Source organism: Exiguobacterium aurantiacum (assembly GCF_001766415.1).
Lineage (GTDB): Bacteria > Bacillota > Bacilli > Exiguobacteriales > Exiguobacteriaceae > Exiguobacterium > Exiguobacterium aurantiacum_A.
Window position 1 is genome coordinate 1 of sequence record NZ_MKXO01000008.1, and the last position, 54,221, is coordinate 54,221.

Genomic DNA, 54,221 nt, shown 5'->3' on the forward strand with positions numbered 1-54,221 from the left:
ATTGAGCCGAAGAACAGCCAACTGAAGAACCCGCAAGGTCTGGCGCGAAACAAAACGTCAGACCTGAAAGGCATGACGTTACAGAGCGTGATGGCGATCATCGCGGTAAACCTGAAGCGGATCATCACCCTCTCAAAAGAAAAAACAGGATAAGGGCAAGGAAAAAGAGCGATTGTCCCGACTTGAGTCGGTCCAATCGCCCTTTTTTCTGTTCACGCTCGGATAGAGCGGAGGTTTTTCAGTGCCCTCCTCTGTCGCAGAGTGGGCTTTTCTTCATGGTAAGACGAGCGTTTCGATCATTTTTGGTGAACCTTCTGATAAGTCGACGAGCGGCTTGATCAATACTTCGACACGGCGATTTTTAGAACGGCCGGCGTCCGTTTCGTTCGTCGCAATCGGCTTATATTCCCCGTAGCTTGCGAGCGTGAACTGATTCGGATTGAGCGACTCATTCGTCAACAGACCTCGCATGAACGCAGTCGCTCGGGCTGAACTGAGTTCCCAGTTCGACGGGAAACGAGCCGTATTGATCGGCACGTTATCGGTATGACCGGACACAACGATTTCTCGATTCCCGGCTTGTTCGAGAATGCCGCTGATCGACTGGGCGACCGTGCGGGCGTCAGCGTCGAGTGTCGCTTCCCCCATGCTGAACAAAGCCCGGTCTTGGATCGTCAGGACGAGCCCACTTGAGTTGATGGTCGCCTCGATTTCGTCTTCTAATCCATTTTTCTTAATGTACTGATTCACTTCTTCTTTTAACTCGTCGAGTTTGGCTAGCTCATACGTCCGCGGATTGGCGGTCGTATCTGTCTTGTCCGTTCGGCTAATGTCACTGTTTGACGCCGTTGAGGCTTGGAAGACACTCGTGCCGCCTGAGAACACTTGATTGAACGATTGAGACATCTTATTGAGCTTCGTCTGATCGACGTTACTTGAGGCGAACAACACGATAAACAAAGCGAGAAGTAACGTCAGCAGGTCAGCGTAAGGGATGAGCCAGCCTTCCGGGATGTGTTCTTCATGGTCATGCTTCTTTTTGCGCTTCATAGTTCGCTCGCTCCTTTGGAGACAAATACACGGCCAACTTATCTTCTAACGTCTTTGGTGACTCTCCGCCTTGAATCGACAAAATTCCTTCGATCATCATTTCCTTGACGACGACCTCGCTTTTCGAATATTGCTTCAACTTGTTGGCAAACGGGAACCAAAGAACATATCCACTGAAAATCCCGAACAGCGTCGCGACAAAGGCGGCGGAGATGGCGTAGCCGAGTTTATCAATATCGGATAAGTCTTTTAGCGCGGCGACGAGCCCGATGACGGCTCCAAGTACACCGAGCGTCGGAGCGTACGTGCCTGCTTGCGTGAACACATCAGCGTTCGCTTTATGGCGTATTTCCATATTCTCGATATCACGCGACATCACTTCGGCGATATATTCAGACGGTTGACCGTCGATGACCATCATCATGCCTTGTTTCAAAAACGGTTCTTCGACTTGCTCGAGTGCCGTCTCGAGTGACAGCAGGCCTTCTTTACGTGCCTGCGTCGACAGGTCGACGAATTGTGTCAACAAACCAGATTTGCTTGGCAGTTCTTGTTTTTTGAATAAGATCTTAAATAGTTGGGGTACCGTCTGTAGCTGTTCTTTCGAAACGGCGATACTGACCGCGGCCGCCGTCCCGACAAAAATAATAACGAGCGCCGCAGGGTTGATCAGCGGAGCGACCCCCGCTCCTTTCAAAATCATCCCTCCGATTAACGTAAAGAAACCGAGTAAAAGTCCGACTAAAGTGACGACATCCATGTCTATGTTTTCCACCTTTCTAAAAAAAATCAAGATATAAAAAAAGCGAGAGACTTAACTCGTCTCCCGCAAATGCGTTCCGATGGTTAAGCGCCGTTTTCGTCAATCAGCAGTTGGATGCTGATATTTCGTTCTTCACGCTCTATATCGGTTAGCACATCGTATTTTTTTAATAATGCGTACAATTGATTCATAACTTCTTGATCAAGTGACCAATTCAACAGTTCTTCGAGCTGGAAATAGAGATGGGCGGGCATACATTGTGATTGACGCTCCAACCTTCGCGAGACATCCTTTAGCGAATGATCTACCGTACTAGGGTCCACGGTTTCATTCAACCTCCTCAATATTCATAAAGTCTATCTCTCATATTACCAAAAAAATATAGGAAGGGTTAGCGATACATTTTTCTAGTTGGCAATTTACACGCCGAGGAGTAAGATGATGCTTAGAAAACTTGATTCGAAGGAGATAGCGAGATGCGACATCGATTGACAGTACGGGAGTTGCGCCTTAAACGAATTGAGGCGTTATACCGGCTCGTCTTTGAAAAGCCGGCCCGATTTATCGCGACTGGATTTTTACTCGCCATCTTGATCGGAGCGACGTTGCTGTATATGCCATTCGCCCAAACCGAACCGGTCTCTTGGATCGATTGCCTGTTCATCGCGACGTCAGCAGGCACGGTGACCGGACTGTCGACGATCGACATCGGCTCATCGTTCAATACGCTCGGCGAGCTCGTCATCGTCGCCTTGATTCAAATCGGCGGACTCGGGTTCATGACGGTCGCGCTCATGCTGCTCAGTGTGCTCGGTAAAAAAATCGGCTTAAAACAGCGGATCTTACTCCAAGAGTCGCTCAACTTGTCAGGGCCGGGTGGAACGGTCCGCCTCGTCCGCAACATCGTCTTCACGACCATCATCGTCCAATTCATCGGGATGTTATTTTTGACGGTCGAACTTTACAGCACGGGTGATTACCGGTTCGGCGAAGCACTGTATTATGGCTTTTTCCATGCCGTCTCGGCGTTCAATAATGCGGGCTTCGCTCTATGGCCCGACAGCTTGATGCAGTTCGAGCAAAATACGGCCATCGTCGTCACGATTTCGATGCTCTTGATGATCGGTGGTCTCGGATTCACGACGATTGCCGACGCGACCGAGGTGAAACGATGGAAGCGACTCGCTTTGCATTCGAAAATCATGATTGCTTCGCTTGGCGTCATCAACGGGATCGCCTGGTTCGGACTCATGCTATTCGAGTGGGTATCAGTGGAAGGTGCACTTTACGGCCGCCCGATTGGCGAGGCGTTAAACGTCACGTTCTTTCAAGCGGTGACGACACGGACGGCTGGATTCAATACGGTGGACATCTCGATGATGGCGCCGGTGTCGATCGGATTAATCCTCATCTTGATGTATATCGGGGCCGGAGCGGCATCAACGGGATCTGGTATTAAAGTTACGACCGTCGCTGTCATTTTAGCGGACATGTGGGCGTTCATCGTCGGTAAAAAAGAGACAGTCATTCTCGAGCGGACGGTCGACGCGTTTCAAATCAAGAAAGCATACGTCGTCGCCATCTCGAGCTTCTTCTTTATTATGTTGATCACGGCACTTACGATTTTGACGAATGCTCATATTCCGGCGACCGCCCTCTTGTTCGAGACCGTGTCTGCCTTCGGGACGGTCGGGCTCTCGCTCGGCATCACGGCTGAACTGAATGACGCCGGGAAAGGGTTCATCATGTTCATGATGCTCCTCGGCCGTGTCGGCTCGCTGACCATTCTGTTCACGGTCGCACGACAGATGGACCGGAAGATCCGTTATCCGAAAGAGAAGCTGTTAATTGGATGAAGACACACAAAAAGCCCTGGTCAGGGCTTTTTGTGTGTGTTGTAATAAGCGACGATGTCAGGCAAGTAGTCTTGTAAATCCGGGCAAACGATGCCGGTCCCGTTTAACGCTCGGAGCGTCTGCGTCGTGTCGAAATGGACTTGATGCTTAAAATAGGCGAGCAGTTCTTTTGGAACCCCATATCGTTCCGATAGCTGCAAAGCGGAAAATCCGGTTTCTGCGGCGAAATGGGGAATCGTTCCGCGAGGCGAGCGACCAAACATCGCTTCATGGATCATACGGTACACTTCCCGAGCCCCATGCGGGAACGGGTCGGTCAAATGGAACGTGCGCTTTAGACCGACTGGGGCGTGGGCGAGATAAGCAGTCGCTTCGACCACGTAGTCATACGGTACGAGGTTCACTTCGATGTTTTGCCGTCCGATATACGGGAGCGGCGCCGCTTGACGCAACTGGTCCATCAACTTCAACACGAAGTAGACGCCATCGAATTTTTTCGTCTCTCCGGTCTTGCTATGACCGATGACGATACCGGGACGGATGATCGTCGCGGGTATCGAGCCGAGTTCACGGGAGACGATGGCTTCCGCTTCATACTTCGTAGCCTCGTAATGGTTTTTAAACTGGACCCGATGCCATAGCTCGTTCTCATAGACGGTCCCTTGGCGGCGTCCGGAGACGTAGGCGGTACTAAAGTAGACGTATCGCTTTAAATGTTTTGCCCGTTTGGCGAACGCCGTCATATGCTTCGTCCCGAGCAAGTTGACTCGGTAGCCGACGTCATACGGGATGCTCAAGTCATAAGCGGCCGCTAAGTGGAAGATATAATTCACTTCCCGTTCGATGACCGACCGCATGATCGGGTCGAGAATGACTTCCGGGAGTGTGATATCGGCTTCAACAAGCATTAACTGCTCGTCTTGAAGCGAAGTCGTGGCTAACAGTTCTTGTTTCAAAGCGAGCGCTTCTGGTCGTTGTGCCGGTAAATGGAGCGCATAGATCGTTCCAATCTGATCTGGCAATGTCGCGAGATGGGTAATCAGCTTTCCTGCTAAAAATCCTGGGAAACCGGTAAAGGCATATTGATTCATGACGTCTCCTCCGCTACATCTAACGTGAACGTGAACGTCGAGCCAACGCCTACGCTCGACTCGACTTCGATGCTGCCGCCGTGCGACTCGATGATCTCCTTACAGATTGACAACCCGAGGCCGGTGCCTCCGATTTGACGCGTATCTGAGTTGTCGACACGGTAGAATTTTTTGAACAGTTCTTCAAACGCGTGCTCGGGAATCCCGATTCCAAAATCTTGGACGGACACGTGGGCTTGCTTGTGCTCTTTCCGGACGCGAACTTCAATCTCATGACTGTGAGGTGAGTACTTGATGGCGTTTGAAAGCAAGTTGATGATGACTTGCTCGATCCGGTCTTTGTCGGCGATGAGAACGAGCAACTCGTCGGCATCATCGAAATGAATCGAGTGGTCAGTCGTCTCGCGGAAGCGTTCGACGACTTCACGGACGAGCTCGTTCAGGACGAAGCGGTCTTGTTTATACTCTTGATTGCCATCTTCCATGCGCTGAATATCAAGGAAGTCGTTCAACAAGTCCGTCAACCGCTTCGCTTCTTTCGCCATCGTCTTTAAATAACGTTCGCGCTTGTCCTTCGACAAGTCACGTGTCAGCATCAATTCGATGTATCCTGATAAAGAAGATAATGGCGTTCTCAACTCGTGTGAGACGGTGCTGACCAACTCGTTTTTGATTTGGTCCATCCGCTCTTCTTCGGTCCGGTTGCGGAAGACGAACAAAAAGCCACTATCCATCCCAATCTGCCGTTTTGTGTCCATGCCGGTTCCGTACATCTCATAATACTGTTCGTCGCGATCGTTCGGTTGCGGAATCGAAAAACGGAGCGACACTTCACGAGCCGACCCGTCGAGCAAGAGGTCGATTTTCTTTAACATTTCAGTGCGATCACGGCCCCGGAATGTCGTCAGGAGCGGGATGCGTTCCTGTATCTTGTTCGGAGCGATGCCGGGCAGGTCGAGTAAGCGCCGGGCATGCACGTTCATGAACAGGACACTACCGTTCGATTCGGTCAAGACGAACGCCTCGTTCGATGCTTGCAGAATCGATTGGATGATGTCGCGCTGACGAGCAATCGCATTTTTCTCTCGTTCAAGCATGCGCTCGACTTTTTTACGGTCACTAATATCGCGCATGACGGCGACGCGGAGCGTCTGGCCTTGGAACGTCACTTCTTTCGGATAGACTTCCATCTCTAAAAAGGTACCGTCCTCGCGCCGTCCGATGACTTCGTACGGGGTTTGAATGTGATTACGGACCCGTCTGAGGACATCGGCCCGATAGCCTTCCGCGATAAATTCAATCGTTTGGCGTCCGACCATGTCCTCGGCCGGGATACGGAAAATCGTTTCGGCCGCCTTGTTCGCGTCAAGAATCGTTCCCCCTTCGTGAAACAGGACAGCTTCAATCACGGACTCAGCAAACATGCGGTAACGCTGCTCTTTATGGAGCAGTTCGCCTTTGAGCGCGATTTCAGGGCTGACATCAAAGACGAAGAAAAAGAAGCCGATGATTTGATTGTGTTCATAGACCGGCTGCATGAACAGTTTGCCGACAAAATGGGTGCGATCTTTACGCTGAAACTTCCATTCTCGGTCTCCACGATCGAGTGCGACGCGCAGCATCTGTTCGAACGACAACAAGCGCTCCGTCTCGTCTTGATAATGCGTTCGCTTCTCACTCAGTTCTCGCGACTCGAACAAGGCGAACGGTGTCATCTCATAGAGCACTTCGTGAGGTTGATAGCCGAACAGCTCGGTCGCTCCTTTATTGAAGCGATTGATGAGCAGATTGGCATCTGTCATGATCATCGCCATGTCGAGCTCGGTATGCATCATCGCCTCAAAGGCGTTATGTTGGACCGTGACCCGCGTGTCGAGCGGGAGCGGCTCGATGGAGAGAATATATATATGTTCATATGGGATCGCATGGACGCGAATCGTCGGCATCTCGTATATCCAAGGAAGTCCTTGCTCCATCCGGCGCGACAATTCCATGGTGAGAGGTGACTGGTTGACCATGTGGAAAATATTCGTTTTCGTCTGTAAGTCTTCAGGAAACTGCTCCATGAACGGACGATTCGCCTGAACGATCGTACCGTCCTTCGTAATCAGCGCGACGCCGTAAGGTAAAGCGTGCAGCAGTTCGTTTTGGAGATACATCCTTTTCTCCATTAACGTTTGATCCCTCCTTCTTTATATCAAACGGGTACATTTGGAATACATTCGACAGAAGACCCTTTGTTTTCCTGCATTGATTCGGTAAAGTAAATAAAAGAAAAGGTAGGGAGGACGATTGACGTGAAAGGAATGGCGCTTAGCCTATTGATCGCCATCGGATTATGGTGGTTTGAAGCACCGATGTGGAGCGTCGTCACGGTGCTCGCTCTCGGGATTGCTTGGCTCATCTGGCGGATGCGCCTGTCGACGATTGATCGGATTGATCGAATGGACGGCCGTGAGTTTGAGCTGTTTTTAGAAGAAGTATTCACAGCGCTCGGGTACACCGTGACGGTCACGCCGGCGTCACGTGATTTCGGGGCGGATTTGCTCCTTGAAACGTCGGACGGCTGGTCGATCGCGGTCCAAGCAAAACGCTATGAAAAAGTTGTCGGACTCGAAGCGGTCCAGCAAGTAGCCGCGTCCGTTCCATACTACGGAGCGAACGAAGGATGGGTCGTCACGAACTCGTCCTATACGGATAGTGCATACGAACTCGCCGAACCAAATCAAGTTCGTCTGATTGCAAGAACAGAGCTCGAACAGCTGCTCAAACAGGCTGGATTTAAGCGCTAAAGTGGCGCCTGTTCACAGCTTTGACAGACTGGCGGATTGTGTCGAAGAAAAAGGGGTTGTCTTTTTCCTCAAACGGTGCAATAATCATCTTCGTCATATGAAATATGTAGTAGTTGAACAGAGAAACACGACTACTAGAAACTAAATTGGGGTTTCACAGAATGACCAACCGAACAAACACAAAAATCGAGGTTGGAACGTAGTAGGAGGAAAAAGCGGTGCGCAAATTAATTTATGTAAAAGGTTGTGTCTTTACGCAAGGCGAGGCGACCATTTATGACGAAACAAATGATGCAATCGGATCTGTTCACCGCGACACGGAGGGCAGTGTTCAAGTGCACAACTTGTCCGGTCGACAAATCGCTCACGGGAAGTACATCCCAAACTGTCAAAAGTGGGTCGTCATGAACCACGACGGGCAAGCGATTGGTCAATTGAAAGACAAGTTCTCGTTATTCGGGAAAAAGTGTGAATACAACGTCTATGAACGTGGTCTCTACACGATTCAATACGATGTCGAACGCTACAAGTTCAGTGTTCGCGATAAAGCTGGAAAACTTGTGGCGGAACTTCGCAAACAAGATGACGATTCTTTCTGTTTGACGAAAGAGGCGGATCAGCTCTCGATGTTCGAGTTGTTGTCAGTTTTGAAGACGTTGACGGTCAAATCACGGATGCCGGTCGCCATGTCAGTCTAACCAATATGACGAACACCAGTCACTGCGACTGGTGTTTTTTTTGCGTTCCACAAAAAAAGCTTCATTTGATTGGCTCAAATGAAGCGGCTTAAATAGTGTTTGGCCTCGAGCTCGAGTGTCGTCACGCGGTGCGCGTACAAACAAAGCTTCAGGACGTGCATGATGTTTGGATGGGTATGTCCCATCTTCTCGATCGAACGCTTCGCACGAGTGTCTAACATCTCGATCGGGCTCGTCGACTTGGCATACTCCGCGTACAAGCGGTAGAAGTCGATCGGGGAGATGAGGTCGTCCTCGTCGCGGTCGGGATTGTTGAAGATGAGTGCGAGCAGCGAGCTCGTCTCTTCGAGCGAAAACAAATGCTTCAAGTCGTCTAGCAAATAAATGATCGCAGCCTGTTGCAGCGAATATTTTTTGCCGACCCGAGGGACACCGATGATTTTGCGAACTTCGCGTTTCGTCCAGTTTTGAATCGTCGTCGCGGACAAATGTTCTCCGGTCAGTGTGTTGGCCAAGGCCACGATTTGATTGATCGACAATCCGTTCTTTTCAATATGAAACAAATGGATTTTACGAAGCTCTTTCGGGAAATGCTCACGCACTTCTTCAGGAAAAAGTGAGATGGCCCGATCGACGTCACCAACCCGCATATAGTGAAGGCAATCAGCCAACGTTTGAATCGAAATTGCGTCGCGCATACAGGCATCCTTTCTATAGCCGACTTCGTTCGCGGGCTATACAGTCATTTGACCTCATTCTACCAAATGTTTGAAAAGGAAGCTAGGTTCTGGCCTGATTAAGGTATAATGAATACGTATAAAAATCGCACATAAAGGTGGTCCAAGGATGAATGAATGGGTCAGTTCTATTCTGTCCATCGTCATTGTCCTGGTGTTTCTCGTCGGTCTCGAACAGATTGGCAAGCGCCTCGGCTGGACGGATGAGACAATTCGAAAGAGCGTACATATTGCGGTCGGGCATTGGTCATTGCTCGCCGTCTGGTTGATGGACACATGGTACATCGCCGCCATACCGCTCGTATTCTTTACGTTCGCAAACGCGTGGCTTCTATATAAGAGCCCGTCTCCGGTCCATCAGACCGAGCGGAAGTCGCTCGGGACCGTCTATTACCCGATCGCACTCCTCGTCATCTTGTTCTTCTTTTTCGAGACGGAACCGCTCGCTTTTTTAGCAGGTTCGCTCGTATTGGCATGGGGAGATGGCTTAGCAGCCCTCATTGGACGCAAATACGGGACGGTGATCTATGACCTGTATGGGCAAAAGCGATCGTTCCAAGGCAGCATGGCCATGTTCTTAAGTTCGTATGCGGTACTCTTTTTATTGTTTTTGTGGAAAGATATTCCGATGTGGCAAGTGGTAACTTATGGGTTTATCATTTCCATCATAGCGACGCTAACAGAAGCGATTTCGTATCGAGATTGGGATAATTTCACAATCCCGATTGTCGTCGCCGTCGCGACATCATTATTGTTGTAAACTATTCGCTAGATTGTAAAGAAAACGTTGCTTGTCACTCTCGGTAAACATTTGTATACTGTGTTTCGTACTGAAACCATTCAGCAACGTGTCCGAGGCGAACTTTTTCGCTTGCGGCACTAATAAAATAGACCGTAAAGGATTGAGGCAACGCATGAGCTTTTTAGACCAACTACTCACAATCATCCCGGCCGAGCGCTTCAAGCAAGACGAGCCGCTGTCAGCACACACATATACAAAACTGGGCGGGAAAGCGGATTATTTCGTGGCCCCACACACGTATGAAGAAGTTCAAGCCGTCCTTGAGCTCGCCCATCGCGAAAACGTACCATTCATGATTCTCGGTTTCGGTTCCAACTTGATCGTTCGAGACGGCGGCCTGCGTGGCATCGTCTTGAACTTGAACGAGTTGAACACGATTCGCCGCGACGGCAACCGGATCATCGCCCAAGCAGGAGCGGCCATCATCGACGTGTCGCGCCAGGCGCTCACTGAAGAGCTGTCTGGACTGGAGTTCGCATGCGGTATTCCGGGAACGGTCGGAGGCGCCGTCTACATGAACGCGGGCGCCTACGGCGGCGAGACGAAAGATGTGATCGCGAGTGCGGTCGTTTTGACGCCAGACGGCGAACTGCTCACGCTCTCGAAAGATGAGCTTGACCTCGATTATCGAACGAGCCGGGTCTCAAAAGAAGGATTGATCGTCCTAGAGGCGACGTTCGAACTCGATCCGCTCGGTTATGAAGCGATCAAAGGCGTGATGGACGATTTGACGCATAAGCGTGAATCGAAACAGCCACTTGAATATCCGTCATGCGGCAGTGTGTTCAAGCGCCCGCCTGGTTACTTTGCCGGCAAACTGATTCAAGATTGCGGACTGCAAGGCAAGCGCATCGGCGGGGCGGAAGTATCACTCAAGCACGCGGGTTTCATCGTCAATATCAATCAGGCAACAGCGACTGAGTACATCTCGCTCATTCGTCACGTCCAAGCGACGGTCAAACAGAAGTTTGAGATTGAACTTGAACCTGAGGTGAAAATCATCGGTGAAGACATCGCCGTTGAAAACGCATAAACATACGAAAGACGCCCGAACGGGATTTTCCGTTCGGGCGTCTTTCTGTCCGCATATTTCGGATGTGTTCGATTACGCGTGGAGCTGCTTCGTGACGGCTTCAGAGGCCGGTACGAACGTGTAGCCGAGGTCACGGGCGACGGCTTCGTATGTGACCGTACCGTCGATGACGTTCAACCCTTTGAGGAGCGCTGCATTTTCGCGAAGCGCCGGGAAGACTCCTTTTTGAGCGCACTCGACGATATAAGGCATCGTCGCGTTCGTCAAACCGAGCGTCGACGTGCGCGGGACCGCCCCTGGCATGTTGGCGACGGCATAGTGCTGCACACCGTAGCGTTCGTACGTCGGTGCGTCATGCGTCGTAATATGATCGATCGTCTCACAGATCCCACCTTGGTCGATGGCGACATCAACGATGACGGACCCCGGTGACATTTGTTGCACCATCTCTTTCGTGACGAGCTTAGGTGCTTTCGCGCCCGGGATGAGGACGGCACCGATGACGAGGTCGCTTTCGGCGACTTGCTTCGCGATATTATAGCGGTTCGAGATGAGCGTGTTGATCGTGTTCCCGAACTGGTCGTCGATTTGGCGGAGACGAGCCGGGCTGATGTCCATGATTGTCACGTTGGCTCCGAGACCAATCGCGATGCGGGCCGCGTTCATCCCGACGACACCGCCCCCGATGACGGTGACGTTCGCACGAGGCACTCCAGGAAGACCTGACAAGAGGATCCCTTTGCCGCCATGCGGTTTTTCTAAAATTTGCGCCCCGATTTGAGCAGCCATCCGTCCTGCGACTTCGCTCATCGGTGTGAGCAGCGGAAGCGTGCGGTCGACTTCGACCGTCTCGTAGGCGATGGCGGTCATGCCTGAATCGACGAGCGCTTTCGTGAGTTCAGGTTCGGCCGCTAAATGTAAATACGTGAAGAGCGTAAGGTCTGAACGGAAATATTGATACTCTGACGGCTGTGGCTCTTTTACTTTCAAGGCGAGTTCAACGTCTCCCCAAACGTCCTGTGCTGAATCGACGATGCTTGCCCCAGCGTCGATGTACTCCATATTCGTGAAGCCGCTCCCGATGCCGGCTCCCGTCTCGACGAGCACCTCGTGTCCGAGTTCCGTCAAGACTGATGCACCCATCGGCGTCAACGCGACGCGGTTTTCGTTATTTTTAATCTCTTTCAGTACCCCGATTTTCATGTGTAATTCCCCTTTCTATCTGCTGACACAATTTGTTCACACCTCTAGTATAGACCCAAGTGAAATCGCTGTCTTTAGCATGGATTCTAAAAGCGACAACCCCCACTTTGTGATTTTTCACAAAGTGGGGGTCAGTCGTCTTGACGATATTGTCCGGCCTTGATCGCTAAATAAATAGCGGCCCGTTCCGGGAGCGAGACTTGGGTGATGCTCGTCAGTTCTTCGATCCGTCGAATCCGATACAAGACCGTGTTCGGATGGATATGGAGGTGGGCGGCGACTCGTTTGACGTTCCCGTCAAAATAGAAATACCATTCAAGCGTCGTCACGAGTTCGGTGCGGTGGACTTGGTCATACGCCTGCAACCGTTCGATCGTCGGGTGCGTCTCGAGGCGCAGGCCGATTCGTCTGGACAAATCGGGGACGAGTTGATAGATGCCAATTTGTTCGAACGCCCGGGCACTAGCGAGCTCGAACGGGAACTTCCGGCGTAGCGATGTGACCCGTCTTGCTTCCTCGGTCGCGGCATAGAGCGTATCGCTTTCGAAGAAACGCCCGCTAATCCCGAGGCGAGGTTCGGCGTCAGTGAACTTGTCTTGAAGCTGGGTCTCGAAGCGACCGGCCCACTGGAGGAGGGCGGCCTCTTCTTCAGATAGTTCGGACTTCATATAATGCCAGACGAGCAGTTGCTGGCCGTCGATGGCGTGAAGGACGACCTCGATCGCTTCTTGTGTCGCAAGCGCATAAAATAACCGCTCAGCGAATTGCGGAGTGATCGGCTGCAAGCAGTCGATGATCGTCAGGCGACTCGCGACGGCGATCGGGGCAAGTTCGTTCAAGCGTTCCCGATGTGCGGAAGCGAGGTATGGCGAAGCGAGCACTTCTAAAAAGAAACGCTCGAGTTCGGCATCGATGCGACGTTCGTGCATGGCGATCGTCATGAGCAGTTTCTTGGCGATACTTGCCCCTTCCTTCAAGACGGTGAGCTCCTGCTCGGAGAATGGGGTCGTCCGAGCCAGGCTCCAAATGTAGCCGAGCACGTCTTCTTGCTGCTTGATGACGACGGCGGCGCGCTCGCCTAGACCGATGGCCATCCGGGCTGGGATGACGACAGGCTCGTCTCGGTCGATCAGCTCTTGCAGGATACCGCTTTCCCATAAATCCTCGATGACGGCTTCCGGGACGCGACGGCCGATGATGGTCGCGATTCTAGCCGGGTCGGTCGAGTCGGGATGCGTGCTATAGGCGAGTAGCTGATGGTGGCGATTTTCGATCGTGATCGGTGCGCGGATCGCTTGCCCGATCGCTTCGGCGAGCGTGTCGAGTGATTCATATGATTTCTGTAAAAAAGGCATGTCGATTCCTCCTCTTTATCACTATACCGTCTCTGTTGTGAAAGTTCACAAAAAGATGGACAGTTTTTGAGAGGGGACCGACATGCCTGGACATGTGTATCGTTTACATTGGGAAAAATAGTCCGACGACGAGGCCGAGCAATGCGCCGACGATGACTTGGTACGGTGTATGGCCGACGAGTTCGTTCAAGATCGGCGTGTCGTGCTTGATTCCTTTAAAATAGTCGTTCAATAGACGGGCTTGGAAACCAACGGCTTGACGGACGCCGGTCGCGTCGTACATGACGATCGTCGCGAACGTGAGCGCGAGGGCGAACATGCTTGAGTCGAGGCCTTCAGCCCGGCCGATCGCGGTCGCGAGCGCGACGACGGTCGAGGTGTGGGAGCTTGGCATTCCGCCTGAGGCGAACATAATTTCAAGTTCAAAGTCACGTGTTCGAATGAGTTCGGTCACAAGTTTGGCCGCCTGGGCGATAAACCAGGCCAGTATTGCGGCGAGTAACGGTTCGTTAAAGAGCAATTCAGTCACTTCCTGTCTGACAATAGTATCTACACTATACCCGATTCCATGCCGCGCTAGACGTAAAGTTTCTGTCAAAAATAGCGTCGCGGGCATTTGCCCGCGACGCTATTCGGTCGATTTTTGTTACCCGACGACGCCTTCAGTCTCTTGAAGTTTTTCCGCGATGTTCTCGATGATAAAGCGGTTGCGTGGATGCTCCTGACACTCTTTCGAGCATGAACGCATCTGTTTCGGCTCACACTCTTCACAACAGAAGTGTTGGGCGTTACATACCGGGTTGGCACAATTAACGTAACGGACCGTCTTCGTTCCGCAGTGCATACATGCTGAAACGACTGACGGATTGACCGTGTTGACCGGGACGTTGATGCGCTCGTCAAAGACGTAAAGCTCGCCGTCCCAGTTTTCACCTTGCGTCGCTTCGTCCTTGCCGTACATGGCGACGCCGCCTTTTAAGTGGAAGATGTTGTCGTGACCTTGGTCACGCATATATGCGGTAAATTTCTCGCAACGGACGCCTCCGGTACAGTACGTGAGAAGTGTTTTCCCTTCGTAGAGGTCTTTGTTCTCCTCGAGCCAGTCTGGCATGTAACGAGAAGCCTCTACGTCGATTTTGATCGCATTTTTGAAGTGACCAAGATCGTACTCGTAGTTGTTACGAACGTCGAGGATGACGACATCATCGCGATTCATCATCTCTTTCCATTCTTCCGGTTCGAGATACGCACCGTGTTGTTTAGGCACGTCGAACTCGCCATCAAAGCGCCACGTCACGAGCTCTTGTTTGTGACGGACAAAGATTTTCTTGAAAGCATGCTCTTCGACTTCATCGATTTTGAACTCGATGTCGCTGAAGTATGGATCGGCCTTCAAGTCGTTCATGTACTGTTCGGTTTGTTCCCAAGTGCCCGAGCACGTCCCGTTGATTCCTTCGGAAGAAATCAAGATACGTCCTTTGATCCCGAGGTCCTTACAATACTTGAGGTGTTGTTGTGTCAGTGTTTCTGGGTCCTCGATGTTGACGTACTTATAGTACAGTAAGACCCGCATTGGTTTTGTTTCCATGTTATTGCTCCCCTGTGTTCAGTTTTTTGCAGGAAAACGAACGTTGGGTTGTGTCGTTCGACGAATGAACTTGCCTGCAACCACAAGTCCATTATTATATGATAGATATCACAGTGAAATTTCGCAAATACTTTTTATTTTTTTTTGAGGAGGGCAGGGGGATGCGTCCTCTTGAACGAATTCGGGTAAAAGGTAGTAACGAAAGCCGAAGGTGGAAACTGAAATGCTCACATCACTCCAACAATATATATTGAACATCATCGAATGGCTCCAAGGACTGCCGGGAGGTCCTTGGGCTGGACTCGGGGCCCCGTTCCTGGAAGCGATTTTCCCGTTCCTCCCGCTCGTCTTGATCATCTCGGCGAACGCGGCCACGTATGGCTTCTGGCTCGGTGTGCTCTTATCGTGGATCGGCAGTTTGGCAGGGACGCTCCTCGTGTTCGCCGCCGTCCGATACGTGTTCCGCAAACCGATGACGCGTTGGCTCGAAAAACATAAACAGGGTGTCTATTGGCTCGATCGCATCAACCATATGAGTCCAATCTCGCTCGGATTCTTATATTCGTTGCCGTTCATCCCGGTCAGTTTGATCACGTACTTACTCGCCTTGATTCAAATGCCGCTCCGGACGTTCGTATTGGCGGCCGGATTCGGGAAACTGCTCGTCGTCATCATCTTCTCGGTCATCGGTGATCAGTGGCAAGAGTTCATCCAAAGCCCGTTCCGCTTGTCGATGCTCGGCCTGCTCTTGCTCGTATTGTGGGCGATCAGCCGGGGTCTCGAAGAACTTCTCAAACGGCGCGCTTTCAAAAAACGGAACGAAGAGCTCAAACGTAAACGTGAAGCGAGAACATAAAAATCCTCGAAGGCGACCGCCTTCGAGGATTTTTGCTTAGTTGGTTTTTTTGAAACGTGGGAAGTTGAAGACGATCGCCAAGCCTCCGCAAATGAACAGGAGGAACGGATAGAACATATACGGGACGAGGGCGGGGGACGCCGTGTTCGTCAACTCGGCGGCGATGAGGAGCTGCGCCCCGTAAGGCAGAAGTCCTTGTACCCCGCACGAGAAGATGTCGAGTACGCTCGCTGACTTTTTCCGTTCGATGTCATACGTATCGGCGATATTCGCGGCAAGCGGGCCTGCTACGAGAATCGAGATCGTATTGTTCGCCGTCGCGACGTTCGTCGCACTGACGAGCCCGGCGATGCTCCATTCCGCACCAGCCCGGCGTTGAATCCGTGACGTGAGTGCGTCTCGTAAATAGGTGAGTCCACCGTTATGCGAGATGAGTCCGACGAGTCCGCCCATGAATAACGTCAAGAGCGAGATCTCGGCCATGCCCATCATGCCGTCGGCCATCGCCGTGACGTAAGACGTGACGGCCAAGCTTCCGTCAATCAGCCCGATGATGCCAGCGAGCGCGATGCCGCCGAGCAAAACGAGGATGACGTTCAGTCCGGTCAAGGCGAGGACGATGACGGCGAGATACGGAATCAACTTGTACCATTCGAACGCGGCCACTTCAATCGTCGACTCTCCGCTTGAGAGAACGGCTAACAGGACGGTCGTGATGATTGCGGCCGGGAGCACGATCCAAAAGTTGGTCCGGAACTTGTCGCGCATGTTCGTCCGTTGTGTCCGGACGGCGGCGATCGTCGTATCCGAGATGAACGACAAATTGTCTCCGAACATGGCCCCGCCGACAACGGCCGCGGCCGCGATCGCGATATTGACCCCGCTCTCTTGATGGATGCCGAGCGCGATCGGGGCGAGCGCGGCAATCGTACCGGTCGATGTGCCCATCGCCATCGAGATGAAAGCGGCGATGACGAACAGTCCGCTCAGTAAGAGTGACGGTGGCAGGAACGTCAAGGCCGCATTGACCGTCGCGTCAATCGCACCGATTGCACCGGCGACGCTCGAGAACGCGCCGGCGAGCAGGAAGATGAATATCATGATCAAGATGCCTGGATTACCGGCGCCTTGTGCGATACGCTCGACGGTCTGAGTGACGCTTCCTTTCGTCATCATCGCAGCGACAATTAAAGCGATCAACGCCGCGATCAGTACCGGAAACTTGTAAAAGTCGCCATAATAAATACCTGCCCCGATGAAGAAGACGAGGAAGACGAGCAAAGGCAAGAGTGCCCATTTGTTAGCTGTTGGTTGTTCCAATCGATTCACCTCATTTAATAGAATAGAAAAAAAGAGCCTTCCGAAAAAGGCTCTCTCTGTAAGAGACACCCTTTTCATCTTTCGAGCAGAACGCTCGCTGGATTTGGCACAGGTTACCCGCTGCCGAGACATCTAAGGGCCAGTCCCTCCGTCTCTCTTGATAAAAAGTCGTCATGATGTAGTTGTTAGACACGTTTCCTAACGTACCTGTTTCAAATCGGGTTGTCAACAGAAATCCCCCTGCGCCAGTGGACGCGGGGGGAAGTCATGTCGTCAAAAAGTTGTAATGGGCGACGCGGTTACGACCGGCGTACTTGCCGCCGACGTAAAGGGCCCGGTCAGCGTTACGGATCGTATCGTCAAGCCGTTTGTCGCCGAACGCTTGAATCGTATCGACACCGATCGAGGCGGTCACGGGAATATCGACCCCATCGACACGGAACGGCTTATCTTCAATCTTCTGCCGAATCCGTTCGGCGATATCGACGGCTTGGTCGACGTCGCAATGATTGAGCAGCAAGATGAACTCCTCGCCCCCGTAACGGGCCGCAAAGTCATCGGTCCGGAGCACTTGCCGAATTCGCCGCCCGAACTCTTGGAGCACGCTGTCTCCGACTTGGTGACCGTGCGTGTCATTGATTTTTTTAAAGAAGTCGATGTCGAGCATCGCGACCGAGATCGGGTACATCGAGCCGTCCGAGATTTGTTGAATCCCATACTCGTAGAACGCGCGCGCGTTGGCGAGCAGCGTCAAGCTATCGGTGCGGCTTTCCGTGTATAGGCGGTCGCGTTCGTGGCATCGGCTGATCGTTCGGTTGAACGATTTCAACAGTTTTACCATCTCGTTTTGAATGATGGGCGGATAGCCATAGACGTGTTCACCGATCATGACGATACGTGTGCGAATCCCGTCAATCTCTTCTGACTGGACCGAGATGAAGCTGTGGTAATCGTCATGAAACGCATCTGACAACGCTGCGTCCCATTCGAAGCGCATCTCATAATCGACAGACTTGGCGTGTGGATGGCGCGCTTCCATCAAGTCGAAGACGAGCGGACGGTCGATCGGCTGTCGCGTCAACAAATCGAAATAGAGCGTTCGGTCGAACAGGACGAACTCGACAAACCCTTTATCATATTGGTTGAGGCGCTCACATTGACTCAAGAACACTTCAATCGCCTGGGCCTCGCTTTGAGACAGGGAGACGGCCTCTTTCGCTTCATCGTACTGTTCGATCAATGACTTGAACGCGTCTTGGCGCCCTTTTTGAATCATCAACCGCTTAATAAAGAACGTGAGGGCGGCCGCGATGCTGCTGACGACGAGCAAGTTCGTCTCACGGAAGAACGACGCGGCGAAGATGAAGACCAAACTGACGATGTATGTGTAAAACGCGATGCTCAAAAAATCACGGACCGGGATATCGACGCGGAACCACCAGCCGACCTGATACTTCTGGACGACCGTGTTCAAAATGATGGCAATGATCAGACCGACGAGCGGAACGAACGAATCCTGCGAATAGAAGCCAAGACCAGTTTCACCTCCGAGGGCCAAGTAAACACTTGCCGGGATGGCGATTTCTAAAAATGACGTGATCGCGTTCCAAGGATAAGTGAACCGAAAGCGGCGGAGCGCGACGCGCGGTTTTAGGTTGGCGAACTGAAAGACGAGAAGTCCGATTTGGTTGACGAGGAGCGCCGTCTCAAAATCAAAGAATAAAAAGATGATGAGGACGATGCTTTCTGAAAACGTGAAATAAATGCCTTTTCGTTCAATCGAGTCCATTTGGAAAATGACGACGAGCAGCGCGATCAAGATGAACGGAAGCGGCTCGATCGCCGGAATATCAAGAACACCGGTTGTAAACAAGGTGATGGTCAGTAAAACGATCAAACTCCAAATGCTCCAACCGAGGACGGACATTTTGCGAAAATGATTCATAGTTCCCTCCTGTGTGGGAAAAGTCTTCTCATATGTATGGTAGGAGATTCGGCACGGTTGCGCCCAAGTCCTGCCTATTCATCATAATGGCTGAATTCTAGCATTGAGTCTACATCAAATATCCTCTATAATGAAGTTGCTTTTCAACCACATAGACGAAAGTCGATGAAAAAGAGAGTAACGATCGTTTAGTCAACAAAGCGACCTAGGGATTGGTGAGAGCCTAGGCTGACAAACATCGCGAAACGCACTTTTGAGATGCTATCCGAAGCGAGTAGGCGTAGCCGGGGGCCCCCCGTTATCACCGTTAAAGTGGTCTGTGTAAAGCAGGCAAGAAGAGTGGTACCGCGGGCCAACCCGTCTCTTTGCATCTGTGCAAAGGGCGTTTTTTTTATGACTAGATTTGAAGGAGGAAATTTACATGAGTTATGAACGCAAGTATGCGGAGGCTCTGTCACGTGTCATCGGTGACGAACTCACGCTCGACCAGATTGAGGCATTGATTGAAAAACCAAAACATGAGGCGCACGGGGATCTCGCGTTCCCATGCTTCCAACTCGCCAAGGCGTACCGGAAAGCGCCGGTCATGATTGCGACTGACATCGCCGGTGAATTGAACGACGAACTGTTCACAAAAGTTGAAGCGGCCGGTCCATATGTGAACGTCTTCATGAGCCGTGACGTCGTCTCGCAGGAAATCATTAACACGGTTCTCGACGAGCAAGCGGATTACGCGACGCATGCGACACGCAACGAGACGATTGTCACGGACTTCTCGTCACCTAACATCGCCAAACCGTTCTCGATGGGACACTTGCGCTCGACGGTCATCGGTAACGCCATCAACCAGATCGCTCGCAAAAACGGCTACAACGTCGTCGGTGTCAACCACCTCGGCGACTGGGGTACACAATTCGGGAAACTCATGGTCGCTTATAAGAAGTGGGGCGATGAGGAAGCGGTCCGGGCAAATCCGATCGCTGAGCTCTTAAAGCTATACGTTCACTTCCATGAAGAAGTGAAAACTCAGCCTGAGCTTGAAGACGAGGGCCGTGCTTGGTTCAAAAAGCTCGAGGACGGTAACGTTGAAGCGACCGAACTGTGGACGTGGTTCCGTGACGAGTCGCTCAAAGAGTTCCAAAAAGTATACGATCTTCTCGGTGTCGAGTTTGACAGCTTCCACGGTGAAGCGTTCTACAACGACAAGATGGACCGGATCGTCGCCATGCTCGAAGAGAAGAACCTGCTCGTCGAGAGTGAAGGGGCGATGGTCGTCTCGCTTGAAGACGAGAACTTGCCACCTTGCCTGATCACAAAGAAAGACGGCGCGACGCTTTACGCGACACGTGATTTGGCTGCGGCCGTCTATCGTCATGAGACGTACAAATTCGTCCAAGCGAACTACGTCGTCGGTGGCGAGCAGGCGCTCCACTTCAAACAGTTGTTCTCGGTACTCCGCAAGCTCGGTTACGACTTCGTCGACGGCATGCACCACGTACCGTTCGGCTTGATCTTGCAAGAAGGGAAGAAGATGTCGACACGTAAAGGCCGCATCGTCCTACTTGAAGAAGTATTGAAAGAAGCGATCGAGAAAGCGCAAGCGAACATCGAACAGAAGAACCCTGAGCTTCCAAACGCAGAGAACGTGGCTCGTATGGTCGGCGTCGGCGCCGTCATCTTCCACGATTTGAAGAACGAGCGCATCAACAACATCGAGTTCGACCTCGACAGCATGCTCAAGTTCGAAGGGGAGACGGGACCTTACGTGCAGTACACGAACGCACGGGCGAACTCGCTCCTCCGTAAAGGCAACTACGACGGTTCGACGTTCGCAGGTGCGGACGACGACCACACGTGGGGTGTCGTGACGATGCTCAACGCGTTCCCACACGTCATCACGCGTGCCCATGAGCGCCGTGAGCCGTCGATCATCAGCCGTTACGTCCTCGACTTGGCGCAATCGTTCAACAAGTATTACGGCCACGTCCGTGTGCTTGAAGAAGATGCGGGCAAACAATCGCGTCTCGCGCTCGTCAAAGCCGTGACGATCGTCTTGACGGAAGGACTCCGTTTAATCGGTGTTCAAGCTCCAGAAGAAATGTAAATACAACAAAAGGGACCTGCGAAAGGTCCCTTTTGTTGTGTCACGCCTTCATCCGCGTGACTGTTCGCGTCTTCGTATCATACAGACACCATTCTCGGTCGAAGATGACGGCGCCGACGTTGATGACGTAGCGCTTCTTCTTCAACTTGAACGGTGTCCCGATTTCCCAGGGAATCGAGCGGCCTTTCCGGTAGATGCCCGGAATATGACTATGCCCGATGAAGACGAGCGGGTACTTGCCTTTTTCGACGATCGGCTCCCAGTCGGCGCTCCACTCGATTTGGTGACCATGTAAGAACAGCGCCTCATCGAGTGTCGTCTGTTCAGGCAATAATGAGATGCGGGTCTTGACAGGGTGCGACACGATGAGCACTTCGTCAATCCGTTCTTCTTGGTTGCCGCGCAGGCTCGGGAACGTCAAGAGCGCCTCGTACTGCTCGTCAAACGTCATGACGTCAGAGACGTCATGAAACCGTTCGTTGCGCCGTTTTTTGCCGATATGGCACTCGTACAAGTCGCCGAGGCAGAGGATGTGCTCGGTCTCGCGCCTGACCGCCTTGAGGACGGCTTTCAAATCATCAAACGAACCGTGCGGGTCACTGATGATGGCGAGTTTCATCGGTAGTTCGTGAACTGGGCATCGACCGATAACTCGAGCTCACGGACGAGTTGCATGACCGCTTGTAGGTCATCCCGTGACTTGGCCGTCACACGAATTTGATCGTCTTGAATTTGCGATTTCACTTTCAACTTCGACTCTTTGATGGCGTTGTTGATCTTCTTGGCATCGTCTTTGTCGATTCCGCTCTTCAACTTGACACGTTGACGGACGGTACCGCCGAGTGCGCGTTCGATTTTTTGATAGTCGAGGTTTTTCGTCGGCACACCGCGCTTGATCAACTTCGAGATCATGACGTCTTTTAACTGTTCGAGTTTGTAATCGTCATCTGAGACGAGGACGAGGTCACCGTTATCGAGTGACATCTCACTCTTCGACCCTTTAAAGTCGTAACGGTTCAAAATTTCTTTTTCGGCGATTTGGATCGCGTTTTTCACTTCTTCGAGGTTCATTTCTGACACGATATCAAAAGAATTGTCTTTTGCCATGTTTCATCCATCCTTTGTATGGGTTTTGTTATAATGATAGCAGATTTGAAGCAGTGAAGGAGTGAAACGATGGAACATACAATCGATAGACAGACAAATGTAGACTTGGATCACGTTGCATATCATGGAAAAGACCTTGGGGTGACGTTTAAAAGTGAACTCATCCGTCTGCGGGTGTGGTCGCCGGTAGCCGAGCAAATGACAGTGAAGCTTTATCGCACGGCGCGGGCGCGTAAGTTTGATCGCATCGAGCTCGAACGGGCCGAAAAAGGGACATGGATGGTCGAGCTTGACCGGGCACAATTCGAAGGTCAGTTTTACGTGTTCGAGGCAATCGTTGACGGCAAACGCATCGAATCCCTCGATCCGTATGCGAAAGTCGTCGGCGTCAACGGGAAGCGGGGCTGCCTGCTCGACCCGTCTTCAATCAACCCGGACCATTGGGTCAAAGAACGTCCGCTCTTCCACTCTTCGCAAGAAGCGGTCATTTATGAAGCACATGTGAGAGATTTGACGAGCCATCCGGATGGCGGTGTCATGCACCGTGGTAAATTCCTCGGGATGACCGAGGCCGGCACGAAGACGAAAAACGGATACCCGACAGCGCTCGACTACATCACAGCGCTCGGCGTGACCCACCTTCAACTTATGCCGTTCTTTGACTACGGTTCGGTCAACGAGTCGCGGGAAAGCGAGTCGAACTATAACTGGGGCTATGACCCGGTCCATTATTTCGCGGTCGAAGGTTCGTACGCCTCGACAGCGGATGACCCGGCCGCCCGTATCCTCGAATTGAAGGCGATGATTCAAGCGCTCCATGACCGCGGGATCCGCGTCATCATGGACGTCGTGTTCAACCATACGTATGACGCTTTGACGACACCGCTCGGCCAGTTCGTGCCGGACTACTACTATCGGTTGAACGAGGACGGGACGCTTGCCGACGGCTCGGAGTGCGGCAACGATACGGCGTCAGAGCGGGCGATGATGCGCAAGCTGATCGTCGAATGCGTCTCGTATTGGGCCAAAGAGTTTATGATCGACGGCTTCCGCTTTGATTTGATGGGGCTGCATGACGTCAAGACGATGAACCAAGTCCGCAAAGCACTCGACCGGATCGATCCCTCGATCCTCGTCACCGGAGAAGGCTGGGATCTCGATACACCACTGGCAGTTCGTAAGAAGGCAAACCAACACAACGCCCATAAAATGCCACGTATCGCCCAGTTCAACGATGCAATCCGGGACGGAATCCGTGGTGACGTGTTCATCGAAGACTTGCCGGGCTGGATCAGCGGCAACGCCGAGCTGACGGCTGACGTGAAGCGCGGGATCGCCGGTGCGGTCACGAGTCAAAGCTTCGCCGATGAGCCGAACCAAGTCGTCAACTACGTCGAATGCCATGACAACTTGACGCTTTGGGACAAACTTGCCGCCGCTAGTCCTGACGACAATGAGACGACGCGCCGCCGCCGTCATCGTCTTGCGACGACGATCGTCCTGCTCAGTCAAGGCATTCCGTTCCTTCACAGCGGTCAAGAGTTTTTCCGCACGAAAGACGGGGACGAGAACAGTTTCAAATCGGGCGAGGTCATCAACCGATTGGACTGGACCCGGGCCGAGCAAGAGACGCCGAGCGTCGAATATGTGAAAGGCTTGATCAACTTACGCAAACAGTATCCGTTGTTCCGTCTCGAGAACACCGAACAGATTCGAAAGCACTTACGTTTCTTTGACGAAGAAGAAGGGATAATCGCCTACGAACTTCATCGTCACGTCGAAGGTTATGTCGAGCGTCATCTCGTCTACCATAACGGACTCGAAGTACCGGTCGACGTGAAGCTGCCAGCAGGCAAGTTCGAAGTTCATGTCGAGGACCATACCGTCAACTTGACGGCGCCACGCCTCGTCGAAGACCGGCACCTCACCGTCGCGCCGCTGTCGACGCTCGTCGTGACAGAACGCCGTCCGGATTACAGCAAGTACGCCGTCGCCGGTGGGGCTGCGCTTGCCATCCTTGGACTCTGGTACGTCGCGAAAAAACGGAAGAATAAACAAGGGTAACAAAAAAAGGAGACGTCATTCCGTCTCCTTTTCTTCGTTCGGCTCGGTCTTAGATGCTTCAAGCTCCATCATCTTCCGAACGAGGATATGTTTTGGCATATGCATGAGTTCTTCAAGCGGTACGTTCAACTTTTTGGCAAGCTCGACCGCCGTCTCGGGAGACAGTTGTAGTGGGCGCATGTGGTTTCTCCTTTCTAAATTCAGGTTTGCTACAGCCAGTATACAGCAAAAACGGACCGAGCGAGAATGTGTCGTGTGAACACATTCAAAATCGATAAACCGTTCGGTCGTTGCTAAGCTGAAACTAGGAAGTGATCAAATGTACAAACAAGTAGCAGACTATCAGTTTCATCAGACGGTTGAATGGTTAGAGCGCGTCGGTGGAGGATGGATGTTGTATTTGGCGCAAACTGGATTTGTCTTTTTCGACGAAACGTTCCAAATCAGATGGGAACTCGAGTGGAAATGGGCACCGTGCGCACTATATATTGAACCACATGGAAAAAAAGCCGTCGCGCTGTTCCGAGACATGCAAACGTATGGAGTCATTGATTTAAAGCAAGGCATGATGGAGTGTCACCCAATCCCAAAAACGTTTCATGACGATTGGTTCAGCAATTTATGTCATTGGCGAGGAGACGATTTATTTCTCTACTCGGCGGAATCTGACATCGTGGCGTTAAACATGACCGACCACACGTTCCGCTATAGCCGCTATGAGGAGACGCCGGAGTTTGGCGCCATCATTGAGTTAGCCTATCATCCGATTTATGATTTTGAGCGATTCACGGCCCCGGGCCTCGTCACGCTTTACGATGAATTGAATCAGCAATTCATGGTCGAGCAGGTCGAAGCGGGTGAACGATGGACGATTCCTTACGGCGGCGACCGTGATACGGTCATCGTCGACCAGATCGGTGCGACGACAGCAATCACATCGACGACGTCGTTCCAACTGTTCAATCGTGACCGTCAACTGTTTGCTTCTGAAGTATGTGCCGAAAGTGAATTATTGAAAGTGATGTTGCTTGATGAGTCGGGAGACCGCCTCGTCGTATTATCGACGCCTCGACGATTTTGCCATAGTTGGCTACAAGTGTTCGAGCGTTGACGTTCCTGGACCGGACTCACGGTTCAGGATTTTTTTGCGAAGACTTGATGAAACTCGTGCGAAACGGGAACAGTCTTCTTAGATGGAGAGGGGTGGACTTGGATGGAACGGTTAGGTAAAAATTTGGTGCGGTGGCGCTTTTGGGTGGTCGCCGTGTGGACTGTGTTATTAGCGGTCTCGATTTACTTCGGATTGCAGTTGCCTGGGGAATTGCGAGGAAACGGGTTTGCGGTTCAAGATGGTCGCTTCGCGCAAGTGGAGGACACGTTGAACGATCGGTTCGACCGGGCCGGCGCTTCGATGATCGTCTTGCTTGAAGGCGGTGACTTAGAGACGGTCATGGCCGAACAAAAAACACGGCTCGAATCTGTTTCAGGCGTCGATGGCGTCATCACGCCAGCGGAGAACCCGGACGCGCGTTCGGGTGACGCCGCGTACTTCGTGCTCGAGTTCGAGGACCAGGAAGCGGCCGAGGCGGCGATTGCCGACGTTCGTGCTGAATTGATTCGAGATACGGACACGGAAGTCCGGTTGACCGGGGAGCCGGTCTTTGCTCAAGATTTGAACGAGGCATCGAAAAATGACTTGATCCGGGCCGAATTGATCGGGATCCCGGTCGCGCTCGTCGTCCTCCTGCTCGTCTTCGGGACACCGCTCGCCGCTTTCATGCCCTTATTCGTTGGACTGATCACGTTCATCGTCGCGGCGGGATCGCTCTTCTTCTTCACGCAGACGATGGAGCTATCGATTTTCGTATTGAACGCCGTTGCGATGATCGCGATTGCGCTCGGGATCGACTTCTCGCTCCTGCTCGTCAACCGTTACCGTGAAGAGCTCGCCAAAGGACTGTCACGGGAAGCGGCCATCGTCCGGACGGTCGCGACGGCAGGTCGCTCGATCCTGTTCTCAGGACTGTGCGTCTTCGTCGGGCTCGCCGGACTGTTGTTCATTCAAGTCGATGTGTTTCAAGCGATCGCGCTCGGTGCCTTGATTGCGGTCGCGGGTGCCGTCTTGTCGGCGCTCACGCTCTTGCCGTCGGCGCTCTATATCGTCGGCGATGCCATCAATAAAGGACGTCTCATCAGAACGAACGAGACGCGCTCTGAAGTGCGCTGGCAAAAGTTGGCCCGGTTCGTCATGAAGCGTCCGGTCGTGATGACGCTCGTCGCGTTGCTCCTTTTGTTGCCGAGCCTTTGGTTCGTCCGCGACTTAGAACTGAACATCCCGGACGCCGATGCGCTCCCGACGTCGTACGAATCCCGGGCCGCCCTCGAGCGGTGGGACGATGTGTTCGGCGAGACGTCGACCGATGCGGTGCTGTTGTTTGAGACGAACGATTTGACCGACTCGATGATTCTTGACGAGTTGACAACCCTTACAGACGAGTTGAATGAAGACCCGATTGTCGACAACGTCACGACGTTCTTGACCGCATCAAACTTAACAGCTGCGGAATTCCAACAGCTCGTTCAAGTCGCCCCGGAACAGCTCGAGGCGTTTGAACGTCTCGTCACGCTCGAAGGGAATACCGACCTCGCACTCGTCAACGTCAGCTTCGACGTGCCGCCGAGTGATAAAGCAGCGCAGGCGTTCGTCCGCGATTGGCGCGACCAAGGCTTCGACGTCGGCGGACCGGCCGCCTTCAACGAAGAGATCTATGAAGAGATTTACGACAGCATCCCCTATGCGGTCGTGACCGTGATTTTAGCGACGATGGTCATCCTCATGTGGGCGTTCCGCTCGATCTTGATTCCGATCAAGGCGATCATCATGAACGTGCTCGGACTCGGGGCGACGTTTGGGTTATTGGTCATCATCTTTGAGTCGGGCTACGTCTACGACGCCGAGACGATCAGTATTTTGACGCCGGTGTTCATCTTCTCGCTCGTTTTCGGCCTGTCGATGGACTACGAGGTGTTCCTCGTCTCACGGATCGAGGAGTATTACCGCGAGACCGGGGATAACGACTATGCGACCGAGATGGGGCTCGCTAAGACGAGCAAGATTATCACGTCGGCCGCGATTATCATGATCGTCGTCACGGGCGCGTTCGCTTTCACCGGTGTCAGCCCGATCAAACAGCTCGGGGTCGGTATCGCGCTCGCCATCTTCATCGATGCGACGATCATCCGGATGTTGCTCGTCCCGTCCTTGATGAAACTGTTCGGCGACTGGAACTGGTGGTGGTTCGGGAAGAAGGATTTACCGAAACGTAATCTACACTAAATGTACATTTAATGAAATAGTCGCGAGAGTATGTTAAAATAGTCTCATGATTACGCGCAATTTGGGAAAGGAAGGTCTTTATGGACACCGAGAGGACATGGCCTCTGTTTCAATTGCCGGACTTCTAGCGTTGAGTTTTTACAGACGAACATCGATGTAAAAAATCAACAAACGGAAGATCGGAGATGGAACAGATGGAACCGCGGCTACGACTGAGGATCCTCCTCTCCGTTGAAAACGGGGAGGACAATCGGAATGAAACGAGTTGCTACCATAGTGCTCGGAACGCTGATCATGGCGTTCGGTTATTATTATTTGAATGAACAGTTTGGTTTGGCAGAAGGGGGCTTTGTCGGGTTAGCATTACTCGGCCGCTATTTATTTGATATCGATCCGGCGATCTCGATGATCGTACTCGACATCCCCTTCTTTTTAATCGCTCTTTGGTGGAAAGGCTGGCGCTTCGTCGGACAAGCCGTGCTTGCCGCGGCGTCACTTTCGCTCAGCTATGCGATGTGGGATCGACTCGACCTGTTGACGTTTGACATCCAGGTCTGGCCGGCGACACTGTTTGCTGCGATTGCGAGTGGGATTGTGACCGGCTACGGTCTCGGTCTCGTCTTGAAGTCAGGTGGAGCGACCGGAGGCGACGATTTATTCGCACTCGGTCTGTCAAAGTGGTCCGGCGTATCGGTCGGAACGATTCTCATCGCCTTCGATGTGGTTGTTCTTGCGATCTCGCTCATCTACTTGCCGCTCTCGAACGCGCTCTACACGCTCATCGCGGTCTCAATCGCGGGTCGTGTCGTCACGAAGATGTTGACGGAAGACGCTGTCGAAGTAGCCATACCAAGTGTGACCAAACTAACACCAAAAAACGATCTCGCCTGAGATCGTTTTTTGTTTTGTAAAATTTGTCACAGTTTTCCCCACGCCGTTCTTCTAAACTGATTATAGAAGGAGTGAGTCACATGAAATGGATGATTCCAAAACAGCACGGCGCCTGGTCGATGCTTATTTTACCGTTCTTACTCGGCGGCATCGTCGGAGGATGGACACTCGCGCACTTACCGTTCGCTATCGCTTGGTTGTTCGTTTATATGGGGACGTTTTTCTTGTTTCAATACGTGAAGCAACGGAAGAAGTCGAATGAATTGTTGCGGACGGTCGTGACGTATCTCGGCATCAGTACCGTCGCGGCGATCCCGGTGTTCATCACCGAGTGGCGTCTCGTCTGGTTCGTCCTCGCGATGATCCCGTTCGGTCTCGTCAACGCCTATTTCGCCAAAATCAAAGACGAGCGCAACGTCTGGAACGACGTCAGTGCCGTCACGTCATTTTGTATCGGCGGGATGGCGAGCTATTACTTGGGTGCGCAGACGTTGGGCGCGACGATCGTCTGGCTGTTCATCTTGCCGTACTTGTATTTCCTCGGCAGTATCTTTTACGTCAAGACGATGATTCGGGAGAAGAAGAGCGCGTTGTACCGGAACATCTCGTGGGGGTATCACCTCATGCTCGTCGCAGCGTTCATCGCGTTCGGCTATTCGGTCTTGGCGCTCGCATACGGGCCGAGCCTCGTCCGGGCGATCGTTTTCTACGGCAAAAAGATCCCAATCATGAAAATCGGGATCTTTGAGATCGTGAACTCGGTGTTCGTTTTAATCTGTTTGAGCGTATATCTTTACACGTAGAAGGGGCAACCCTTCTTTTTTAGTCGCTTGACGACGTGCTCGCGATGATGGCGACGCTTGCTGCCGCCGAGGCTGCTTGTTGCATCGCCAGCAAATGAGCGAACGTCCCGTTCAGTAGCAGGTCGCTCGCATCTTCGGTTATATGTTCCGCGGCGACGAGTTGGATGGCGACGTTTAGTCCGTGCGTGTTGAACCAGCGTTGCTGCTCTTTTTCAGCGTTCGTGATGTCGAGGATCGCTTGTTCGTCTTGGTCGTTCGGTGCCGAGACGATCGAGAGCAAGGCGAGCGACGGTAGCTGCTCACTCTTGACGGCAAGCTGTTGGTTTTCAAGGCGGGTGCGCCAGTCTAAGAAGCGAGCGACGGCATCATCTCGGTCCAACTTGCTGAATGTGAGCAAATGCGATACGAGTTGCAGTTCGTTCGAGCGTGGTAAGTGGACTTTCAACGCCTCGTAATACGATTCGATGCGCTCGTTCAGTTCAGTGTGGTCGTCGAACGCTTGCACGAGGACGAGTGCCGACAGCAGATCCTCTTCACTCGTGAGCCACGGATGCTGGCGTTTAAATGCTTGATAGAGGGCGCTTGCCTCATCGAGCCTGCGTTCCGGTTCGTCGACGTTGATCAACTGGCTCGCGAGGAATGGCCGCAGCGCACTGAAACGGAAATGTTTTCGGTCGAGCAGCGTGTCGAGATGAAGTGCTTCGTCAATCGCGGGACCGACGTCTTCATACTTGGCGTCGAGAAACGATAACCAGACGAGGTTGTTGCTACCGCGAAATTTGGAGAACAAGCCGGTCTTCTGTTTGACGGCCGCCTGCGCCTGTTCAAACCGATTTGGGTCGAACGGGGTGTCATGGATGGCGTAGTTGACGGCCATCAAACGCCGGAAGTCGTCAGTGAGTGCCCACTTGGTCGCCGTTTTGATGGCTTCGAGCGAATCTAGGTAACGAATATAACGCGTCATCATTAGCATTTCCTCCTTTTTCTATTCGTACGGAAAAATCGGGCTAAACGTTTCATAAAAGTGATATCGTTTCTGTTCTTAAATTAGGACGGCGTTTAATTAGTAAACAAAAGGGAATCGAAATATGTCTGAAAACTTTGTTATTAATTTGGAGGTGCCGAAACATGGAAGGTAGTCCGTATGCATACGCGTTCCGTAACCTTGGTTCGGGATTTCTGTTCGGATTGGGCCTGATTGCATTTGTGGATGAGACGGTATTTCATCAATTATTGGCGTGGCATCATTTCTATGATAAATCGACGTCTGCCGTCGGCTTATTCTCAGACGGGTTATTTCATGCGTTCAGTTGGTTTGCGACCGTAGCTTCCTTGTTCCTCCTGGCAGACCTACGGAGAAGAAAGTCATTTTGGATGAAGCGGTGGATCAGTGGCGTCCTGATCGGCGTTGGTTTTTTTCAACTCTACGATGGGATTGTTCATCACAAACTACTGAAAATTCATCAGATTCGTTATGGCGTTGAGATTCTTCCATATGACCTCGTTTGGAATGTTACGGCCCTCGTCATCCTCATAGGTGGTTTAGTGCTCTTTAACCAAACGCAGAAACGGAAGCTACTTGTGAAAGAAGGAGGATAAATGAGGATGCATTCCCATGTCCAGACGATAAGTGGCGGTTATGAGGCGGTGGTCGTGATTTTGTTGTTTATGGCTCTCCTTGCTTATTCGTTCGCCGGAATTTTCACGAGTCGCGCTTATAAACCGTGGCCGCTATATCGCTACGGGTTATGGATGATAGGTATTGTTTGTGTAGGCCTTACTTTGGTTGGACCGTTAGCGACTTTTGCCCACACCAATTTTGTCGGGCATATGATTAGTCATCTGTTTCTAGGCATGTTGGCGCCATTGTGTCTCGCCTTGTCCGCCCCGATGACGTTACTGTTACGGACGCTTGATGTACACGTCGCGAGAAGAGTGACACGCGTATTAAAAAGTCTGCCGCTCCAATTCTTCACGAATCCGGTCACGGCTTCCGTTCTCAACATTGGAGGACTATATCTGCTCTACATGACGGATTTGTATTCACTGATGCATCAATCAATTCTTTTATATGTGTTAATTCATCTGCATGTGTTTTTAGCAGGGTATTTGTTTACAATTTCTTTGATTTATGTGGACGTCACGTCACACCGATACAGCTACATATACCGATCACTTGTATTGATTGCAGCATTGGCCGGACATAAGATATTGGCAAAAATAATTTATGTGAGCCCACCAAATGGGGTGCCAACAGGAGAGGCAGAGGCAGGAGCCATGTGGATGTATTACGGTGGGGATTTGGTTGATCTTCTATTAATCATCATTCTTTGTTACCAGTGGTATATTGCAACTTCTCCTCGTGCCCTAGCTACGAGAGATAACGTATGAGTACACAAGAAAAGACGATCGTCCCGATGCGTTCGGGATGATCGTCTTTTCTGTCTGGCGGTCTACAATTATTGAACTTGCGTGTACAGTTTTTGCATGTACTCGTTCACTTCGTCGGCTGCTTGGAACATCATGAACGAATGTTGCAAGATGATTTCCGGTGAGAAGCCGAGGTCGAGGTCGAGCGTTGAAGCGAGCGTGACGTCACGGTCGCTGTCGAGCACGCAACGGAAGTACTTGAACTCTTGGTTGAACTCGTTCAATGCGTTGAGGATCGGTAGGTCTTCGACGTAGTCCGGCACGTGCGTCACTGTCGCGGCGTATAGCTCGGCGTCAGTCGTCTTTTTGTTGAAGGCGATAATCATAACGGGCTGGGCCTCAGATTTAGTCGTTTCACGCGTTAAAAACGTGACGTGCGTTTCGGTCTCGCTCTCTTTGAACGTCATGTTGCGTTCTGCGACGAGCGCTTTGAATGATTCTACTTTTTCTTCAAAGTTCACAAAGAAATCCCCCTTAAAAGTCGTTACTCTAACTTTCCCCCATTTGAGAGGGGAAAGCAAGGGGAACTAGCGTTTCATCAACATTTTGATGGCTTCTTCGACCGTTTCCGACGTATCTTCGCCATCTTGTTGCGCCGTGATGATGCACTGCTCCAAGTTCTTGGCGACGATGATCGTCGAGGCGCGGTCAAGTGCCGATCGGGCCGCGCTCAGTTGTGTCACGACGTCGCGACACTCCTTGCCTTCTTCCATCATGCGGATGATGGCCCGGATCTGGCCTTCGACCCGTTTCATCCGGTTCAACACTTTCGTGTCGTATTGATACTGTTCCATAAGTTTCACCTCTATATTCAAATCGTTCAGTAACCCAACTAGTATTGTGTAGTCTCATCTTAATACGTGGGGGAGTATGTGTCGAGCAACAACGTTTAAGCCGGAAAAAATCGACTGTTTGCCGATTCGTCAAACATTTCCCTTGCAATCACATACCATAGGGGGTATATTAATGACGTGGAAGCGAATTGTTCAATGAATCACAAAGTTTATCGAACGCCCGCTACCAAGCTGATCATGAATACGTGAAATGACTATAGATAAAAAGGATGGGTAAACAAAGATGAAAGCATCGGCTTTAAAACGTCAAATGGACTTTGAAGTCCCTGTAAACATCGTCGACGTGCGCGAACGCGACGAGTTTCAAGAAGCACACATCGCGGGGGCGGCGAATTATCCGCTCTCTGAAATAACGGAGTGGATTGATACGCTCGACACAGACCAAGAGTACATCGTGCTCTGTCGTTCGGGCGCTCGCAGCACGCAAGCTACTTGGCAAATGGAAGCAAAAGGTTATAAAGTGGTCAATATAGAAGACGGCTTGATGAGCTGGCCTGGTGAAGTCGTCAAAGGAGGAAATGAGCAATGAGTAAAAAAATCGTAATTGTCGGTGGGGTAGCAGGTGGTGCTTCGGCAGCCGCACGTCTCCGTCGCTTAAATGAAGAAAATCAAATCGTCATGTTCGACCGTGGCGAATATATCTCATTTGCCAACTGTGGTCTCCCATACTACATCGGTGACGTGATTCAAGACCGTCAAAAATTGCTTGTCCAAACAGTTGAGGGCATGAACAAACGGTTCCAACTCGATATCCGCAACTTGACGGAAGTGATGAAAATCAACCGCGCTGAGAAGACGGTGACGGTGAAACACGTCCAAACGGGTGAAACGTACGATGAGTCATACGACGTCCTCGTCTTGTCGCCTGGAGCGAAACCGATTCGTCCGAACATTCCTGGAATCGAGGAAGCAGAAGATATCTTCACGCTCCGAAATATTCCGGACACAGATAAAATCCGCAGCTACGTCGATGACAAGGCACCGAAACACGCGACGGTCATCGGAGGCGGCTTCATCGGAATCGAGATGGCTGAAAACTTACGTGAACGCGGCGTTGACGTGACGCTCGTCGAAATGGCGGATCAAGTCATGACACCGCTCGACCGTGAGATGGTCGCACCAATCCATGAACATATGCGTCTCCATGGCGTAGACCTCCAATTGTCAGACGGCGTGTCGTCGTTCTCTGATCAAGGGAAGAAGATTCATTTGACGAGCGGCCGTGTCATTGAAACGGACATGGTTGTCATGTCGATCGGGGTCATTCCTGAATCGACGATCGCCCGAGAAGCCGGTCTTGAGACAGGAACACGTGGCGCTATCCGTGTCAACGAGAAGATGCTCACGTCGGATCCGAACATCTATGCGATCGGGGACGCGGTCGAAGTGCTCGACTATATCTTCAAAGAGCCAACGGTCGTTCCGCTCGCATGGCCAGCCAACCGTCAAGGACGCCTCGTTGCCGACATCATCAACGGCCGCGACGTGAAGTACAACGGGACGATGGGTACCGGGATCGCAAAAGTGTTCGACATGACTGTCGCTTCGACAGGATGGAACGAGAAACGTTTGAAAGCGGCCGGCAAAGAGTTTGAAGCCGTCCACGTGCACCCAGGTTCACACGCAGGCTACTACCCAGGATCGACTCCGGTTTCACTCAAACTGTTGTTCCATCCGACAACGGGTGAAATCTACGGTGCTCAAGGTGTCGGGATGAACGGTGTCGATAAACGGATCGACGTCATCGCGACAGCAATCAAAGGTGGTTTGACGGTCCTCGACCTGCCAGACCTCGAACTTAGCTACGCACCGCCGTTCAGCTCGGCGAAAGATCCGGTCAACATGATCGGTTACGTCGCCTCGAACGTCATCCTCTGTGACAACGAAGTCGTGCATTGGGACGAGATTGACGCATTGGTCGAGAACGGTGCGACACTCCTTGACGTCCGTGACGAGTCTGAGCATGAGCTCGGGAAAATTCCTGGGTCGATCAACATCCCGCTCAACTCGCTCCGTGACAACTTGGACAGCTATAGTAAAGACGAGACGATCTACGTGACGTGTCAAGTCGGCCTTCGTGGCTACCTGGCTTCACGCATCTTGCGCCAAAATGGCTTTAAAGTGAAAAACTTGAGCGGTGGCTACAAGACGTGGTCGCAAGTACGACGTGATTTTGACGCGCTCGAGACAGTTAAAACGGCAGATGAGACTGCTGCGACAGCAACGAAGGAGGCACCACCCGCAATGACGAATGAACCAGTCGGAGAACCGATTTTCCTTGATACATGTGGTCTTCAATGCCCGGGCCCGATTTTAGAAGTAAATAAAAAAGTGGCAGAGCTCGGCGAAGGCGAGACGCTCCGCGTCCTCGCAAGCGATCCTGGTTTCTTCGCAGACATCGAAGCATGGGCGAAAAAGACGGGTAATAAACTCGTCTCGAAACAGTTCGTGAACGGTCGCGTCGAAGCGATCCTTCAAAAAGGCAACGGCCCTGCGGCCGCTCAAGCAGGAGCACCAGCCGGCGACGGCGCTTCGATGGTCGTCTTCAGCGGAGACCTCGACCGTGCCCTCGCCTCGTTCATCATCGCTCAAGGCGCAGCGGCAATGGGCAAAGAAGTGACGATGTTCTTCACATTCTGGGGATTGAACGTCATTCGTAAACCAGACGCACCTGACGTGAAGAAGCAAGGTCTCGAGAAGATGTTCGGCATGATGATGCCTTCGCATGCTGGAGAACTTCCGCTCTCGAACATGAACTTCGGTGGGGTTGGCCAGAAAATGATGAAGAAAGTGATGAGCGACAAGAACGTGCCATCACTTGACCAAATGATTAAATCGGCACAAGAAGCAGGCGTCAAGATGGTCGCTTGTACGATGTCGATGGATGTCATGGGAATCAAAGAAGAAGAGTTGATCGACGGCATCAATCTCGGCGGTGTGGCAGCATACCTCGGGGCAGCTGAAGGCGGCAACTTGAACCTGTTCATCTAAGTGAATTAAATAATCAGAGCGACTGGCCATGGGCCGGTCGCTTTTTCTATTGTTTGGGTGTGAAACTTGAAAATTGCTGAAAAAGATTGCATTCTCCGCACACTTTTCCTATAATTCTAATCATGTTAAGAAAGTTGACATAACTTTTACTTATAACTAAACATACATTTTGGAGGATTGAAGATGGAGAATATGATCGAAAAGTTTGTTGGGCAAGCGAACGACCTGCTCTGGTCGTCGGTGCTCATCGTCGTTCTTGTCGCGTTAGGCCTTTACTTCACGATTCGCATGGGGTTCGTTCAGTTCCGTATGCTTCCTGAAATGTTCCGCCTCTTGTTCAAAGACGGCATGAAGCGTGAAAAAGGACAAGTGTCTTCGTTCCAAGCGTTCGCCATCGGGACGGCAGCACGTGTCGGAACAGGCAACATCGCCGGTGTCGCGACAGCGATCGCGCTCGGTGGTCCGGGAGCTGTCTTCTGGATGTGGATCATCGCTTTAGTCGGTTCCGCCTCGGCGTTCGTCGAGAGCACGCTCGCACAGGTCTATAAAATTCGAGATGGCCGTACATGGCGCGGGGGACCGGCTTACTACATGGAGCGTGCCCTCGGGCAACGGTGGCTCGGCATCTTGTTCGCCATCCTCATCACGTTCTCGTTCGGTTTTGCTTTTAACTCGGTCCAATCGAACACAATTTCGCTTTCGATGAGCAACCAGTTCGGGGTCAGCCCGACAACGGTCGGTCTCGTGTTGGCTGCCATCACAGCAATTGTCATCTTCGGCGGCATCCAGTCGATTGCGATGTTATCAAGTATCATCGTTCCAATCATGGCCGGCGGTTACATCTTGCTCGCTTTATGGATTATGATTTCAAACGCTTCGCTATTGCCGAGCGTGTTCGGTCTCATCTTCTCTGAAGGTGTGCTCGGTCTCGAGCAACTGTTCGGCGGAGCGATCGGGGCGATGGTCCTTCAAGGGATCCGTCGCGGTCTGTTCTCGAACGAAGCGGGTATGGGGTCGGCTCCGAACGCGGCAGCGACTGCTGAAGTATCACACCCGGTCAAACAAGGCTTGATCCAATCGTTCAGCGTCTTCGTCGACACGCTTCTCATCTGTACGTCGACAGCGATGATCATCTTGTTGTCAGGCGTGGCTGGTTCGGAAGCGTTCGCAGGTGTCGAATTGACACAAGCGGCGCTCACGGCTGAGATTGGTCCGATGGCGACGTCGTTCCTGACAATCGCGATCTTCTTGTTCGCGTTCAGCTCGATCCTAGGAAACTACTACTACGGTGAGACGAACATTCAGTTCATCTCGAATAAAAAGATTTATGTCACGCTCTACCGCATCGGTGTCGTCGGGATGGTCCTCTTCGGAGCTGTCCGTTCGGCCGGTCTCGTCTGGTCGATCGCCGACGTGTTCATGGGACTCATGGCGCTCGTCAACTTGTATGCGATTTTCCGTCTTGCGAAAGTCGCGCGGCTCGTGCTCGACGATTATTTGGAGCAACGCCGTCAAGGAGACGATCCGGTATTTTATGCCGACTCGATCGAAGACCTGCCTGGTCGTGAATATTTAGAGGCTTGGGATAACGAGGAAGAAGAAGTCAAAACGGGTACGTTCCGTTCATAAGCAACAAACCGTCTACGAATATACGTAGACGGTTTTTTTGCGTCTGAAAGAAGGGTAAAGTGAAGAAAAGGGGGGCGTTCACTCATGGAGACGACACATTATATACGCATTTCCCCGGAAGTATGGGTCTCGTTCGGTCAAGACCCGGAGATGATTCTAGACTGGTTGCTTCACGTGCACGAGCAACACCGTGACACGTACGAGACGTTGACGCTTCCAAATATTGAACGGTTTCAACAAATACTCGGTCAAATCGAGGTGTATATCGACGGGAATGACACGTATAACTTGGAGATGGCCGTCATCGGGGAAGAGTTGGTCGTCAATGAGAAGCAGGCGGTCGTCGTCGGGATTTTGACGCCGCAGCTGCTTCATATCGTCAAAGACGCGATGAACGCCTTCAAAAAAGAAGATGTCGGAGAGATGGCGCTAGTGAATCGTGACAGTCTCGATGACATTTGGCTCAAATGGACGCTGTTGAAGCGCTTCTGTGACGAGGCGAGCGAGCGGGATGAGCTCGTGTTGATTTATTATGAATGAATTCCTCTATCATATGGTATAATTTAACAAAAATGACGGAGGGATGGAGCGTGGATTTTTTAGGACTTCTGTTATGGATTGGGCTTTTCATTAATCCGTTTTTAGGTTATCAAACGGGGGAGAAATGGATTGGGCGTCTGACGCTCGGATCTTTACTCGTATTGATGGGCTTGTTTTTGTATCGGCATAGCGGATTCGATGCGTATGAGTCGTTGCAAAGCGTATGGGATGTGCTACTTACGGTTTATCTGCTCATGCTCGTCATGAATAGTTATTTAGTTAGTCGACGACTTGTTCCAGAACTGACAGTATTTCATATCAGTTTCATTGCACTGTCTAGCTTTATGTTGAGCCAAATTTGGTCAGTTCTATCCTTCAAAACGTGGAAGACGTCTCAACTTGTCGATACACAAACCTTGCTGTTGACACTTATAATCGCGTTAATCCTCTTACTTATCGTTTGTTTGAAGATGGTGGATCGTCGAGCCAATGCATAAAAAATCCCGAAGCGTGTAAGTTCACATGCTTCGGGATTTCGTTTATTTCAATGCGATTTCAAGCGCTTTGACGTTCTCGCGCATCAAGTCGAAATAGCTTTGGTCCATCTGTTCTTTCGTGACCGATTCAAGGTTGTAAATCGTCACCGCTTCGGCACCGATTTCATTTTTGACGACTTCGGCCACTTTCGGTGTCACCGTGTCCTCGAACGCGATGTACTTCAAGTCATGGAGCTCTGCCTCTTCGATGACTCGCTTCAACGCTTGCTGTGACGGCTCTTCAGACGGCGTGAGACCAGTGATCGGAAGCTGGTCGAAACCGTATCGTTCCGCCAAGTAGCCATAAGCCGCGTGCGTCACGAGGAGCTCTGACTTCGAACCGGCGTCGACAGCCGCTTGCAGCTCGGCATCGAGCGTGTCGGCTTCTTCTTTGAATGCGCTCAACCGATCTGCGAATTCGTCTTTATAGTCAGGCGCTTGCTCGGCGAACGACGCCTCAACCGCTTCTGCCATCGAGACGGCGTTCATCGGATCGAGCCAGACGTGCGGGTCGTATTGGCCGTGATTGTGACCGTCGTCCTCGCTGTGGCCTGCGTCTTCTTCCGTATGCCCATCTTCCTCGTGGCCATGCTCGTCTGCTTCGTGGCCGTGCTCATCCTCACCGTGAACGTGGACCGTGTCGTCAGCCGAGAGCAGAGCGATGTCTTCTGCTGTTTTGACGAACGTGACGTCCTCACTCGCGAGACTCTGTTCCATCGACTCGACGTACGGCTCAAGGTCATGGCCGATCGTGAGGAATAGATCAGCTTCCGCGATCTGTGTCATCTGTTTTGAAGTCGGCTCGTACGTGTGCGGGTCGGCACCTGGCGGGATCACCATCTCAACGCGGACGCGATCGCCCCCGATCTCTTCGGCAATCGATTTTAAGGCGAATGTCGACGCGTATACCGTCAACTGATCGCTCGCTTCGTCTGTAGCATTTGTAGCATCGCTCTCTTCGTTGTTGGCGCAACCGCCGAGTAAAAGTGTCCCGGCCGCGGCGACGCTCATTAATTTCTTGTTCATGTATTATTCCGCCTCTCATTCTCTATATCAACTATTAAACCGTAACGATTACGTTCTGTGACTGCGTCTAATATTATAGGGGGCAGTCAAGCACACGTCAAGTCCGACTTCCGATGGATGGTTTTTTAAGAAAAAGGGAATATGATTAAAAAAAGAGCGAGGAGTGGATTTGTATGAGAAAGGAGACCGCCTGGTTTGTCGGGGGCGCTGCGTTAGCGGCGGCGACCGCGGCCGGGGCGAGCGTTTGGAATCAGTACGGTTCGCTCGTTAGATGGCAAGAACCAGAGATGACGGTTCGCCCGTCTATACGCAAACGACGAACCCACACGTACAAGGTCGTCAACGACCAACCGCTCCAATTCGATATATACTACCCACCGGGCGATGGACCGTTCCCGGTCGCCGTCTACGCGCACGGTGGCGCGTTCGTCCGAGGAGGCCGAGGCATGGTGACGTTGTTCCATCCCCTTCTCGATCATTTCTTGGGGAAAGGGTTCGCCATCGTCAGCATCGACTATCGACTGTTCGAGGACGGGGTCTACTTCCCGGACAACATCATCGACGTGTCTGACGCGCTCTGTTACTTGAAACAACATGACGGGCTTCTCAATCTCGATATCGATCAATTGATCGGCTGGGGGGACTCGGCTGGGGCGGCGCTCGTCCTCGCGACGGCGCTCGACCGGGGTAAACAGTTCACAGGTGAACTCGGTGACGATGTGCCGCCGATGAAAGGTGTCATCGCGCTGTATCCGCCGACGAACTTCCTCTTGTTCAAGTTCATCCAGACATGGCTCGCGCACTTGAAGTTTTACGAGGGCAGTCGCGAGGCGTGGCGTGAATTGATGGTGAAATGTTCACCGGTCACACATCTGTATGACGACGCGCCGCCGATTCTCATCTTGCACGGGAAAAAAGACCCGATCGTCCCGTTCGGGCAAGCGCTCCATTTCGTCGAGCACGCCAGTGAGGTCGGGGCGAACGTCCAGCTCATCTCGTTCCCGAACGGTACCCACTCGCTTGCAAGTTTTCTCCAATCTGATAATCCGATTAAAGAAACACAGCTCATGGCCCGCATCGATCGTTTCATCGACGATGCCTTGACGTGACGTTGCGATTTTTTAGAAAGATGTTACGATTGGAAAAGATTTAACGATTACGAAGGAGTGAAGAGTGTGACGGAACTTTGTTTAGTCCGACATGGTCAGACGGATTGGAATTTTCAAGAAATCATTCAAGGACGGGAAGATATCCCGCTCAACGCGCTTGGACATCGCCAAGCCGAAGAGAGCGCGGCTTTTTTAAGTCAAGAGAACTGGGACGTGATCGTCGCGAGCCCGCTCACGCGAGCAATCGATACGGCCCATTACATCGCGGAGGCGTGTGGGATCGGTCCGGGCGAGATTATTCAAGACGAACGGTTCATCGAGCGTGAGTTCGGCCATGCGTCAGGCAAACCGGTGCCTGGCATTTACGAGGCCGTTCAAGCGGACGATCAGGAACGGGTTCCGGGTCTTGAGTCGGAAGACGAGATGCGGGCCCGGGTGCTTGAAGGGATGGAACATCTCGTCGAGGTGCATAAAGGGAAGCGGATCATCGTCGTCTGCCATTCGCATGCAATCAAAGCCGCCCTATCGGCGGTCGATGACACGTACACGTTCCGCCATGCCATGCGGAACGCCTGCTCGAACTATATCGAACATCGTGAAGATCAGTTCGTCGTAAAGGCAGTGAACGTTGCCGATCATATTACGAACGAGATCGTCACGAAGTGAGGAGAGGCTCATGACGACATTGCTCTGGATTTTCATCATCGCATCATTTGTTGTCGCGTTCGCGGGATTGATCTATCCGGTCATCCCGAGCGTGCTGTTCTTATTCATCGGTTATGTGATTTACGGATTCGGGTTCTCGTTTGAACCGCTCACATGGACGTTTTGGCTCTGGCAAATCCTGTTCTTGATTTTCTTGTTTGCGGTCGACTACATCGTCACACGGGCGACAGTCGACAAGCGCGGCGGCTCGGAACGGGCGAAGTGGGGCGCGACCATCGGTTTAATCGCCGGACCGTTCATCTTCCCGCTCGTCGGCGTACTCATCTTCCCGTTCATCTTTGCGTTTTTAGCGGAGCTCACGCTCGGCAAAACGACGCGCGAGGCGTGGAGCATCGGCGTCGGGACGGTGCTCGCATTCCTTGGGAGCACCGTGCTCAAAGTCATCGGGATGACGATGATGGTCATCTTGTTTTTCATGTATATCTAAAGGCGGAGAAAATTCTTCGTCTTTTTTTGTTGAGCCGTTTACAAAAACGGGGAAAGAAAAACAAGACCGTTCGCTTATTCGAACGATCCTGTCTTGACGAGCTGGGTGAAGGCAGAGCGGCTGAACGACTGTTGCTGCTCGACTTGTTTTTCGAAGAACGACGGTTTGAGATTGGCGTCCGCCACCCCTTCTGAGATCAAGGAGTCGAGAACTTGTTTCGTCGGATCTTGTTTTGGCAGGAGCATCAATCCTTCAGCGACGAACGTGTGATGGTTCGACAGCGAACGCTCGCTCGTGAACGTCATCGCGATGGCCGCGGGACGGTTATTGGCCGAGGTGATGACCGCCTCTGCTAAAAGAAGGATCCGTTTATTCAAATAGTGGTGGAGCATGACGGCAAATTCGGTCGGGACGAGCATTTCGAGGAGCCATTCATTATCGTGTTCTTTCGAGATGATCAACCCGTCGAGCAGCTCGATCGGGAGGTTTAACTCGTTGCCGTACTCGTCTTGGACGAGGCGGACTTGGACCAGACGGAACGTTTTCATCGTATCGATCCCTTCCACGTTTTCTTTAACTCATCTTAACATAGTCTGATTCGAAGATTGTGTTACGATAACGGGGAAGCGACGTGAATATCAGAGGATAAGGAGGCATCACCATGAGTTGGATTGTTGGCATAATCGGATATATCACGATCCTAGCAATCGGTTATTACGGTGTCCTTTTCTTCAAAGTAAAGCAAGAACGGAGTCGAGCCGGGTATCGCATCTTTCTTTTACTCTCGGGACTGTTCTTCGTGAGTGGGAGTGACTATATCATCGCCTTGTTCCAGGGGGACACGGAGGCGACGTTTTGGCAGCGGACCATCTATTTCATCTTGATTTTGATTTCCCTTTCGATCGCACTTTACTTTCGGAGAAAAGAAGATAAACTCCATGCGCACGAAATGACGACCGCATAAAGAAAAGGTTACGGGGACGCCCCGTAACCTTTTCTTTATTTTGGAATCCGTGTTTGACGGATCATTTCGAGCTTCAAATCCCACAGCGGCTTGCTGAACGTGACCGCATACACTTCTGGCAACCGGAGTCGCTTGTACTCTTCCCATAGTCCGTTCATCTGCTCATGGTGATACTGGCGGATGTCTGTCGCACTCGGCAAGTCGTACACGCGCTTCCCATCTAGGAAGATCGGTTCGAGCAAACGTTTGACGGTGAAGTTGCGCGTCTTGATTCGGAACGCCGGGTCACGCACGTCGATCAAGTCGATCTCTGTATACGTCTCGACCGGTTCGTCGGCGAGCGCGATGTAATCCCCTTTGAACTTGCCCGTCTCGTTATCGATGATCCGGTAAAGTTCTTTCTTGTGCGGGGTCGTCGTCTTCACTTTCGAGGACGACACTTTGATGACCGGTTTCAACTCGCCGTCGGCCCCTTCACGGGCGACGAGCTTGTACACCATCCCGAGGGCCGGCTGTTCATAAGCCGTGATCCCGCGCGTCCCGACGAGGAACGTGTCGGCTTCAGCGCCTTGCATCCGCAAGTCTTGGATGACGTACTCGTCGAGGTCACCTGAGACGACAATTTTAACGTAGTCGAGACCGGCCGCGTTCAATGCTTTCCGAGCCCGTTTTGATAAGTAGGCAAGGTCGCCCGAATCGAGACGGACCGATTTCAAGCGGTATCCTTTCGCCTCGAGCTCTTTTGCGACCGTGATGGCGTTCGGGAGCCCCGATTTGAGCGTGTCGTATGTGTCGATCAACAGGCTCGTGTTGTCCGGATACATCTCGGCAAACGAACGGAACGCCTCGAGTTCGTCATCATGGAACTGGATGTCGGCGTGCTCCATCGTCCCTCCGGTCGGGACGTTAAAATCACGTCCTGCCGAAACGAGGCTCGTCACGTCAAAGCCGGCGATGTAAGCGGCGCGCGTCCCATAGTAGGCGGCGTCGACGCCTTGGGCACGGCGGGCCCCGCCTTCAAGCAACGTCTCATTCGGCGCGGCTTGACGGATTCGGGCGTACTTCGAGGCAATGAGTGACTCATGGTTAGCGATGTTGAGGAGCGCCGTTTGGAACAGCTTCGCTTCGAAGATCGTCGACTCGATCCGGACGACTTGTTCGTGCGGGAAGATGATTTCACCTTCGCGCACACTATAGAGAGAACCGGTGAACTTGAAGTTGCGGAGAACGTCACCGAACTCGTCCTCGAACCCGAGTTGTTCTTTCAAATAAGCAATATCGGCTTCCGTGAACGAGACGTTCTCTAAATAGTGCACGATATTTTGCAAGCCGGCGAAGACGACGTAACCGCCGCTGAACGGGTTCGAGCGGTAGTAAAGGTCGAAGACGACTTTTTCGTTATGACGGCCTTGTTTCCAATAAATATACATCCAGCGTGGGAGATAAAGGTCGGTATGAAGCGCTAAGTTGCGATGTAACATTGTAGTTTCCTTTCTGTTTGGCGTCACTTCCCGGTCACAGTAGCTCCGAGGGTCGTGACAAAATGTTCGAGCGCCCAGTCGTGTCCGACCGGGTTAAAGCTTTGAACCGCATCCGCATGGACGACGATCTTGTATCCGAGGTTGTACGCATCGACGGCCGTATGGAGCACACAGATGTCGGTGCATACACCGACGAGATGGACTTCATGGATGCCGCGCTCACGTAGGCGAAGGTCAAGGTCTGTGCCTGCGAAGGCGCTGTAACGCGTCTTGTCGATCCAATGATCGGCGCGTTCGGCGGCGGGTTTGACGGCGCCGTACAACTCGCGACCTTCCGTGCCCCGAATGTTGTGGGGTGGGAACAACGTCGTTTCAGGGTGATACGTGTCGCCGGCGTCATGGACGTCGTTCGCGACGACGACGTAGTCCTCTGTTGAAAATTCCTCGATCAACTGGACGATTCGTTCTTCTATGTCTTGCCCGGGTTTCCCGCAAGTCAAACGACCCGTGTCTGCGATAAAATCAAACGTATAATCAATGACGATCAATGCCCGCATGGGAAGTCTCCTCTCTCTTGTGAAGAATGATTTGGCTATCTTTCTTATTCTAAATCATTTTGCGGCATGCGAAAAAGATTATTTTCGCGCTTGGTCGGGTAGTAAGTGTAAGAGGAACTGCAATCGAAAGGGGAATCAGCTGATGATTTTGTCATCGACCGAACTGTCTGAACAGTTGTCACGATTACCGGGCTGGGAAGTCGTCGAAGGGGAGTTACAAAAAACGTATCGCCTCGAGACGTTTCCGGAGGCGATCCAATTCGTTCATCTCGTCGCCGATATGGCCGAGACGCTCAACCATCATCCGAACATATTGATCGAGTATCGCAACGTCACGCTCACCGTGTCGACACACGACGAAGGAGGCATCACAGAGAAGGACATCATGCTCGCGAAAGGCTGTGAGGAACTTGTCTAAACTGTTTATGACGTTCGCCTCAGGCAGTGTGGCCGATCGGTTGCGCAAGGAACCGGGCGTCATCGTCGCGAGCGGCAACGAGACAATCTTGCTTGCCGAAGGGGACAAGTCCCCGTTCCAGAGTGGGAAGACGTTCCAGATCGAAGAAGCGGCAGGACAATTCGCGCCGACAGGGAATATCATCTATGCGAACATCCCGGTCGACTCGAACGCCCGGTCGCTCTTGTTCCACCGATTGCTGAAAGAAAAGTCTCGTCTCGGGTCTGGGCACAACGGATTTGCCGCGTATCGGCTCGGCGTTGACCCGGACGACAACCACGGGATTGTCATCATTCAATTCACTGAAGAAGGAAATCGGTTCCGTGATTCGACCGACTACTTACTGTTTCAAGAACGGTTGAAAGAAGCCGTCGAACAAAAAGGGGCCGGTCCGATCATAAAACACTATGTCGTCAGTGAACCGGATAACCTATAATAAACATAACGTCACGTTAGGGGAGGATTTTTTTATGAACAAGAACTACTTCTGGATGGGTTTGGCGGCAGGTGCCATTATCGGTGCCAGCGCATCGCTACTCCACAAAGAGACACGCGATCAGCAGATCAGACAGCTCAAAGGGATGAAGTCACGACTCAAGTCGACGGACACATCGACGCAATCACATTCGGTTGGGCTCCAAGCCTCATCGAAAAGCAGCTTGAAAGATCGCGTCATGGACTTGAAGGCGTTGTACGAAGAAAACCAAGACACGATCCAAAACCTCGTCGAAGACGTCAAAGACTTGGTCGACGCGCTCCAAGACGCACGTCATAAAAATCAGATTTAATTCAAATGGCCAAGCGCTGAGCGCTTGGCCATTTTTTCATAAGAACCGTGCGAACAAGCCGAAAACGGCGAGCCCGATAATGACGTAGAAAATCCATTTGCTGTCGCTCGAATGGACGACAGGCGGAGCGTACTTCCGCGGCTTGTACTTCCCGTAACGGAGCGGACGCGAGTAAGGCACCGTGAAACGAGCCAGCGGGATCGCGAGCAAGAATCCGGCCAAGAATCCGTACACGTGTCCCCAAAGCGACACGTTCGACCCGATGAGCGTGAACACGGCGCTGATGGCGACGAAGATATAGACGAGTCGAGCGTCTTGGCTGTAGATGAGCGTACGGCGGAAGCGGCCGATGAAAACGTAGAAGCCGAGAATCGCTAAAATCGCACCCGAAGCACCGGCCTGCAGGTAGAACAGTTCGCTCACCGTGAAGAAGGTCAACAAGTTGGCGAGCGCACCCGCCACGAGATAAAACACGGCGAACTTCACATGACCGACCATGCGTTCCATGGCAGGTCCGAAAATGATGAGCGCGAACGAGTTGAACAGCAAGTGACCGAGGCCTAAATGAATGAAGTTGGCTGTCACGAGACGGTACCACTCGCCCTGGGCGAGCGCGAGGTGGAACGACCCTCCGAGCGCGACGATACGCAGTGAGGGCATCAAAGAATCGATGACAAACACGAGCAGTTGGATTACAATGAACAGCGTTACGAGCGGATACGCCCGTACGAACGTTTGAACATTCTCAGTACGACTAAACATAGCATCACCTCTTTTCTTAATTGTATAAGGAAACGAGTGAAAAAGGAAAGGAGCGAGTGTCCTATGATTGCGGGAATCGGAATCGATATCGTCGAGCTAGAACGGATCGCTCGCTCGATCGAACAACCTCGCTTTATGAACCGGGTGCTTACGGAGGCAGAGCGCGGGCTTGCCCTCACGTATTCAGACGAACGCCGAATCGAGTTCGTCGCCGGTCGGTTCGCGGCGAAAGAAGCCTACGCCAAAGCGGTCGGGACAGGCATCGCCCGCGGTTTGTCGTGGCAGCAGATCGAAATATTGCCGGACGAGACGGGACGCCCGCATATGACGGCGCCTCACCCGGGCCGGATTCATGTCAGCATTAGCCATAGCGAACGGTACGCCGTCGCACAAGTCATCATTGAAGAGGGGGATCACCATGTTTCGTCCAAGTTGGATTGAAATCGACCGGGCGGCGATCGCCCACAACATCATCGAAATCAAAAAACGTATCCCGCAAGCGCTCATGGCGGTCGTGAAAGCGAACGCCTACGGGCACGGGGCCGTTGAGGTCGCGAACATCGCGCTCGCAAACGGGGCGACGATGCTCGGAGTCGCCTTGCTTGAAGAAGCAATCGAGCTTCGAGACGCCGGTATCACCGCCCCGATCCTCGTCATGGAAGCACAATTCCCAGAATACGCCGGAGTCGCGGCCGAGCATGATGTGACGCTCTCCGTGTTCTCGGCCGACTGGTTACGTGAGGCGAAAGCGTATGTGACCGAGCGGCCGCTCACCGTACACGTCAAAGTCGACACAGGCATGGGACGTCTCGGCTTGCGGACGCGGGCCGAACTTGACGCACTTCTCGATGCAGCCGACGACCGCTTTGACGTCGAAGGGATTTATACACACTTCGCGACGGCCGACGAACCGGACAGTCCGCTCTATTACGAGCAACAAAAGCGGTTCAGTCAGTTGATCGACGGACTCATCCCGCGCTTCCGCTACATTCATACATCGAACTCGGCCGGGGCGATCCGGATGGCCGGAGAAGATGTTCCCTATAACCTTGTCCGTGTCGGCATCGCGCTGTACGGGTTATACCCATCGAGCGAGATGGCGTCGGCGTATGCGTTCTTGAAACCGGCGTTCACATTGAAGAGCCGACTCATGCAAGTGAAGACGCTTGAAGCCGGGCAGACGGTCAGCTACGGTGCGACTTACACGACGACGGCCGATGAATGGATCGGGACGGTGCCGGTCGGTTATGCCGACGGCTGGATCCGCAAGGCGAGCGGCTTCGAAGTCGACGTCGAGGGCGAGCGTTGCCCGATCGTCGGACGGGTGTGCATGGACCGCTTCATGATCCGCCTTCCGCACGAGTTCTCGGTCGGCACCGTCGTCACGTTGATCGGCGGGGCGGTCGCCATCGATGAACTCGCGGCACACCTCGGGACCATCAATTACGAGGTCGTTTGTCAATTGACGAGTCGATTGCCACGGCGCTACGTGTAAATCATAAACGTGTGAAATTATCTGAATTCTTTCGTGAATCCTCTATATTTTCCCATTCTTGCGTGTTATATTGATAAAGAACGCGGGAAAAATTCCGCCAATCACCGAAACGATTCTGGAGGTGCAAGATGTTGAAACAGCGAACTGCGGGTGCTCTAGTGTCCGTTCCAGATCGGTTCTCGCAGCATGTGAGTCCGATTTCGATGAAAGATCGTGAATCACTGTCATTGAACGATGTAGTGACGTACTTGTCTAAGGAAATTGCTGATCGACAACAAGCACTGCGTGAAGAATTGGCGAAAGGCTATCAAGAGATGGCCGCGTTTAATTTGAATATGGCAGAAGAGATGCTGATGATTGAGACGGAAGCCGAACATGCTCTCTTACGTCAAGTAAGCGGGGTGTGAGCGGAGTGATCGTAAAGCGTGGTGACGTGTTTTATGCGAATCTGTCGCCCGTAGTCGGTTCAGAGCAAGGTGGAGTTCGTCCGGTTCTCGTCATTCAAAACGATATCGGCAATCGCTTTAGCCCGACCGTCATTGTCGCTGCGATTACGGCTCAGATCCAGAAAGCAAAACTGCCGACTCATGTGGAAGTATATCAAGTCAAACACGGCCTCGAACGAGACTCCGTGATTTTGCTTGAACAGATTCGAACGATTGATAAGCGTCGTCTGACGGATAAAGTCACTCATCTCGATGATGAGACGATGCACAAAGTTGACCGAGCGCTAGAGATCAGTATGGGATTAATCCCGCTCTAGCTTACATATAACTAAACCGGTACATGGGTATCGGTTTTTTTTCAAAAAGATCGATAAAAGTGGTTTCAAATCCTGAAATAAGGGAAATATGATTAATCGTACTCAATTTTTCTATGCGTAACATTAGGAGGGAATATACAATGGATTTAGCGATTCGCGAGCAAGTCATTGGAGAACAATTACACCTTTACGTTTCTGGAGAGGTAGACACATATACGGCACCAAAATTGAAAGAGGTCTTGCACCCGGCGATTACGGAACAAGATGTCATCGTTCATTTGGACGAAGTCGACTATATGGACTCAACAGGTCTCGGCGTCTTCGTCGGCGCACTTAAAATTGCCAAACGTAACGAGAAAGAGTTGTCGCTCGTCGGCGTTACCGATCGCGTCAACCGTCTCTTTGAATTGACAGGCCTAGACAAGTTATTGTCGATCAATACAAACGTAAGAGGTGGCACGAAATGAGTAACATCGAACAGACGGTGATGACGTTCCCGGCCAAACCGGAATATGTCGGCGTGGTCCGTTTAGTCGTCTCAGGAATCGCTAACCGTATGGGATATACGTACGACGAGATCGAGGATATTAAAATCGCGGTCTCGGAAGCGTGTGGCAACGCTGTTCAGCACGCTTATGAAGACCAAGAGGGTGAAGTGAAGCTCACGTGCGGCGTCCACGACGACCGCCTCGAGATGACGATCGAAGACTCGGGCAAGACGTTCGCGGACGACGTGAAACGCCAAGCGGCTCCGGTCGAGGAGACGGCAGAAATCGAATCGCTTCACGAAGGGGGACTCGGTCTTTTCCTCATTGAAGCGTTAATGGATAACGTCTCGATCAACAAGGACAACGGTGTCAAAGTGACGATGACGAAACTCCTTAACAGGGACGAGGTGGATCAGAGTGCCAGCAAAATCTCAACAACGCCATCACAGTGATGATGAAGTATTAGAGTGGATTGAGCGCTATCAACAGGACGATCAAAACGAAGAAGTCCAGATGCTCCTCATCAACCGATACTCAGACCTTGTTGAAGCGCTCGCTCGAAAATTCTCGCGTGGCCGGGCCATCCATGATGACCTTGTGCAAGTCGGGATGATCGGGTTGCTCGCCGCACTTCGCCGTTTCGACCCGGAGTTCGGACGCAGCTTCGAATCATTCGCCGTTCCAACGATCATCGGTGAAATCAAGCGTTTCATCCGTGATAAGACGTGGAGCGTTCACGTGCCGCGTCGGATCAAGGAGCTTGGACCGAAAATCAAGAAGACGGTCGAAGAGCTGACGACAGAACTGCAACGGTCACCGCGCATCGATGAGATCGCCGAATACCTTGGCGTTTCCGATGAAGAAATTCTCGAAACGCTCGAGATGGGCAAGAGCTATCAAGCGCTCTCGGTCGACAGCTCAATTGAAGCGGACAATGAAGGCAGCACGGTCACACTGCTCGACCTCGTCGGCAGCCAAGAGCGTGGGTATGAGTCAGTCGACCAGCGCCTCATTCTCGAAAAGGCGTTCAGCGTCTTGAACGAGCGGGAACAAGCGATTTTGGAATGTGCTTACTATAAAAACATGAGTCAAAAAGAGACGGGCGAACTCCTCGGTATTTCCCAGATGCACGTGTCACGTCTACAACGACGCGCGCTCGAGAAATTGCGTGAGGCCATCAAAGTCCCACTCAACGAAGTATTCTCAAGCGATGACTAAACGGTCATCGTTTTTTTGTCGTCTTCTACAGAGTTTGCTACACTTCAATAGAGAAGAGAAAAGGAAGTGATTCGATTGATTACGAAGATTGCGAACGAATTAAAGCTGAATACGAGTCAAATCGAGACGGTACAACAACTTGCGTCGGATGGAGCGACGATCCCGTTCATGGCCCGCTATCGAAAAGAGATGACGGGGAATTTGGACGAAGTCGAGATCAAAGCGATCCTCGACTCGCTCCAATACGAAGAGAGTCTCCAAAAACGGAAAACAGACGTCCTCGCAAAACTCGAAGAACTCGAGAAGGCGACGCCGGAGCTGACACGGGCCATCGAGGTCGCGACGAGTCTCCAACAAGTCGAGGACATCTACTTGCCGTATCGTCCGAAGCGCCGGACGAAAGCCGAGCAGGGACGAGAGAAGGGGCTGCAGCCGCTCGCCGACTGGTTCCGAGAAGTATCTGCTTATTCGGTGCAACAAGCGGAGGGACTCGCGGGTGAACTGGCGCTAGAAGAGGCGCTTCCGTTCGTACAAGCGATCATCGGGGAAGAGTGGGGGGAAGAGGCAGCGCTCCGCCAGACGCTGCGGACGAAAGTGCGGAACGAGGCACTCCTCCGGTCCCAAAAGAAAAAGGCGGCAGAAGATGAGAAAGAAGTGTTCGCCCAGTATTACGACTACGAGGAGAAAGTGGTCGGCATCGTGCCGCACCGCATCCTCGCGTTGAACCGGGGTGAGCGGACCGACGTGCTCCAAGTGAAGCTCGTCTTTGACGAGACGTTGTTCTTGAAACGAGCAATCAGTAAGTTAGATCGTCTTCCGACCGAGAAACGGGATGTCGTGACGCTCGCTATAAAGGACGCGTTCAAGAAATCGGTCTTCCCGGCCATCGAACGTGAAATCCGCAGTTCGTTGACCGAGACGGCTGAAGAACAAGCGATTGACGTCTTCGCGAAGAATTTGAAGCAGCTCTATATGCAGCCGCCACTCCGGGAAGTCGTCGTGCTCGGTATTGACCCGGCCTACCGGACCGGCTGTAAGTGGGCCGTCGTCAACGAGACCGGGAAAGTCGAAGAAGTTGGCGTGTTCTATCCGACGGCGCCGAAGCATGACGTGACCGGTTCAGAAAAAGTGCTCTCATCTCTTGTGAAACGCTATCCGATCTCCGTCATCGTCATTGGCAACGGGACCGCCTCACGTGAGACCGAGCAATTTGTCTCGAACTGGCTGAAGACGGCCGAGCGTGAGATCGCGTACGCGATCGTCAATGAAGCCGGTGCCAGCGTGTACTCGGCTTCCGAGATTGCGCGATCTGAGTTCCCGGAGTTGAAAGTCGAAGAACGTTCGGCTGTATCGATCGCCCGTCGGATCCAAGATGCGATGGCCGAGCTTGTGAAAGTCGACCCGCAATCGGTCGGGGTCGGACAGTACCAGCATGATGTCAGTCAAAACAAATTGAAAGGCTCACTCGAGTTCGTCGTCGAGAGCGTCGTCAACATGGTCGGTGTCGATGTGAACCGAGCTTCCGAGTCGTTGCTCACGTACGTATCGGGCCTCAATAAGACGACGGCAAAAAACATCGTCGCGTATCGTGATGAGTTCGGGCGCTTCAATACCCGTAAAGAAATCAAGAAAGTGCCGCGTCTTGGGGCGAAGGCGTATGAGCAGGCAGCTGGCTTCCTTCGCATCACGAACGGGAGCGACGTGCTCGACCAAACCGAGATCCACCCAGAGAGTTACAAGTTGACGTTATCTCTATTGAAGGAACTCGGTGTCTCGAAAGTAGCGGTCGGCACGGCCGAGTTGCGAGATCGGTTGAATTCGGTCGATGCCCGAGTGCTCAGCGAAACGCTTGAGGCGGGACTGCCGACGGTCGAAGACATCTTGAAGTCGCTTGCCAAACCGGGCCGTGATCCACGTGAGGATATTCAAAAGCCGCTTTTACGGACGGACGTCATGAACTTAGAAGACTTGCAGGTCGGGATGGAGTTCCAAGGGACGGTTCGCAACGTCATCGACTTCGGGGCATTCGTCGACATCGGGGTCAAACAGGACGGGCTCGTCCACATCTCGAAGTTGTCGAACCGTTACGTCAAACATCCGCTCGACGTCGTCGCGGTCGGGGACATCGTCACCGTCTGGATCGAGCAAGTCGATGCCAACCGGGGCCGGATCAGCCTGACGATGCTAGAGCCTAAAAAACAATAAATCGATATTTAGTAAGAAGAAAGTCGGAGTTGAGCAAAGTGGTTTCATTTTGCTCAACTTTTTTATTAAAAAGTGTTGACGGTCGTTTTTGACCGTGATATCTTATAGAGGTCGCCAAGAGCGCGGCATGAAAAATTAAAGCTTTTCTAAAAAAGTGATTGACACGTTTCGGGTTTGCGGTTACAATTTAAATCGTTACTTTGAAAAATTCAAGCAACGTTCCGCAATAGCTCAGTGGTAGAGCAACCGGCTGTTAACCGGTAGGTCGTAGGTTCAAATCCTACTTGCGGAGCCATTTTATTTTGGAGACGTACCCAAGCGGCTATAAGGGGCTCCCCTGCTAAGGGAGTAGGCTGGGAAACCGGTGCGAGGGTTCGAATCCCTCCGTCTCCGCCACTTACTTTTTAGAAAACATCAATCAAATAAATGGCCCGTTGGTCAAGCGGTTAAGACACCGCCCTTTCACGGCGGTAACACGGGTTCGATTCCCGTACGGGTCACCATTTCGGAGGATTAGCTCAGCTGGGAGAGCACCTGCCTTACAAGCAGGGGGTCGGCGGTTCGATCCCGTCATCCTCCACCATTTCAAATTTAAGCGCGTATACTGGTCTTGTGGTGTAGGGGTTAACATGCCTGCCTGTCACGCAGGAGATCGCGGGTTCAAATCCCGTCAAGACCGCCATTTACGTTGGGCTGTAGCCAAGTGGTAAGGCATTGGATTTTGATTCCAACATGCGAAGGTTCGATCCCTTCCAGCCCAGCTTATATTTGAGCCATTAGCTCAGTTGGTAGAGCATCTGACTTTTAATCAGAGGGTCGCAGGTTCGAGCCCTGCATGGCTCACCATTTTTATTCCTCGTAACATTTAATTACGCTGCGGTCGTGGCGGAATCGGTAGACGCGCTAGGTTGAGGGCCTAGTGGTGGTTAACACCGTGGAGGTTCAAGTCCTCTCGACCGCACCATGCACCCTTAGCTCAGCTGGATAGAGCGTTAGACTACGAATCTAAAGGCCGGGAGTTCGAATCTCTCAGGGTGCACCATTTTTATTATGGGCCTATAGCTCAGCCGGTTAGAGCGCACGCCTGATAAGCGTGAGGTCGGTGGTTCGAGTCCACTTAGGCCCACCATCTTAACTGACGAACTTTGAAAACTGAACGATGAGGCAAAAAAAGTTTTACAAGTTTTGATTGAAGCGCAAGCTTCGTCATTTTCAAGAGCTATATCAAATTCTTTGGAGAGTTTGATCCTGGCTCAGGACGAACGCTGGCGGCGTGCCTAATACATGCAAGTCGAGCGCAGGAAATCGACGGAACCCTTCGGGGGGAAGTCGACGGAATGAGCGGCGGACGGGTGAGTAACACGTAAAGAACCTGCCCTC

Annotated in this window: 57 protein-coding genes, 10 tRNA genes, 1 rRNA gene, 1 riboswitch and 1 other annotated feature; of the genes, 45 read left to right on the top strand and 23 right to left on the bottom strand. The window is 52.1% G+C overall.

Annotated features, from left to right (window positions below; genetic code table 11):
- Positions 1 to 273: 273 nt before the first annotated feature.
- From BJU60_RS12475 to BJU60_RS12485, 3 genes are all read right to left on the bottom strand, one after another.
- Positions 274 to 1,050, bottom strand: a complete 777-nt coding sequence (locus BJU60_RS12475; RefSeq protein ID WP_070329181.1) for a flagellar motor protein MotB — start codon at positions 1,048 to 1,050, stop codon at positions 274 to 276.
- Positions 1,028 to 1,810 carry a flagellar motor stator protein MotA gene (gene motA, locus BJU60_RS12480; RefSeq protein WP_070329182.1) on the bottom strand — a complete coding sequence of 261 codons (783 nt, stop codon included), beginning with the start codon at positions 1,808 to 1,810 and terminating at the stop codon, positions 1,028 to 1,030. Before motA ends, BJU60_RS12475 begins: the two co-directional genes overlap by 23 nt.
- Positions 1,811 to 1,896: 86 nt before the next feature.
- Complete coding sequence (locus BJU60_RS12485; protein WP_236634029.1) at positions 1,897 to 2,148, bottom strand: hypothetical protein; 252 nt, start codon at positions 2,146 to 2,148, stop codon at positions 1,897 to 1,899.
- A 141-nt stretch (positions 2,149 to 2,289) separates the two neighbouring features.
- Here BJU60_RS12485 and BJU60_RS12490 point away from each other — a divergent pair, with 141 nt between their 5' ends.
- Positions 2,290 to 3,669, top strand: coding sequence for a TrkH family potassium uptake protein (locus BJU60_RS12490; RefSeq protein ID WP_070329183.1), 1,380 nt, complete (start codon positions 2,290 to 2,292; stop codon positions 3,667 to 3,669).
- 20 nt (positions 3,670 to 3,689) lie between these two features.
- Here BJU60_RS12490 and BJU60_RS12495 read toward each other — a convergent pair whose 3' ends face one another.
- Positions 3,690 to 4,760, bottom strand: coding sequence for an SDR family oxidoreductase (locus BJU60_RS12495; protein WP_070329184.1), 1,071 nt, complete (start codon positions 4,758 to 4,760; stop codon positions 3,690 to 3,692).
- Entirely contained in the window at positions 4,757 to 6,931 is a 2,175-nt protein-coding gene (locus tag BJU60_RS12500) for a PAS domain-containing sensor histidine kinase (protein WP_070329185.1), read from the bottom strand. The genes BJU60_RS12495 and BJU60_RS12500 overlap by 4 nt, the downstream gene beginning before the upstream one ends.
- A 135-nt stretch (positions 6,932 to 7,066) precedes the next feature.
- Here BJU60_RS12500 and BJU60_RS12505 point away from each other — a divergent pair, with 135 nt between their 5' ends.
- Positions 7,067 to 7,552 (top strand): restriction endonuclease, encoded by a 486-nt coding sequence (locus BJU60_RS12505; RefSeq protein WP_233589717.1) that lies wholly within the window; start codon positions 7,067 to 7,069, stop codon positions 7,550 to 7,552.
- Between the two features lie 218 nt (positions 7,553 to 7,770).
- A complete protein-coding gene (locus tag BJU60_RS12510; RefSeq protein WP_070329187.1) occupies positions 7,771 to 8,250 on the top strand; it encodes a hypothetical protein in 480 nt (159 codons plus the stop codon).
- 74 nt (positions 8,251 to 8,324) lie between these two features.
- Here BJU60_RS12510 and BJU60_RS12515 read toward each other — a convergent pair whose 3' ends face one another.
- On the bottom strand, positions 8,325 to 8,948 hold the full coding sequence (locus BJU60_RS12515; RefSeq protein ID WP_070329188.1) for a DUF1836 domain-containing protein: 624 nt from the start codon (positions 8,946 to 8,948) through the stop codon (positions 8,325 to 8,327).
- 148 nt (positions 8,949 to 9,096) lie between these two features.
- Between BJU60_RS12515 and BJU60_RS12520 the strand changes: the two genes are divergently transcribed.
- Positions 9,097 to 9,747 carry a diacylglycerol/polyprenol kinase family protein gene (locus BJU60_RS12520; RefSeq protein ID WP_070329189.1) on the top strand — a complete coding sequence of 217 codons (651 nt, stop codon included), beginning with the start codon at positions 9,097 to 9,099 and terminating at the stop codon, positions 9,745 to 9,747.
- Between the two features lie 154 nt (positions 9,748 to 9,901).
- Positions 9,902 to 10,822: a UDP-N-acetylmuramate dehydrogenase gene (gene murB, locus BJU60_RS12525; RefSeq protein ID WP_070329190.1), complete on the top strand. Its 921-nt coding sequence runs from the start codon at positions 9,902 to 9,904 to the stop codon at positions 10,820 to 10,822.
- A 72-nt stretch (positions 10,823 to 10,894) separates the two neighbouring features.
- Here the strand turns inward: murB and ald are convergent, their stop codons facing one another.
- The 4 genes from ald to trhO all read right to left on the bottom strand — a co-directional run bounded on the left by ald (position 10,895) and on the right by trhO (position 14,968).
- Positions 10,895 to 12,025, bottom strand: coding sequence for an alanine dehydrogenase (ald, locus tag BJU60_RS12530; RefSeq protein WP_070329191.1), 1,131 nt, complete (start codon positions 12,023 to 12,025; stop codon positions 10,895 to 10,897).
- A 131-nt stretch (positions 12,026 to 12,156) separates the two neighbouring features.
- The gene (locus BJU60_RS12535) at positions 12,157 to 13,380 is read right to left on the bottom strand and encodes a PucR family transcriptional regulator (protein WP_070329192.1); all 1,224 of its coding nucleotides are present in this window, start codon (positions 13,378 to 13,380) and stop codon (positions 12,157 to 12,159) included.
- A 103-nt stretch (positions 13,381 to 13,483) separates the two neighbouring features.
- Complete coding sequence (locus tag BJU60_RS12540) at positions 13,484 to 13,909, bottom strand: divergent PAP2 family protein (RefSeq protein WP_070329193.1); 426 nt, start codon at positions 13,907 to 13,909, stop codon at positions 13,484 to 13,486.
- Between the two features lie 117 nt (positions 13,910 to 14,026).
- Complete coding sequence (trhO, locus tag BJU60_RS12545) at positions 14,027 to 14,968, bottom strand: oxygen-dependent tRNA uridine(34) hydroxylase TrhO (protein ID WP_070329194.1); 942 nt, start codon at positions 14,966 to 14,968, stop codon at positions 14,027 to 14,029.
- A gap of 223 nt (positions 14,969 to 15,191) precedes the next feature.
- On the opposite strand from trhO, the gene BJU60_RS12550 reads away from it, so the two are divergent.
- The gene (locus BJU60_RS12550; RefSeq protein WP_070329195.1) at positions 15,192 to 15,824 is read left to right on the top strand and encodes a TVP38/TMEM64 family protein; all 633 of its coding nucleotides are present in this window, start codon (positions 15,192 to 15,194) and stop codon (positions 15,822 to 15,824) included.
- A 36-nt stretch (positions 15,825 to 15,860) separates the two neighbouring features.
- Here BJU60_RS12550 and BJU60_RS12555 read toward each other — a convergent pair whose 3' ends face one another.
- Together BJU60_RS12555 and BJU60_RS12560 are read right to left on the bottom strand one after the other, a co-directional pair.
- Entirely contained in the window at positions 15,861 to 17,144 is a 1,284-nt protein-coding gene (locus BJU60_RS12555; RefSeq protein ID WP_070329196.1) for a Na+/H+ antiporter NhaC family protein, read from the bottom strand.
- Positions 17,145 to 17,215: 71 nt separating this feature from the next.
- Positions 17,216 to 17,311, bottom strand: a riboswitch (SAM riboswitch).
- Between the two features lie 98 nt (positions 17,312 to 17,409).
- Positions 17,410 to 19,089, bottom strand: coding sequence for a GGDEF domain-containing protein (locus tag BJU60_RS12560; RefSeq protein ID WP_254281703.1), 1,680 nt, complete (start codon positions 19,087 to 19,089; stop codon positions 17,410 to 17,412).
- Positions 19,090 to 19,245: 156 nt separating this feature from the next.
- Positions 19,246 to 19,457, top strand: a binding site (T-box leader).
- A 53-nt stretch (positions 19,458 to 19,510) separates the two neighbouring features.
- Between BJU60_RS12560 and argS the strand changes: the two genes are divergently transcribed.
- Positions 19,511 to 21,193, top strand: a complete 1,683-nt coding sequence (gene argS / locus BJU60_RS12565; protein ID WP_070329197.1) for an arginine--tRNA ligase — start codon at positions 19,511 to 19,513, stop codon at positions 21,191 to 21,193.
- Positions 21,194 to 21,233: 40 nt separating this feature from the next.
- Here the strand turns inward: argS and BJU60_RS12570 are convergent, their stop codons facing one another.
- Both BJU60_RS12570 and BJU60_RS12575 read right to left on the bottom strand, forming a co-directional pair.
- Positions 21,234 to 21,812, bottom strand: coding sequence for a metallophosphoesterase family protein (locus tag BJU60_RS12570; protein ID WP_070329198.1), 579 nt, complete (start codon positions 21,810 to 21,812; stop codon positions 21,234 to 21,236).
- Positions 21,809 to 22,300, bottom strand: a complete 492-nt coding sequence (locus BJU60_RS12575) for a YajQ family cyclic di-GMP-binding protein (RefSeq protein WP_034780837.1) — start codon at positions 22,298 to 22,300, stop codon at positions 21,809 to 21,811. The genes BJU60_RS12570 and BJU60_RS12575 overlap by 4 nt, the downstream gene beginning before the upstream one ends.
- Positions 22,301 to 22,369: 69 nt before the next feature.
- Between BJU60_RS12575 and pulA the strand changes: the two genes are divergently transcribed.
- Positions 22,370 to 24,364 (top strand): type I pullulanase, encoded by a 1,995-nt coding sequence (pulA, locus tag BJU60_RS12580; RefSeq protein ID WP_070329199.1) that lies wholly within the window; start codon positions 22,370 to 22,372, stop codon positions 24,362 to 24,364.
- A 15-nt stretch (positions 24,365 to 24,379) separates the two neighbouring features.
- Here the strand turns inward: pulA and BJU60_RS12585 are convergent, their stop codons facing one another.
- Entirely contained in the window at positions 24,380 to 24,544 is a 165-nt protein-coding gene (locus tag BJU60_RS12585) for a YycC family protein (protein WP_016509685.1), read from the bottom strand.
- 139 nt (positions 24,545 to 24,683) lie between these two features.
- Between BJU60_RS12585 and BJU60_RS12590 the strand changes: the two genes are divergently transcribed.
- The 4 genes from BJU60_RS12590 to BJU60_RS12605 all read left to right on the top strand — a co-directional run bounded on the left by BJU60_RS12590 (position 24,684) and on the right by BJU60_RS12605 (position 29,395).
- Positions 24,684 to 25,475: a hypothetical protein gene (locus tag BJU60_RS12590; protein ID WP_070329200.1), complete on the top strand. Its 792-nt coding sequence runs from the start codon at positions 24,684 to 24,686 to the stop codon at positions 25,473 to 25,475.
- A 102-nt stretch (positions 25,476 to 25,577) separates the two neighbouring features.
- A complete protein-coding gene (locus BJU60_RS12595; RefSeq protein ID WP_070329201.1) occupies positions 25,578 to 27,701 on the top strand; it encodes an MMPL family transporter in 2,124 nt (707 codons plus the stop codon).
- A gap of 255 nt (positions 27,702 to 27,956) precedes the next feature.
- The gene (locus tag BJU60_RS12600; RefSeq protein WP_070329202.1) at positions 27,957 to 28,592 is read left to right on the top strand and encodes a YitT family protein; all 636 of its coding nucleotides are present in this window, start codon (positions 27,957 to 27,959) and stop codon (positions 28,590 to 28,592) included.
- Between the two features lie 80 nt (positions 28,593 to 28,672).
- A complete protein-coding gene (locus tag BJU60_RS12605; protein WP_070329203.1) occupies positions 28,673 to 29,395 on the top strand; it encodes a YwiC-like family protein in 723 nt (240 codons plus the stop codon).
- Positions 29,396 to 29,414: 19 nt separating this feature from the next.
- Here the strand turns inward: BJU60_RS12605 and BJU60_RS12610 are convergent, their stop codons facing one another.
- Entirely contained in the window at positions 29,415 to 30,362 is a 948-nt protein-coding gene (locus tag BJU60_RS12610) for a DUF4003 family protein (protein ID WP_254281704.1), read from the bottom strand.
- A gap of 161 nt (positions 30,363 to 30,523) precedes the next feature.
- Here BJU60_RS12610 and BJU60_RS12615 point away from each other — a divergent pair, with 161 nt between their 5' ends.
- Together BJU60_RS12615 and BJU60_RS12620 are read left to right on the top strand one after the other, a co-directional pair.
- Positions 30,524 to 30,994 (top strand): DUF2243 domain-containing protein, encoded by a 471-nt coding sequence (locus tag BJU60_RS12615; RefSeq protein ID WP_070329204.1) that lies wholly within the window; start codon positions 30,524 to 30,526, stop codon positions 30,992 to 30,994.
- A 6-nt stretch (positions 30,995 to 31,000) separates the two neighbouring features.
- Entirely contained in the window at positions 31,001 to 31,786 is a 786-nt protein-coding gene (locus BJU60_RS12620; protein ID WP_070329229.1) for a cytochrome c oxidase assembly protein, read from the top strand.
- 68 nt (positions 31,787 to 31,854) lie between these two features.
- Here the strand turns inward: BJU60_RS12620 and BJU60_RS12625 are convergent, their stop codons facing one another.
- Both BJU60_RS12625 and BJU60_RS12630 read right to left on the bottom strand, forming a co-directional pair.
- Complete coding sequence (locus tag BJU60_RS12625) at positions 31,855 to 32,286, bottom strand: YbjN domain-containing protein (RefSeq protein ID WP_070329205.1); 432 nt, start codon at positions 32,284 to 32,286, stop codon at positions 31,855 to 31,857.
- A gap of 66 nt (positions 32,287 to 32,352) precedes the next feature.
- Positions 32,353 to 32,619: a metal-sensitive transcriptional regulator gene (locus tag BJU60_RS12630; RefSeq protein WP_016509666.1), complete on the bottom strand. Its 267-nt coding sequence runs from the start codon at positions 32,617 to 32,619 to the stop codon at positions 32,353 to 32,355.
- A 283-nt stretch (positions 32,620 to 32,902) separates the two neighbouring features.
- Here BJU60_RS12630 and BJU60_RS12635 point away from each other — a divergent pair, with 283 nt between their 5' ends.
- From BJU60_RS12635 to BJU60_RS12655, 5 genes are all read left to right on the top strand, one after another.
- Complete coding sequence (locus tag BJU60_RS12635) at positions 32,903 to 33,208, top strand: rhodanese-like domain-containing protein (protein ID WP_016509667.1); 306 nt, start codon at positions 32,903 to 32,905, stop codon at positions 33,206 to 33,208.
- Entirely contained in the window at positions 33,205 to 35,670 is a 2,466-nt protein-coding gene (locus BJU60_RS12640) for a CoA-disulfide reductase (protein ID WP_070329206.1), read from the top strand. Before BJU60_RS12635 ends, BJU60_RS12640 begins: the two co-directional genes overlap by 4 nt.
- A gap of 183 nt (positions 35,671 to 35,853) precedes the next feature.
- On the top strand, positions 35,854 to 37,299 hold the full coding sequence (locus BJU60_RS12645) for an alanine/glycine:cation symporter family protein (RefSeq protein ID WP_070329207.1): 1,446 nt from the start codon (positions 35,854 to 35,856) through the stop codon (positions 37,297 to 37,299).
- 84 nt (positions 37,300 to 37,383) lie between these two features.
- Positions 37,384 to 37,839 (top strand): hypothetical protein, encoded by a 456-nt coding sequence (locus tag BJU60_RS12650; protein ID WP_070329208.1) that lies wholly within the window; start codon positions 37,384 to 37,386, stop codon positions 37,837 to 37,839.
- A 50-nt stretch (positions 37,840 to 37,889) separates the two neighbouring features.
- Positions 37,890 to 38,336, top strand: a complete 447-nt coding sequence (locus tag BJU60_RS12655) for a hypothetical protein (protein ID WP_070329209.1) — start codon at positions 37,890 to 37,892, stop codon at positions 38,334 to 38,336.
- Positions 38,337 to 38,378: 42 nt separating this feature from the next.
- Here BJU60_RS12655 and BJU60_RS12660 read toward each other — a convergent pair whose 3' ends face one another.
- Entirely contained in the window at positions 38,379 to 39,401 is a 1,023-nt protein-coding gene (locus BJU60_RS12660; protein ID WP_070329210.1) for a metal ABC transporter solute-binding protein, Zn/Mn family, read from the bottom strand.
- A 173-nt stretch (positions 39,402 to 39,574) separates the two neighbouring features.
- Here BJU60_RS12660 and BJU60_RS12665 point away from each other — a divergent pair, with 173 nt between their 5' ends.
- From BJU60_RS12665 to BJU60_RS12675, 3 genes are all read left to right on the top strand, one after another.
- The gene (locus BJU60_RS12665) at positions 39,575 to 40,510 is read left to right on the top strand and encodes an alpha/beta hydrolase (RefSeq protein ID WP_070329211.1); all 936 of its coding nucleotides are present in this window, start codon (positions 39,575 to 39,577) and stop codon (positions 40,508 to 40,510) included.
- A 66-nt stretch (positions 40,511 to 40,576) separates the two neighbouring features.
- Entirely contained in the window at positions 40,577 to 41,176 is a 600-nt protein-coding gene (locus tag BJU60_RS12670) for a histidine phosphatase family protein (protein WP_070329212.1), read from the top strand.
- 10 nt (positions 41,177 to 41,186) lie between these two features.
- Positions 41,187 to 41,663, top strand: a complete 477-nt coding sequence (locus tag BJU60_RS12675; protein WP_070329213.1) for a DUF456 domain-containing protein — start codon at positions 41,187 to 41,189, stop codon at positions 41,661 to 41,663.
- A 74-nt stretch (positions 41,664 to 41,737) separates the two neighbouring features.
- Here the strand turns inward: BJU60_RS12675 and BJU60_RS12680 are convergent, their stop codons facing one another.
- Positions 41,738 to 42,229, bottom strand: a complete 492-nt coding sequence (locus BJU60_RS12680) for a YwpF-like family protein (protein ID WP_236633760.1) — start codon at positions 42,227 to 42,229, stop codon at positions 41,738 to 41,740.
- A 95-nt stretch (positions 42,230 to 42,324) separates the two neighbouring features.
- Between BJU60_RS12680 and BJU60_RS12685 the strand changes: the two genes are divergently transcribed.
- Positions 42,325 to 42,627 carry a hypothetical protein gene (locus tag BJU60_RS12685; protein ID WP_070329214.1) on the top strand — a complete coding sequence of 101 codons (303 nt, stop codon included), beginning with the start codon at positions 42,325 to 42,327 and terminating at the stop codon, positions 42,625 to 42,627.
- Positions 42,628 to 42,662: 35 nt separating this feature from the next.
- Here BJU60_RS12685 and BJU60_RS12690 read toward each other — a convergent pair whose 3' ends face one another.
- Positions 42,663 to 44,108 (bottom strand): nicotinate phosphoribosyltransferase, encoded by a 1,446-nt coding sequence (locus tag BJU60_RS12690; protein ID WP_070329215.1) that lies wholly within the window; start codon positions 44,106 to 44,108, stop codon positions 42,663 to 42,665.
- A 23-nt stretch (positions 44,109 to 44,131) separates the two neighbouring features.
- Entirely contained in the window at positions 44,132 to 44,665 is a 534-nt protein-coding gene (locus BJU60_RS12695; protein WP_070329216.1) for a cysteine hydrolase family protein, read from the bottom strand.
- Between the two features lie 142 nt (positions 44,666 to 44,807).
- On the opposite strand from BJU60_RS12695, the gene BJU60_RS12700 reads away from it, so the two are divergent.
- From BJU60_RS12700 to BJU60_RS12710, 3 genes are read left to right on the top strand one after another with little or no spacing between them, the layout of a single operon-like run.
- Positions 44,808 to 45,083 carry a 4a-hydroxytetrahydrobiopterin dehydratase gene (locus tag BJU60_RS12700; protein ID WP_070329217.1) on the top strand — a complete coding sequence of 92 codons (276 nt, stop codon included), beginning with the start codon at positions 44,808 to 44,810 and terminating at the stop codon, positions 45,081 to 45,083.
- The gene (locus BJU60_RS12705) at positions 45,076 to 45,558 is read left to right on the top strand and encodes a hypothetical protein (protein ID WP_236633533.1); all 483 of its coding nucleotides are present in this window, start codon (positions 45,076 to 45,078) and stop codon (positions 45,556 to 45,558) included. Before BJU60_RS12700 ends, BJU60_RS12705 begins: the two co-directional genes overlap by 8 nt.
- A gap of 34 nt (positions 45,559 to 45,592) precedes the next feature.
- Positions 45,593 to 45,910 carry a hypothetical protein gene (locus BJU60_RS12710; protein WP_070329219.1) on the top strand — a complete coding sequence of 106 codons (318 nt, stop codon included), beginning with the start codon at positions 45,593 to 45,595 and terminating at the stop codon, positions 45,908 to 45,910.
- 36 nt (positions 45,911 to 45,946) lie between these two features.
- Here BJU60_RS12710 and BJU60_RS12715 read toward each other — a convergent pair whose 3' ends face one another.
- Positions 45,947 to 46,672: a rhomboid family intramembrane serine protease gene (locus tag BJU60_RS12715; RefSeq protein WP_070329220.1), complete on the bottom strand. Its 726-nt coding sequence runs from the start codon at positions 46,670 to 46,672 to the stop codon at positions 45,947 to 45,949.
- A gap of 63 nt (positions 46,673 to 46,735) precedes the next feature.
- Between BJU60_RS12715 and acpS the strand changes: the two genes are divergently transcribed.
- The 19 genes from acpS to BJU60_RS12810 all read left to right on the top strand — a co-directional run.
- Positions 46,736 to 47,113: a holo-ACP synthase gene (gene acpS / locus BJU60_RS12720; RefSeq protein ID WP_070329221.1), complete on the top strand. Its 378-nt coding sequence runs from the start codon at positions 46,736 to 46,738 to the stop codon at positions 47,111 to 47,113.
- Complete coding sequence (alr, locus tag BJU60_RS12725; RefSeq protein WP_070329222.1) at positions 47,091 to 48,167, top strand: alanine racemase; 1,077 nt, start codon at positions 47,091 to 47,093, stop codon at positions 48,165 to 48,167. The genes acpS and alr overlap by 23 nt, the downstream gene beginning before the upstream one ends.
- A 128-nt stretch (positions 48,168 to 48,295) precedes the next feature.
- On the top strand, positions 48,296 to 48,574 hold the full coding sequence (locus BJU60_RS12730; protein ID WP_070329223.1) for a hypothetical protein: 279 nt from the start codon (positions 48,296 to 48,298) through the stop codon (positions 48,572 to 48,574).
- 5 nt (positions 48,575 to 48,579) lie between these two features.
- Positions 48,580 to 48,930: a type II toxin-antitoxin system PemK/MazF family toxin gene (locus tag BJU60_RS12735; protein WP_016510516.1), complete on the top strand. Its 351-nt coding sequence runs from the start codon at positions 48,580 to 48,582 to the stop codon at positions 48,928 to 48,930.
- A 140-nt stretch (positions 48,931 to 49,070) separates the two neighbouring features.
- Positions 49,071 to 49,397, top strand: coding sequence for an STAS domain-containing protein (locus BJU60_RS12740; protein WP_016510528.1), 327 nt, complete (start codon positions 49,071 to 49,073; stop codon positions 49,395 to 49,397).
- Positions 49,394 to 49,870 carry an anti-sigma B factor RsbW gene (gene rsbW, locus BJU60_RS12745; RefSeq protein ID WP_070329224.1) on the top strand — a complete coding sequence of 159 codons (477 nt, stop codon included), beginning with the start codon at positions 49,394 to 49,396 and terminating at the stop codon, positions 49,868 to 49,870. The genes BJU60_RS12740 and rsbW overlap by 4 nt, the downstream gene beginning before the upstream one ends.
- Complete coding sequence (gene sigB, locus BJU60_RS12750) at positions 49,836 to 50,636, top strand: RNA polymerase sigma factor SigB (RefSeq protein ID WP_070329225.1); 801 nt, start codon at positions 49,836 to 49,838, stop codon at positions 50,634 to 50,636. The genes rsbW and sigB overlap by 35 nt, the downstream gene beginning before the upstream one ends.
- 66 nt (positions 50,637 to 50,702) lie before the next feature.
- Entirely contained in the window at positions 50,703 to 52,841 is a 2,139-nt protein-coding gene (locus tag BJU60_RS12755; protein ID WP_083274146.1) for a Tex family protein, read from the top strand.
- Positions 52,842 to 53,061: 220 nt separating this feature from the next.
- A tRNA-Asn gene (locus BJU60_RS12760) sits at positions 53,062 to 53,136 on the top strand.
- A 9-nt stretch (positions 53,137 to 53,145) separates the two neighbouring features.
- Positions 53,146 to 53,237 (top strand) — tRNA-Ser (locus BJU60_RS12765).
- A gap of 32 nt (positions 53,238 to 53,269) precedes the next feature.
- Positions 53,270 to 53,344: transfer RNA gene (locus BJU60_RS12770), tRNA-Glu, on the top strand.
- Positions 53,345 to 53,348: 4 nt separating this feature from the next.
- A tRNA-Val gene (locus BJU60_RS12775) sits at positions 53,349 to 53,424 on the top strand.
- 23 nt (positions 53,425 to 53,447) lie between these two features.
- Positions 53,448 to 53,523, top strand: a tRNA-Asp gene (locus BJU60_RS12780).
- A gap of 7 nt (positions 53,524 to 53,530) precedes the next feature.
- Positions 53,531 to 53,602, top strand: a tRNA-Gln gene (locus tag BJU60_RS12785).
- A 9-nt stretch (positions 53,603 to 53,611) separates the two neighbouring features.
- Positions 53,612 to 53,687, top strand: a tRNA-Lys gene (locus BJU60_RS12790).
- Between the two features lie 30 nt (positions 53,688 to 53,717).
- A tRNA-Leu gene (locus BJU60_RS12795) sits at positions 53,718 to 53,805 on the top strand.
- A gap of 1 nt (position 53,806) precedes the next feature.
- Positions 53,807 to 53,883, top strand: a tRNA-Arg gene (locus tag BJU60_RS12800).
- Positions 53,884 to 53,893: 10 nt separating this feature from the next.
- Positions 53,894 to 53,970: transfer RNA gene (locus BJU60_RS12805), tRNA-Ile, on the top strand.
- A 101-nt stretch (positions 53,971 to 54,071) separates the two neighbouring features.
- Positions 54,072 to 54,221: ribosomal RNA gene (locus BJU60_RS12810) — 16S ribosomal RNA — on the top strand; the annotation flags it as partial.

Bases quoted from the DNA above. Each gene is read 5' to 3' on its own strand.
- BJU60_RS12730 (WP_070329223.1), top strand. From the start codon at position 48,296: ATGTTGAAACAGCGAACTGCGGGTGCTCTAGTGTCCGTTCCAGATCGG.
- BJU60_RS12630 (WP_016509666.1), bottom strand. From the start codon at position 32,619: ATGGAACAGTATCAATACGACACGAAAGTGTTGAACCGGATGAAACGG.
- BJU60_RS12575 (WP_034780837.1), bottom strand. From the start codon at position 22,300: ATGGCAAAAGACAATTCTTTTGATATCGTGTCAGAAATGAACCTCGAA.
- BJU60_RS12560 (WP_254281703.1), bottom strand. From the start codon at position 19,089: ATGAATCATTTTCGCAAAATGTCCGTCCTCGGTTGGAGCATTTGGAGT.
- BJU60_RS12740 (WP_016510528.1), top strand. From the start codon at position 49,071: ATGGATTTAGCGATTCGCGAGCAAGTCATTGGAGAACAATTACACCTT.
- BJU60_RS12505 (WP_233589717.1), top strand. From the start codon at position 7,067: ATGGCGCTTAGCCTATTGATCGCCATCGGATTATGGTGGTTTGAAGCA.
- BJU60_RS12640 (WP_070329206.1), top strand. From the start codon at position 33,205: ATGAGTAAAAAAATCGTAATTGTCGGTGGGGTAGCAGGTGGTGCTTCG.
- BJU60_RS12520 (WP_070329189.1), top strand. From the start codon at position 9,097: ATGAATGAATGGGTCAGTTCTATTCTGTCCATCGTCATTGTCCTGGTG.
- BJU60_RS12570 (WP_070329198.1), bottom strand. From the start codon at position 21,812: ATGAAACTCGCCATCATCAGTGACCCGCACGGTTCGTTTGATGATTTG.
- BJU60_RS12645 (WP_070329207.1), top strand. From the start codon at position 35,854: ATGGAGAATATGATCGAAAAGTTTGTTGGGCAAGCGAACGACCTGCTC.
- BJU60_RS12610 (WP_254281704.1), bottom strand. From the start codon at position 30,362: ATGATGACGCGTTATATTCGTTACCTAGATTCGCTCGAAGCCATCAAA.
- BJU60_RS12495 (WP_070329184.1), bottom strand. From the start codon at position 4,760: ATGAATCAATATGCCTTTACCGGTTTCCCAGGATTTTTAGCAGGAAAG.
- rsbW (WP_070329224.1), top strand. From the start codon at position 49,394: ATGAGTAACATCGAACAGACGGTGATGACGTTCCCGGCCAAACCGGAA.
- BJU60_RS12710 (WP_070329219.1), top strand. From the start codon at position 45,593: ATGAACAAGAACTACTTCTGGATGGGTTTGGCGGCAGGTGCCATTATC.
- BJU60_RS12605 (WP_070329203.1), top strand. From the start codon at position 28,673: ATGAAATGGATGATTCCAAAACAGCACGGCGCCTGGTCGATGCTTATT.
- trhO (WP_070329194.1), bottom strand. From the start codon at position 14,968: ATGGAAACAAAACCAATGCGGGTCTTACTGTACTATAAGTACGTCAAC.
- BJU60_RS12535 (WP_070329192.1), bottom strand. From the start codon at position 13,380: ATGCCTTTTTTACAGAAATCATATGAATCACTCGACACGCTCGCCGAA.
- BJU60_RS12550 (WP_070329195.1), top strand. From the start codon at position 15,192: ATGCTCACATCACTCCAACAATATATATTGAACATCATCGAATGGCTC.
- acpS (WP_070329221.1), top strand. From the start codon at position 46,736: ATGATTGCGGGAATCGGAATCGATATCGTCGAGCTAGAACGGATCGCT.
- ald (WP_070329191.1), bottom strand. From the start codon at position 12,025: ATGAAAATCGGGGTACTGAAAGAGATTAAAAATAACGAAAACCGCGTC.
- BJU60_RS12650 (WP_070329208.1), top strand. From the start codon at position 37,384: ATGGAGACGACACATTATATACGCATTTCCCCGGAAGTATGGGTCTCG.
- pulA (WP_070329199.1), top strand. From the start codon at position 22,370: ATGGAACATACAATCGATAGACAGACAAATGTAGACTTGGATCACGTT.
- BJU60_RS12660 (WP_070329210.1), bottom strand. From the start codon at position 39,401: ATGAACAAGAAATTAATGAGCGTCGCCGCGGCCGGGACACTTTTACTC.
- BJU60_RS12695 (WP_070329216.1), bottom strand. From the start codon at position 44,665: ATGCGGGCATTGATCGTCATTGATTATACGTTTGATTTTATCGCAGAC.
- BJU60_RS12700 (WP_070329217.1), top strand. From the start codon at position 44,808: ATGATTTTGTCATCGACCGAACTGTCTGAACAGTTGTCACGATTACCG.
- BJU60_RS12620 (WP_070329229.1), top strand. From the start codon at position 31,001: ATGCATTCCCATGTCCAGACGATAAGTGGCGGTTATGAGGCGGTGGTC.
- BJU60_RS12595 (WP_070329201.1), top strand. From the start codon at position 25,578: ATGGAACGGTTAGGTAAAAATTTGGTGCGGTGGCGCTTTTGGGTGGTC.
- BJU60_RS12685 (WP_070329214.1), top strand. From the start codon at position 42,325: ATGAGTTGGATTGTTGGCATAATCGGATATATCACGATCCTAGCAATC.
- BJU60_RS12490 (WP_070329183.1), top strand. From the start codon at position 2,290: ATGCGACATCGATTGACAGTACGGGAGTTGCGCCTTAAACGAATTGAG.
- BJU60_RS12500 (WP_070329185.1), bottom strand. From the start codon at position 6,931: ATGGAGAAAAGGATGTATCTCCAAAACGAACTGCTGCACGCTTTACCT.
- murB (WP_070329190.1), top strand. From the start codon at position 9,902: ATGAGCTTTTTAGACCAACTACTCACAATCATCCCGGCCGAGCGCTTC.
- BJU60_RS12600 (WP_070329202.1), top strand. From the start codon at position 27,957: ATGAAACGAGTTGCTACCATAGTGCTCGGAACGCTGATCATGGCGTTC.
- BJU60_RS12590 (WP_070329200.1), top strand. From the start codon at position 24,684: ATGTACAAACAAGTAGCAGACTATCAGTTTCATCAGACGGTTGAATGG.
- BJU60_RS12615 (WP_070329204.1), top strand. From the start codon at position 30,524: ATGGAAGGTAGTCCGTATGCATACGCGTTCCGTAACCTTGGTTCGGGA.
- BJU60_RS12515 (WP_070329188.1), bottom strand. From the start codon at position 8,948: ATGCGCGACGCAATTTCGATTCAAACGTTGGCTGATTGCCTTCACTAT.
- argS (WP_070329197.1), top strand. From the start codon at position 19,511: ATGAGTTATGAACGCAAGTATGCGGAGGCTCTGTCACGTGTCATCGGT.
- motA (WP_070329182.1), bottom strand. From the start codon at position 1,810: ATGGATGTCGTCACTTTAGTCGGACTTTTACTCGGTTTCTTTACGTTA.
- BJU60_RS12665 (WP_070329211.1), top strand. From the start codon at position 39,575: ATGAGAAAGGAGACCGCCTGGTTTGTCGGGGGCGCTGCGTTAGCGGCG.
- BJU60_RS12690 (WP_070329215.1), bottom strand. From the start codon at position 44,108: ATGTTACATCGCAACTTAGCGCTTCATACCGACCTTTATCTCCCACGC.
- BJU60_RS12635 (WP_016509667.1), top strand. From the start codon at position 32,903: ATGAAAGCATCGGCTTTAAAACGTCAAATGGACTTTGAAGTCCCTGTA.
- BJU60_RS12675 (WP_070329213.1), top strand. From the start codon at position 41,187: ATGACGACATTGCTCTGGATTTTCATCATCGCATCATTTGTTGTCGCG.
- BJU60_RS12475 (WP_070329181.1), bottom strand. From the start codon at position 1,050: ATGAAGCGCAAAAAGAAGCATGACCATGAAGAACACATCCCGGAAGGC.
- BJU60_RS12585 (WP_016509685.1), bottom strand. From the start codon at position 24,544: ATGCGCCCACTACAACTGTCTCCCGAGACGGCGGTCGAGCTTGCCAAA.
- BJU60_RS12715 (WP_070329220.1), bottom strand. From the start codon at position 46,672: ATGTTTAGTCGTACTGAGAATGTTCAAACGTTCGTACGGGCGTATCCG.
- alr (WP_070329222.1), top strand. From the start codon at position 47,091: ATGTTTCGTCCAAGTTGGATTGAAATCGACCGGGCGGCGATCGCCCAC.